The following is a 57,671-nucleotide window of genomic DNA, read 5'->3' on the forward strand; positions in this document are numbered from 1 at the left end:
GTGGTCATAGCGTGAGGGAAACGCCCGGTTACATTCCGAACCCGGAAGCTAAGCCTCACAGCGCCGATGGTACTGCAGGGGGGACCCTGTGGGAGAGTAGGACGCCGCCGAACAATCATTCAAAGGCCGCGGCCCCAGCGATTCGCTGGGGCCGCGGCCTTTTGTGTTTTGCGAACGTGTACAACCCCGACAAATCGGGACTTCCGCCCATGCGCGGGGGGTCTCCGGATGTCGGACAATGGAGTAGGTGCGCGGCCAGGAGGCCGGCATCGAACCGCGCGAGGGCAGTGGTGTCGCCCAGGCCGCGGTGGAGCTGAGCAGCAGAAGGAGTCACCACAATGTCGAACCAGCCCCAGGACCGTCCCGAGCGTCGATCGGACGACGGCCGCGGCTACGAGCCCCGGTCTCGCGGGGGCTGGTCCAACGACCGTGGTCCCCGCCGCGACGACCGTGACGACCGTCCGCGTCGTGACGACCGCCCCTCCGGTGGCGGTTACAACCGTGACCGTGACGACCGCGGTGGTTTCCGTCGCGATGACCGTCCCTCCGGTGGCGGTTTCCGCCGTGACGACCGTCCGTCCGGTGGTGGCTTCAACCGTGACCGTGACGACCGTGGCGGCTTCCGTCGTGACGACCGTCCCTCCGGTGGCGGTTACAACCGTGACCGTGACGACCGCGGTGGTTTCCGTCGCGATGACCGTCCCTCCGGTGGTGGCTTCCGCCGTGACGACCGCCCCTCGGGTGGCGGTTTCAACCGCGACCGTGACGACCGTCCGCGTCGTGACGACCGTCCGTCCGGTGGTGGCTTCCGCCGCGATGACCGCCCCTCGGGTGGTGGCTTCAACCGTGACCGTGACGACCGCGGTGGTTTCCGTCGCGATGACCGTCCGTCCGGTGGTGGCTTCAACCGTGACCGCGATGACCGTCCGCGTCGTGACGACCGCCCCTCCGGCGGTGGCTTCCGCCGCGATGACCGCTCCTCGGGCGGTTTCAACCGCGACCGCGACGACCGCGGTGGCTTCCGTCGTGACGACCGCCCCTCGGGTGGTGGCTTCAACCGTGACCGTGACGACCGTGGCGGTTTCCGTCGTGACGACCGTCCGTCCGGTGGTGGCTTCAACCGCGACCGTGACGACCGCGGTGGCTTCCGTCGCGATGACCGTCCGTCCGGTGGCGGTTTCAACCGTGACCGTGACGACCGTCCGCGTCGTGACGACCGCCCCTCCGGCGGTGGCTTCCGTCGTGACGACCGGCCCAGCGGCTTCAACCGCGACCGTGACGACCGCGGTGGTTTCCGCCGTGACGACCGCCCCTCCGGTGGCGGTTTCCGCCGGGACGACCGTCCGTCCGGTGGCGGCTTCAACCGTGACCGCGACGACCGCGGCGGCCGGGACAGCCGTGGCGGCGGGCGTTTCGAGGGCCGTCGTGACGACCGTGGCGGCTTCCGCCGCGACGACCGTCCGCGCCGTGACGACCGCCCCTCGGGCGGCTACAACCGCGACCGCGACGACCGCGGCGGCCGGGACTACGACGACCGCCGGGGCAACTACGAGCCCGTCAAGCGCCTGCCGATCCCGGAGGACGTCACCGGCTTCGAGCTGGACGCGGACGTCCGCCAGGAGCTCAAGAGCCTGCCCAAGACGCTCGCCGACGATGTCGCCCGCAACCTGGTGATGGTCGCCCGGCTGCTGGACAGCGAGCCGGAGGAGGCCTACCAGTACTCGCGCATCGCGCTGCGGCTGGCCTCCCGTGTGGCCGCCGTCCGCGAGGCGGCCGGCTTCGCGTCGTACATGACGCAGCGCTACTCCGAGGCGCTGACCGAGTTCCGCGCCGCCCGCCGGATGACCGGCCGCGCGGACCTGTGGCCGGTGATGGCCGACTGCGAGCGTGGTCTGGGCCGTCCGGAGCGGGCGCTGGCGATGGCCGGTGAGCCCGAGGTGAAGCAGCTGGACAAGGCCGGCCAGGTCGAGATGCGTCTGGTCGCCGCCGGTGCCCGCACCGACATGGAGCAGTTCGACGCGGCCGTCGTCACCCTGCAGAGCCCGGAGCTGGCCTCCAACTCGGTGCAGCCGTGGACCGCGCGACTGCGCTACGCCTACGCCGAGGCGCTGATCGCGGCCGACCGTGGTGACGAGGCCCGTGAGTGGTTCGCCAAGGCGGCCGAGGCCGACAGCGAGGGTGCGACCAACGCCTCGGAGCGTCTGGCCGAGATCGACGGCCTGGAGTTCGTGGACGCGCTGGACCCGGAGCTGGAGGAGCCGGCCGAGCAGGCCGAGGCCCCGGCGAAGCCGCGTGGTGGCGGCGTGCCGGACGAGCGGGAGATCTTCGAGGACGAGGAAGACGTCGAGGAGTTCTACGACGACGACGACCTGGAGATCGACGAGGAGTTCGACGGCGTCGCGCCGGAGCGCTCCAGCGACGCGAAGGCCTGAGGCCGTCAGGCCCTCGGCCACGAGGCCTGACGTCGAGCAGGACTGAGTGAGGCCCTGCCCCACCCGGGAGATCCCGGGCGGGGCAGGGCCTCACTGCTGTCCGGAGCTTGCCGCAGGGCTCGGTCGGCCCCGGCCGGACCGACCAGCCGGACCGACCGGCCGGGTCGGCCCCAGGCCGGGATCAGCCCAGTTCGAGGCTGCGCAGCACCAGCCCGGTGGCCGGCTTCGGGCCGAAGGAGGTCGACTTGCGGGGCATCGTGACGCCCTGCTCGGCGAGCCGGCGGACCACGCTCTCGCGCACCGGGTGGAGCAGGACCGCGGTGCCCCCGCTCCGGGCGGCCTCGCGCTCCGCGGCCACGGCGGTGTGCAGGTAACCGATGTCGTCCGGGCCGTCGGGGACGCGCCAGGTGTGGTCGAGCAGGGTGGCGTGCAGGACGGTCGCGTCCAGGTGGCGCCACTCCTGCGGCCGGTCCTGCGGCACGGTGGCGTCGAGCAACTCCTCGTCGGGTTCGCCGACCAGCCAGTACACGCCGTCACCGCCGGTCAGCAGGAAGCTGCTGCCGCCGTGCCGCTTCTGCTCGGCGAGGGACTGCAGCGCGGTGTCCAGCGGGCCGGGCACCTCCTTGACCTGCCAGCGGTCGCCCAGCTTCTCCAGCGCCGCGGCGACCGGCAGCCGGTACAGCACCCGGTGGATCGCCCGGACCTTCAGCGGGTAGCGGGCGGTGTCGACCAGCAGTACCAGGCCTCGGTCCCACGGGCTGCGCGGGAGGTGGCGGTGCTCGCGCTGGAGCCGCAGGTACATCTCCCAGCGGTGGTGGCCGTCGGCGATCAGTGCCCGGCAGGTGGCCAGGTCGCGGCTGATCTCGGCGATCTCGGCGGGGTCGGTGACGGCCCAGAGCCGGTGGTGGGTGCCGTCGGTGGTGGTCGTGGTGAGCAGCGGCTCGTCCTGGACGGCGCGTTCGATCACGCCGGCCGCGCCGCCGTTGCCCCGGTAGGTCAGGAGCAGCGGTTCGAGGTTGGCGCGGGTGGTCCGCATCAGACCGACCCGGTCGGCGACCGGCCGGGGCATCACGTCCTCGTGGGGGAGGACGACGCCGGCCTCGCTGCCGCTGACGGCCAGGGCGCCGATCAGTCCGCGCTGGAGCAGCTCCGGGGAGTCGCCGGTGGCGGGCACGCGCTGCTCGTAGACGTACAGCGCCGGCTCGGGGTCGGCGGCCAGGACGCCCTCCCGTTGCCAGTCGCGCAGCAGCCGGGCCGCGTGCCGGTAACGGGTGTCGCGGTCGGGGCGGTCGCCGGTGTCGTCCGGTTCGGGGCGCGGCAGGATCAGCCGGACCACGTTGTGCGGGTCGGCGGTCTCCAGGTCGAGCCGGCGGCCGGGATCGACGACGTCGTACGGCGGCGAGGTGACCGCAGCCAGTGCGCCGACCCGGTCGGGGACGTATCTGAGGCCACGGAACGGGGAGAGGGACAGACCTGCGGTGGCGACGTGACCGGGATCGCCGGGGCCGCCCTGCGGAGACTCCGCTCCGCTTTCTGCACTGGGGGTGCTCATTCTGGGCATCGTAACCGGGTACGCGTTGTTCAGAGATCGGAACACCCGTGCTGGTCGGTGGGACGGGTGTCGTGACCGGAGGGCGAGGTACGGCGTGAGCGAGCGCAGCGGCGGGCAGGAGCGGGTCGACGGCGGTACCGGGGGCCCGGACGGTCCGGACGGATTCGCAGGCGGAGAGGGCCCCGGCGGCGGTCCCGGCGGGGGCGGGATCCCGGCGCAGGGGCGGGCGGGGGAGCCCGTGGGTGACGTGTACGAGTGGTTCCGCCGGGGCGGCAAGCTGCTGGCGCAGGGGCACCCGGCGGCGGCCGAGCAGCTGCTCGCGAGGGCGGCCGCGGCGGAGCCGCACTCGCGCAGCATCCGGGAGACGCTGGCGAGAGCGCAGTTCGACGCGGGTTCGTACGCGGCGGCGCTGGAGAACTTCCGGGCCGTCGCCCTGGCCGATCCGTCGGACGACTACGCTCAGTTCGGGTGGGGCGTCGCGGCGGCGCGGCTGGGCGACTTCGAGACGTCGGCCGAGCACCTGGCACTGGCCGTGGCGATGCGGCCGGAGACCGCCCACTACCGGGCCGCGCTCCGGCAGACCCGGGCCACCCTGGCGGCGCGCGCCGGGGCGTTCGGACCGCTGCTGCCGGGGGCGCCGGGGTACCTGGAGCCTCCGGAGGCCACGCCCGGCACGGGCGGTGCGGACGGCCGGGACGACCGGGACCGCACGGATGACACGGATGACGGGGATCGACGCAGTGAATGAGGTAGAGCAGGCATGACCGAGACGGCCACCACCGCGCGACGGACCGCCCCAGGCGGGAGCGGGCTCCCGCTGACCGAGGCGTACGACACGGCGCTGCTGGACCTCGACGGTGTCGTGTACGCCGGGCCCGACGCGATCGAGCACGCGGTGGACTCGCTGGCGTCCGCCCGGACGACCGGGATGCGGCTGGCGTACGTGACCAACAACGCCTCCCGCCCGCCCCGCGTGGTAGCCGCGCACCTGACCGACCTCGGTGTGCCGGCCGAGCCCGCCGACGTGATCAACTCCGCGCAGGCGGCGGCCCGGGTCGTCTCCGAGAAGGTCCCGGCCGGGGCGAAGGTACTGGTCGTGGGAGGCCTCGGCCTGGAGGAGGCGTTGGCCGAACGCGGTCTGGTGGCCGTCCGCACGCTGGCTGAGGAGCCGCTCGCGGTGGTCCAGGGCTTCGACCCCTCGGTGGGCTGGCAGCAGCTGGCGGAGGCCTCGTTCGCGATCCAGAGCGGACTGCCGTGGGTGGCGTCCAACCTGGACCTGACGGTGCCGCAGGCGCGCGGCATCGCGCCGGGCAACGGCACGCTGGTCGCGGCGGTGCGGGCGGCGACGGGTGTGGAGCCGGAGGTCGCGGGCAAGCCGCTGCCGCCGATGCACCGCGAGACGGTGCTGCGCACGGGTGCGCGGCGGCCGCTGGTGGTCGGGGACCGGCTGGACACCGACATCGAGGGCGCGTTCAACGGCGGGGTGGACAGCCTGCTGGTCTTCACCGGGGTGACGACGGCGGCGCAGCTGCTGGCGGCGCCGGTGGAGCACCGGCCGACGTACGTGTCGGCGGACCTGCGCGGGCTGCTCGTGCCGCATCCGGAGGTAGCCGGACAGCCGGGTGGCGGCTTCGCCTGCGGCGGCTGGCTCGCGGTGGCGCAGGACGGCGAGCTGCGGTTCGAGGCCACCGGTGAGAACCGCTGGGACGGGCTGCGGGCGCTCTGCGCGGCGGCGTGGACGGCACTGGACGCCGACGGTGTGCCGGTGGACGGCCGGAAGGCGCTGGCCGAGCTGGCCTTCTGAGTCCCGGGGAAGTTCCGGTCCCGGGGAGTGCCGGTCCTCGGGGGAGGGCGAGCCGGTCGGACGGGTCCCGGGAATCGGAAGGGGTCCGGCCGGGTGCCGGGTGCCGGGTGCCGGGTCAGAGCAGGGTGCGCAGCCGCAGCAGGTCGCGGAAGCCCGCCTCCAGCCTGACCCGGCCACCGGCCCAGGCGGAGGCGAAGTTGAGCCGGCCGCCGACCATGTCGACCAGGTCGTCGCTGCTCATCGTGAGCCGGATCTCGGCCTTCTGGGCGGGGGCGCCGGGAGCCTGGGTGACGTCCTGGATGCGGCCGTCGCGGAGCCGGCCGGTGAAGGTCACGTCGAGATCGGTGATCCGGCAGGTGAGCGAGCGGTCGAGGGCGGCGGCCTTGCGGACGTTCCCGGTGGAGTTCGCCATGTTCCGGCTGAGCTGCTCCAGTGCCGTGCGGCACTCCTCGGCGTTGGCCATGGCGGTTGGTCCACTCCCTGTGCGGCGGAGACTGTGGTGGTGCGGGGCCACGGTACCGCAGGAGGGTTTTGGCGGTAGCGTCGTCTGTGGGGTGCCCGGAACGGTCCGGGCACCGACGGCGACGGAGCGATGCGCGCAGGCGCTAAGGAGGCACCCGGATGCTGCCGAAGACGGTGCGGGGAGCGGTTGAGGTCGCCGCCGGGCTGGTGGAGGAGGTCGGCAAGCGGGTCGTCGGGACGGCGGCCGGGCTGCTGGAGAAGAGCGGGGTCGACGTCGCGGAGGTGGAGCGCCGGCTGGGTGGGCAGTTCCCGCCGTCCGCCCAGTCGCTGCAGACGCTGGCCGAGGAGGCCGTGACCGCCGGGCGGGCCGGGGTGGACCTCGCCGTCGGGGTGGCGCGCGGCGAGGTCGAGAAGGCCTTCGAGCGGGTCGGCGACCAGGTGACCAAGGTCGGCGTGGTGCTCGCGTACCTGGAGAGCAAGCTGCGCGAGGTCGAGGAGGACGGTGACGGGCCGGCGGCGGGGCCGCAGGCCGGAGCCGGGGAGCCCGGTCCGGCGCCGCGGGCCGACGGGCTGTTCGGGCAGGGCTGGGAGCGCGAGGACGAGCCGGTGGCGTCCGCGCCGGTGGTGGCCGAGCGGGTCGAGGTCGACGCGCCGGTCGAGGTCGATCCGCCGGTGCCGCCGACCCGGGCGGAGCGCGTGCGGGAAGCGGCGGCGGAGGAGCGGCCGCAGAAGGCCCCGGCGAAGGGGACGGCCACCGCCAAGCCCGCGGCCGGGAGGACGACCGGCAAGAAGACCGCCGACGGGAAGTCGGCGTCCGGGACGGCGGCCACCAACGGCGCCGTCACCAAGAAGGCCGTCAGCAAGAAGACGACTGCCAAGAAGGCGGCTACCAAGACGACGACCACCGGGACAGCGACTGCCAAGAAGGCGACCGCCAAGAAGGCGACCGCCGGAAGTACGGCCACCAGGAAGACGAGCACCAGGAAGGCCGCAGCGCCGGAGGCGTCGGCCGGGCGGTCGGCCACGAAGAAGACCACCGCCCGGAAGACCGGCGGTGCGAAGAAGCCGGAACAGCCCGGTGCCTGACCTCGACCCGGCCCCGGGGGCCTACGACCCGGCCCCCGCGGCCCTTGACCCGGCCGACGGCGAACCGCTCCCGCTGGGCGTCGGGCTCGCCCCGACCGGCCACCCCGCCGTCGACGCCGGGCTGGCCCGGCTGGAGGCGTTGGACGGGGTGCCGACCGAGGCGCACGTCGCGGTGTACGAAGATGTTCACCAGCGGCTCACCGACACGCTGGCCGCGCTCGACCGGGAATGACCCGCGGGGAACGCCCCCGCCGGGAAACCACCCGCAGAACCACCTGTAGGAGCTGAACACCAGTGGCAGTGGCACGACGCCGTCTCGACGCGGAGCTGGTCCGCCGCAAGCTGGCCCGGTCGCGGGAGCACGCGTCCGAGCTGATCGCGGCCGGCCGGGTGACCGTCGGCGGCACCACCGCGACCAAGCCGGCCACCCAGGTGGAGACCTCGGCGGCGGTCGTGGTGGCCAAGGACGAGAACGACCCCGACTACGTCTCGCGCGGCGGCCACAAGCTGGCCGGCGCCTTCGCCGCGTTCGTGCCGCAGGGCCTGGTGGTCGAGGGCCGCCGGGCGCTGGACGCGGGCGCGTCCACCGGCGGCTTCACCGACGTGCTGCTGCGCGCCGGGGCGGCCCACGTGCTGGCGGTGGACGTCGGCTACGGCCAGCTGGCCTGGTCGCTGCAGAGCGACGACCGGGTGACCGTGATGGACCGCACCAACGTGCGCGAGCTGACCCTGGACGTGATCGGCGGGACGCCGGTCGACCTGGTGGTCGGCGACCTCTCGTTCATCTCGCTCGGCCTGGTGCTGCCCGCGCTGGCCGGCTGCGCCGCCCAGGACGCGGACCTGGTGCTGATGGTCAAGCCGCAGTTCGAGATCGGCAAGGAGCGGCTCGGCAGCGGCGGCGTGGTGCGGAGCCCGCAGCTGCGCGCGGAGATGGTGCGCCAGGTCGCGGGGCAGGCGTGGGAGCTCGGGCTGGGTGTGCGGGCGGTCACCGCGAGCCCGCTGCCGGGCCCGTCGGGGAACGTCGAGTACTTCCTCTGGCTGCGCAGGGACGCCCCGCAGTTGGACCCGGCGGAGGCGGACCGGGCCGTCGCGGAGGGCCCCCGATAGGGTGCTCTGCGGACGTCCGGTCCATCATGCTGGGTGACGCGGCCGAACCGGGCCGAGGGTGACCCGGCAGGCGTAGGGAGAGGGCAGCGGGCATGAGTGATGAACGTACGGTCTTCCTGATCGCGCACACCGGCCGCGAGGCGGCGCTGCGCAGTGTCGAGGGGCTGGTGCACGGCCTGCTGAAGGCGGGGATCAGAATCCGGCTGCTGGCGGCCGAGGCGGTGGACCTGGATCTGCCGGACGGCGTCGAGCGCGTGGCCGGGGGGCCGGGTGCGGCGGACGGCTGCGAGCTGATCCTCGTCGCGGGCGGGGACGGGACGCTGCTGCGCGGTGCGGAGCTGGCACGCGAGCACGGGCTGCCGATGCTCGGCATCAACCTGGGCCGGGTCGGCTTCCTCGCGGAGGCGGAGCGGGACGATCTCGCGGTGGTGGTCGAGCGGGTGGTCGACGCCGACTACGAGGTCGAGGAGCGGATGACCCTCGACGTGATCGTCCGGACCAACGGCGATGTGGTGCACCACGACTGGGCGTTGAACGAGGCGTCGATCGAGAAGGCGTCCCGGGAGCGGATGTTGGAGGTGGTGACCGAGGTGGACGGCCGCCCGGTCTCCAACTTCGGCTGCGACGGGGTGGTCTGCGCGACGCCGACCGGTTCGACGGCGTACGCGTTCTCCGGTGGCGGGCCGGTGGTCTGGCCGGAGGTGGAGGCGCTGCTGATGGTGCCGATCAGCGCCCATGCGCTGTTCGCCCGGCCGCTGGTGACCTCGCCGGACTCGGTGCTGGCGGTGGAGGTGCAGCCGAAGACCCCGCACGGGGTGCTCTGGTGTGACGGCCGCCGTTCGGTCGAACTTCCCGCCGGGGCGCGGGTGGAGGTCCGCCGGGGACAGACGCCGGTGCGGCTGGCGCGGCTGCACCGGGCGCCGTTCACCGACCGCCTGGTGGCCAAGTTCGCGCTGCCGGTGACAGGTTGGCGCGGGCGGGCGGAGACGCACTGAACTTCGCTCCAGCCGCGGTGAACTGACCGCCAGTCAGACCGCCAGCGGCTGGCTGTCGTCGGCGGCGTCGCTCCACCGGCCGCCGGCGACAGCCCGGGCGGCGAGCTCGGCGAGACGCTCGACGGCGGCGGGAACGGCCGGGACGGGCAGGGTGAGCGGGATCCGGATGTGGTGCTCGAACGCGCCGTCCGACCCGAAGCGGTTGCCGGCCGCGATCCGCACGCCGGCGTGCTCACCGGCCAGGGCCAGCGCCGCGCCGGAGACGTCGCCGGTGGAGACCCAGAGCGCGAGCCCGCCGGGAGGCATGGCGTAGCGCCAGTCCGGCAGGCGGGTGCGCAGCGCGTCGGCGAAGGCGTCGGCGGTGGCCCGCAGCCGGTCCAGCTGGTGGGCGCGGACAGCCGCCAGCGGCTCGCCCAGCAGCTCGGCGGCGATCAGCTGGTCCAGGACCGGGGCGCCGACGTCGCTGTAGACCCGCTCGGAGGCCAGCCGCCGGACCAGGGCGGGTGCGGCCCGGACCCAGCCGATCCGCAGGCCGCCCCAGAGCAGCTTTCCGGCCGAGCCGACCGTGACCACCTGGGCGGAGCGGTCCAGCGCGGCCGTCGGGCGGGGCAGCGGCGCGCCGTCGGGGAGGCCCCAGCCGAGTTCGGCGGTGGTCTCGTCGACCAGGACGACGGTGCCGGCGGCGCGGGCGGCGGCCAGCAGTTCGCGCCGCTGCTCCTCGGTGACCAGGGCGCCGGTCGGGTTGTGGAAGTCCGGGATCACGTAGGCGGCCCTGGGCGCGGCGCCGTGCAGCACGCGGCGCCACTCGGGGAGGTCCCACTCCGGCTGCCGGTCCGGGCCGCCCGGCCGGGCGTACGGGACGGGGACGAGGCGGGCGTCGCCCCGGCGCAGCGCCTGGAGGGTGTGCGCGTAGCTGGGCGCCTCGACGGCGACCCGGTCGCCGCGGCCGATCAGCGCCCGCTGGACGAGGTGCAGGCCGCCCATCGCGCCGATGGTGATCAGGATCTGGTCGGGGGTGGTCGGCAGTCCGCGCTCGGTGTAGCGGCGGGCCACGGCCTCGCGCAGCACCGGGACGCCGGTGGGGAAGTGGCCGTGTCCGGCGGCGTACGCGGGCAGCTGCTCGACGGCCCGGGCGGCGGCCGCGCCGAGGAAGGGCTGCGGGGCGGGCAGGGCGGCGACGCCGAGGTCCAGGGTGCGGCCCTGCTCGTCCGGCGGCACCGGGTGCAGGGCGTCGCCGGGCGGTGGCGCGCCCTCGGGCAGGGCGGTCCAGCTGCCGGAGCCGCGCCGGCTGTGCAGGTAGCCCTCGGTGCGCAGGGCCTCGTACGCGGTGGCCACGGTGGTGCGGCTGAGCCGCAGGGCGAGGGCCAGCTCGCGTTCGGCGGGCAGGCGGGCGCCGACGGGCAGCCGGCCTTCGGAGACGAGCAGCCGGATCCGGCCGGCCAGGGTCCGGTAGGCGGGCCGGCGGGTGCCGGCCGGCTCGGGCAGCCGGGCGGTGGAGAGCAGCCGGGCGAGTGCGGCGGCGGTGACGGTGGTGTGCCAGTCGGCCATGACAGTCAAGTCCACTTGCTTGGAATTGGCCCTGGAGCGGGCTTCATTGGCCTGGCCATCATGACAGGGCGGCCGTCGAGTCCGCCACCACCGGGCGCGGAACCCCGGGGTGCAGCACCACCCGCAGGAGACCCCGATGGCCACCACGACCACGCCGACGCCCCCCACAGCCCCCGCCGCCCCGCAGAGCCCGGCTCCCGCCGCCCCGCAGGGCCCGTCCCTCGTCGCCCGCCTGCTCGGCGACACCCACGCGCTGGGCCGCCGGCTCCCGCAGCTCGCCGTCGGGCTCTGGCTGTACGGGGCGAGCATGGCGCTGATGCTGCGCTCCGGGCTCGGCCTCGACCCGTGGGACGTCTTCCACCAGGGCCTCCAGCGCACCGCGGGCCTCTCGGTGGGTGCCTGGGTCACCATCTGCGGCGCCCTCGTCCTGCTGTTCTGGATCCCGCTGCGCCAGCGCCCCGGCCTCGGCACCGTCGCCAACGTGCTGGTGATCGGCGCGGCGATGGACCTCACCCTGCGGGTGGCCGGCGCGCCCGGCCCGCTGCCGGCCCGGATCGCGCTGATGGCCGGCGCGATCGTGCTGAACGGCCTGGCCACCGGCCTCTACATCGGCGCCCGCTTCGGATCCGGCCCGCGCGACGGCCTGATGACCGGCCTGCACCGGCGCACCGGCCGCTCGCTGCGGCTGATCCGGACCGGTATCGAACTGACCGTCCTGGCCGCCGGACTCCTGCTCGGCGGCACCGCCGGGATCGGGACCGTCGCGTACGCGCTGGCCATCGGCCCGCTGGCGCAGTTCTTCCTGCCGTGGTGCACCGTGCCCACCGCGGCGCAAACCTCCCGGAAGGGATGAACTTGCGGGCGGAGAGTTGTCGCTCGTCGCGCGCCGGGGGTGGAACCTCGTAAGGTCGTCACCGTGTTGGACGAGATGCGGATACGGGATCTTGGGGTCATCGACGACGCGGTGGTCGAACTGGCTCCCGGCTTCACCGCCGTGACCGGTGAGACCGGCGCCGGCAAGACGATGGTGGTGACCAGCCTCGGGCTGCTGCTCGGCGGCCGCGCCGACCCGGGCCTGGTGCGGAACGGGACCGGGCGCGCGGTCGTCGAGGGCCGCCTCGAACTGCCCGCCGGCTCCCCGGTGGCGGCCCGCGCCGTCGAGGCCGGCGCCGAACTGGACGACGGCGCGCTGCTGATCAGCCGGACCGTCTCCGCCGAGGGCCGCTCCCGGGCGTTCGTCGGCGGCCGGGCCGTGCCGGTCGGTCTCCTCGCCGAACTCGGCGAGGACCTGATCGCCGTCCACGGCCAGACCGACCAGCAGCGGCTGCTCCGCCCGGCCCGCCAGCGCGGCGCGCTGGACCGGTACGCGGGCGAGGCGGTGGCCGAGCCGCTGGCCCGGTACCGCGAGGTCTACCGCCGGCTGCGCGACGTCTCCGCCACCCTGGAGGAGCTGACCACCCGGGCCCGCGAGCGCGCCCAGGAGGCCGACCTGCTCCGCTTCGGCCTGGACGAGGTCGCCGCGGCCGAGCCGGTGGCCGGCGAGGACGCCGAGCTGGGCGCCGAGGCCGAGCGGCTCGGTCACGCCGACGCGCTCTCCTCCGCCGCGACCCTCGCCCACGCCGCACTGGCCGGCGACCCGGCCGACCCGGAGGCGCTGGACGCGGGCACCCTGCTCGCGCAGTCCCGCCGCGCCCTGGAGGCCGTCCGCCATCACGACGAGCGGCTCGCCGCCCTCGCCGACCGGCTGAACGAGGTCGGCTACCTGCTGGCCGACGTCGCCGGCGACCTGGCGGGCTACGCCGACGACCTGGACGCCGACCCCGTCCGGCTGGCCGCCGTGGAGGACCGCCGGGCCGTGCTGGCCCAGCTGCTGCGCAAGTACGGCGGCCCGGAGAACTCCCTGGCCGAGGTGCTGGCCTGGGCCGAGGCCGGCTCCGCCCGGCTCGTCGAGCTCGACGGCGACGACGAGCGGATAGACGAGCTGGGCGCCCAGGAGACCGTGCTGCGCGCCGAGTTGGCCGATCTGGCGGCCGAGGTCTCGGCCGCCCGCCAGGCCGCCGCAGGTCGCTTCGCCGAGGCCGTCTCCGCGGAGCTGGCGGAACTCGCCATGCCCCACGCCCGGGTGACCTTCTCGATCAGCCAGGTCGACGACCTGTCCGGGATCGAGGTCGAGGGCCGCACCGTCGCCTACGGCCAGCACGGCGTGGACGAGGTCGAGGTGCTGCTCGCCCCGCACCCCGGCGCCCAGCCCCGCCCGATCGCCAAGGGCGCCTCCGGGGGTGAGCTGTCCCGCGTGATGCTCGCCGTCGAGGTGGTCTTCGCCGGCGCCGACCCCGTCCCCACCTACCTGTTCGACGAGGTGGACGCCGGCGTCGGCGGCAAGGCCGCGGTCGAGATCGGCCGCCGCCTCGCCAAACTGGCCGAGTCGGCCCAGGTCGTGGTGGTCACCCACCTCCCCCAGGTGGCGGCCTTCGCCGACCGGCACCTGGTGGTGGAGAAGACCAACGACGGCACCGTGACCCGCAGCGGCGTCAAGGTGCTGAACGACGAGGAGCGGGTCCGCGAGCTCTCCCGCATGCTGGCGGGCCTGGAGGACTCCGAGCTCGGCCGGGCCCACGCGGAGGAGCTGCTGGCCGCCGCCAGAGCCCCCCGCCACCGGTAGCCGGCCCCGGCGGCCCCCGCGGACCCACGGCGACGCGCCCCGGCGGCGCCGACTGTCCAAGAGGGCCGCCGACCTGGCATGGTGGCGGCTGGACACTGGCTTTCCAGTCCCGAGCGCCGCTGGCGGGAGATCCTCGCACCGCGGCGCGTGAACCTGATCGAGTCGGATGCGAGACGACGTGGACCATTCCGCCGCCCGGGCTGCCGCGGCCGCCCCAGAACCGGGTCAGCTGCACGTGGTGCTCGTCCTGGCCGCCAGTACCGGCGGCATCGGTGCGCACGTGCGCTCCCTGGCCCAGGGCCTGGTCGCGCACGGGGTGACCGTGACGGTCTGCGCGCCCGCCGGTACGGACGCCCTGTTCGGCTTCTCCCGCACCGGCGCCAGATTCCACCTGGTCGACATCACCCCCACCGCGGGCGCCCGCAGCGACGCCGCCGCGATCGGCGAGCTGCGCCGCGCCTTCACCGGCGCCGACGTGGTGCACGCCCACGGCCTGCGCGCCGGGCTCCTCTCCGACCTCGCGCTGCGCACCGCCGGCCGCTTCCCGGGCCTGCGCCCGGAGACCCCGCTCGTGGTCACCTCGCACCACGCGCTGCTGGCCACCGGCATGGAGCGGCGGCTCCAGCGGCTGATGGAGCGCCGGGTGGCGCGCGCCGCCGACCTGGTGCTGGGCGCCTCCTCCGACCTGGTGGCCCGGGCCCGCGAGCTGGGCGCCACCGATGCCCGGCTCGGGCCGGTCGCCGCCCCGCCGATGCCGGAGGGCCGGCTGGAGCGGGCCGAGGCCCGGGCCGCGCTGCTCGGCGACGGCCCGGACCGCCCGCTGGTGCTGGCGGTCGGCCGGCTCGTCCCGCAGAAGGCGTTCGGGCTGCTGCTGGACGCCGCCCGCGAACTGGCCGCCCTGGACCCGGAGCCGCTGCTGCTGCTCGCCGGGGACGGCCCCGAGGCCGCCGGGCTGCGTGAGCGGGTGGCCGCCGAGAAGCTGCCCGTGCGCCTGCTCGGCTACCGCACCGACGTACCGGACCTGCTGGCCGCCGCGGATGTGGTGGTGGTCCCCAGCCGCTGGGAGGCCCGCTCGCTGGTGGTCCAGGAGGCGATGCGGGCGGGCGTGCCGGTGGTCGCCACCGCCGTCGGCGGCGTCCCCGAACTGGTCGGGGACGCCGCCGTGCTGGTGCCGTCCGGCGACGCGGCCGCGATCGGCCGGGCGGTGGGCGGTCTGCTGGCCGACCCGGCCCGCCGCGAACGCCTGGTGGCGGCCGGCCGGCAGCAGGCCGAGACCTGGCCGGACGAGGCCGCCACCGTCGCCCAGGTGCTCAGCACCTACGACGAGCTGGTCCAGCGCGGGTAGCTCAGACCGTGGCCTGCTCGGCCCGGTCGGCGGCCAGGCCGTCCGGCTGGGCCGAGAGGTACGCGCCGCCGCAGGCCGTGAGCCGCAGCGCGGTGTCGATCAGCGGGACGTGGCTGAAGGCCTGCGGGAAGTTGCCGACCTGGCGCTTCTCCCGCGGGTCCCACTCCTCGGCGAGCAGCCCGAGGTCGTTGCGCAGGGCCAGCAGCTTGTCGAAGAGCTCGCGCGCCTCCTGCACCCGGCCGATCATGGCGAGGTCGTCGGCGAGCCAGAACGAGCAGGCCAGGAAGGCGCCCTCGTGGCCGGAGAGGCCGTCGACGTTGTTGCCGCTCTCGTCGTGCGTCGGGTAGCGCAGGACGAAGCCGTCCTCGGTGGAGAGCTCGCGCTGGATCGCCTCGATCGTGCCGATCACCCGCTTGTCGTCCGGCGGGAGGAAGCCCACCTGCGGGATGAGCAGCAGCGAGGCGTCCAGCTCCTTGCCCCCGTAGTACTGGGTGAAGGTGTTGCGCTCCGGGTCGTAGCCCTTCTCGCAGACGTCCCGGTGGATGGTCTCGCGCAGCTCGCGCCAGCGCTCCAGGTGGCCGTCGGAGGGCGCGTCCTCGGGGGTCTGCTCCAGCAGCTTGATGGTGCGGTCGACGGCGACCCAGGCCATCACCTTGGAGTGGACGAAGTGCCGGCGCGGGCCGCGCACCTCCCAGATGCCCTCGTCCGGCTCCTGCCAGTGCTCCTCCAGGTACTCGATCAGGCGCAGCTGGAGGTGGTGGGCGTGGTCGTTGCGGACCAGGCCGGTCATGTGGGCCAGGTGCAGGGCCTCGACTACCTCGCCGTAGACGTCCAGCTGGAGCTGGCCGGCCGCGCCGTTGCCGACCCGGACGGGCTGGGAGCCCTCGTAGCCGGGCAGCCAGTCCAGGGAGGACTCGGTGAGCTCGCGCTCGCCGGCGATGCCGTACATGATCTGCAGGTTCTCCGGGTCGCCGGCGACGGCCCGCAGCAGCCACTCGCGCCAGGCGCGGGCCTCGTCGCGGTAGCCGGTCCGCAGCAGGGAGGAGAGGGTGATCGCGGCGTCGCGCAGCCAGGTGTAGCGGTAGTCCCAGTTCCGCTCCCCGCCGATGTCCTCGGGCAGCGAGGTGGTGGGGGCGGCGACGATGCCGCCGGTGGGGGCGTAGGTGAGGCCCTTGAGGGTGATCAGCGAGCGGATCACCGCCTCCCGGTAGGGGCCCTGGTAGGTGCACTGGCCGGCCCAGTCGTGCCAGAAGCCGGCGGTGGCTTCGAGCATCTCCTCGGCGTCCGGGGCGGTCGGCGGCTCCAGGTGGGAGGCCTGCCAGGTGAGGGCGAAGGTGATCCGCTCACCGGCCGTGACGGTGAAGTCGGCGTAGGTGGTGAGGTTGCGCCCGTACGTCTCGGCCTCGCCGTCCAGCCACACCGAGTCGGGGCCGGCCACGGCGACGGTGCGGTGGCCGCCGTCGGCCTGCTCGACCCGGTGCACCCAGGGGACGATCCGGCCGTAGCTGAAGCGCATCCGCACCGCCGAGCGCATCCGGACGGTTCCGGAGAGGCCCTCGACGATCCGGATCATCTGGGGGACGGCGTCGCGGCCGGCCAGCGGGCGCGGGGGCATGAAGTCGATCACCCGCACCGTGCCGCCCTGGCAGTCCCACTCCTGCTCCAGGATCAGCGAGTCGCCCCGGTAGCGGCGCCGGTCGGCGGGGACGGCCGGCGCGGCCGCGGTGGGCGGCGGGACGCGGAGGTCGCCGGTGTCGCCGAGGCGTGCGCGGGCGGCGGCCGCGGCCGTGACCGGGGCGCCCGCGGGGGCGGGCGGTTCGGTGGGGACCACCTCGGCCGGGCCGATCCGCCAGAAGCCGTGTTCATCGGTGCCGAGCAGGCCGGCGAAGACCGCCGGCGAGTCGAAGCGGGGCAGGCACAGCCAGTCGACCGCCCCGTCCCTGCTGACCAGGGCGGCGGTCTGCATGTCCCCGATGAGTGCGTAGTCCTCGATACGGCCGGCCACGTGGATCTCCAGTTCGCAATGTGGTCACGACGCATCGGCGATCCGGGGAGAGCCAGCGGGTCTGCGGGGCCGGGGAGCCACCCCGGGACGTCCGGCCTGCCGTTGGGTGGTGGCGGGCCTTGCTGGAGTGTCCGCGTGAGGCTCGGTCGAGCCCCTGGTGGGTGGGAGGAGCTGGATTACGGGGAGGTCCGGTCGCGCATCGGGGACCGAGAGGTGTCCTGACCCTCCCACGCCCTCCGCGTGCTCGTGCTGTCGGCGATGCGTCCGTGCAGCTTACGACGGACGAAAGGGGCGAAGCACGCGGGCGCAGCTCTGCGTGGCGCCACAATTCGGCGGAAATGCCGTGCATCGCAGGGGTGACCCGCAGGATGGCCCGGAAGGATCACCCCGGGGTGGCCCGTCAGGATGGCCGGGGATGGCCCGGGCGAGTGCCGCCGGGTGGCCCGCCCGGGCCGGTGGTGAGACCGGTGTGACACGTGCGCCGTACGGTGCGCCTGTTGTGCGCCCAGTGGTGCGCCGGGAGCGTGGTCCGTGCAAGTCGCGAGCGGCCCGGAAAGCGTCCCGGCCGGGTCACTGTTACCCTGGTATCCCGTGGACCGGTGGGACCAAACGCCCCGGACCAGCCGAACCGACGACCCCGCGAGCGACGTGCACCGCACCGCGCTCCCGTCGCATTAGGCGAGCCGCGAGCCTCCCGCCCACGTCACCTTCGACACGCGACCCACGGGAGCCCCCTCTTGGCACAGCCCCATTCCGGCAAGGCATCGAACGGCCGCGCCGTGACGACCAAGCACCTCTTCGTCACCGGGGGTGTCGCCTCTTCGCTCGGCAAGGGCCTCACCGCCTCCAGCCTGGGCGCCCTGCTCAAGGCCCGCGGCCTGCGTGTGACGATGCAGAAGCTCGACCCGTACCTCAACGTGGACCCGGGCACCATGAACCCGTTCCAGCACGGTGAGGTCTTCGTCACCGACGACGGCGCCGAGACCGACCTCGACGTCGGCCACTACGAGCGGTTCCTCGACACCAACCTGCACGGCTCGGCGAACGTCACCACCGGCCAGGTGTACTCGACCGTCATCGCCAAGGAGCGCCGCGGCGAGTACCTGGGCGACACCGTCCAGGTCATCCCGCACATCACCAACGAGATCAAGGCCCGGATCCGCCGGATGGCGACCGAGGACGTCGACGTGGTGATCACCGAGGTCGGCGGCACCGTCGGCGACATCGAGTCGCTGCCCTTCCTCGAGGCCGTCCGCCAGGTCCGCCACGAGGTCGGCCGGGACAACGTCTTCTTCGTGCACGTCTCCCTGCTGCCCTACATCGGCCCCTCGGGCGAGCTGAAGACCAAGCCCACCCAGCACTCGGTGGCCGCGCTGCGCAACATCGGCATCCAGCCGGACGCCATCGTGCTGCGCGCCGACCGCGAGGTCCCGCAGGCCATCAAGCGCAAGATCTCGCTGATGTGCGACGTGGACGAGGAGGCCGTGGTCGCGGCCATCGACGCCAAGTCGATCTACGACATCCCCAAGGTGCTGCACGGCGAGGGCCTGGACGCCTACGTCGTCCGCCGCCTGGACCTGCCGTTCCGCGACGTCGACTGGACCACTTGGGACGACCTGCTGCGCCGCGTCCACGAGCCGCAGCACATCGTCAAGGTCGCTCTGGTCGGCAAGTACATCGACCTGCCCGACGCCTACCTGTCGGTGACCGAGGCGCTGCGCGCCGGCGGCTTCGCCAACAACGCCCGCGTCGAGATCAAGTGGGTCACCTCGGACGACTGCACCACGCCCGAGGGCGCGCAGGAGCAGCTCGGCGACGTGGACGCGATCTGCATCCCCGGTGGCTTCGGCGACCGCGGGGTGGACGGCAAGGTCGCCGCGATCACCTACGCCCGCGAGAACAAGGTCCCGCTGCTCGGCCTCTGCCTGGGCCTGCAGTGCGTGGTCATCGAGGCCGCCCGCAACCTGGCCGGCCTGCCCGAGGCCAACTCGACCGAGTTCGACGCGGCCGCCAAGTACCCGGTCATCTCCACCATGGCCGAGCAGCTGGCCATCGTCGACGGCAAGGGCGACCTGGGCGGCACCATGCGCCTGGGCCTCTACCCGGCCAAGCTCGCCGAGGGCTCGATCGTCCGCGAGGTCTACGGCGGCGAGCAGTACGTCGAGGAGCGCCACCGCCACCGCTACGAGGTCAACAACGCGTACCGCGCCGACCTGGAGAAGACCGGCCTGCAGTTCTCCGGCCTCTCCCCGAAGGGCGACCTGGTCGAGTACGTCGAGTACCCGCGCGAGGTCCACCCCTACCTGGTGGCCACCCAGGCCCACCCGGAGCTGAAGTCCCGCCCGACCCGCCCGCACCCGCTCTTCGCGGGTCTGGTCAAGGCGGCCATCGAGATCAAGACGGCCGACAAGTAGGCAACCCGGTCCGTTCACCCGACGGCGGCCCCGCGATTCCCGCGGGGCCGCCGTTCGGCGTTAGATTGTGTCCCACTGACGAAAAGGGGAGACCGATGGACGACCGAAGCATCTTCGACGTGGCCGAGGCGTGGGAGGTCCGGGGGAGCGGGACGCCCTTCCAGGGCAAGGTCACCGGCGTGCGCAGCGAGGAGGTCCTGATGCCCGACGGCAGCTGGGCCCGCCGCGACTACCAGACCCACCCCGGCTCGGTCTCCGTCCTCGCGCTGGACGACCAGCAGCGGGTGCTCGTCCTGCGCCAGTACCGCCACCCCGTCCGCCAGCGGCTCTGGGAGCTGCCGGCCGGCCTGCTCGACGTGCCCGGCGAGAACCCGCTGCACGCCGCCCAGCGCGAGCTGTACGAGGAGGCGCACTGCAAGGCGGGGACCTGGCGGGTGCTGGTCGACTTCTACACCTCGCCCGGCGGCACCGACGAGGCGCTGCGGCTCTTCCTCGCCACCGACCTCGCCGAGGCCGAGGGGGAGCGCTACGAGGCGCACGGCGAGGAGCTGGAGATCGAGACCGCCCGGGTGCCCGTCGCGGAGCTGGTCCGGCTGATCCACGCCGGGGAACTGCACAACCCCACCCTGATCACCGGGACGCTCGCCCTGTACGCCGCGCTCAACGGCCCCGGCGGGCTGGACGCGCTGCGGCCCGCCGAATCGCCCTGGCCGGCCCGGCCGTTCGAGGCCTGACCTTTCGAGGCCCGGCTGGTTCGAGGCCTCGCCTGTTCGAGGCCTGGCTCGTTCGGACGGGCAGGGGAGGGTGGGGTGGGGGCTGCCCGGGGAGGGGCGTGCGGCCGGCCGGGTGGTGCGGGAGGTTGCCCGGGGAGGTTCGGGGGACCGGTCCGCCGGTTCGGGCTGCTGATCCGCGAGGGTTCGGGTCAGTGGTCCGCGAGGGTTCACGTGACTGATCCGCGAGGGTTCGCGCGATTGATCCGTGGGGGTGATTTACCGGTTCGTAGGACCGGATGGCACCTCGGCTGACCCGGACGGTCGAACTACGCTTCGCAGACAGGGCGCCCGTCCCGGGCCGCCTCCGCTGAGCGCTGGGTGACGTCGGGAGTGGCACGGGTGGCGAGGAAGACGGCGACCATGGAAGCGGGCCCCGGCGCACCCGTCGAGGGCGTTCCCGGGCTGGACCGGCTGCCCGCCGGGCCGGCCCTGCTCGTCGGCCGGCGTGCCGAGCTGGCCGCGCTGCGGGCCGCCGCCGCGCGCCCGGCCGAGGGCCGCAGCCCGGTGCTGGTGCTGGCCGGCCGGCCCGGCTCCGGCCGGACCACGCTGGCGGCCAGGTTCGCCGTCACCGTCGCCCCCGACTTCCCCGACGGCGTGCTCTTCGCCCGCCTCTCCGCCCCCGACGGCGGCCGGGTGCCGCCCGCCCGCACCGCCCGCCGGCTGCTGGAGCAACTCGGGGCGGACGGCGTCGGCGTCCCCCTGCCCGGCGCCGTCGAGGACGGCCGGGACGAGCCCGCCTGTGTCGCGCTGCGCGAGGCGCTGGCCGGGCGGAAGGTCCTGCTGGTGCTGGACGACGTCCGGGACGCCGGGCAGGTCTGGCCCCTGCTCGCGGACGAGCCCGGGTGCCTCGTCCTCGCCACCACCGCCGGCCCGCTCACCGGGATCGAGGACATCGACCCGGTCATCCTCGGCGGGCTCGACCGGCAGGCCTCGGGTGAGCTGCTCGGCGACCTGGTCGGCGGCACCAGGATCAGCTGCGACCCCGTCGGCGGGGCCGACCTCGCGGAGGCCTGCGCCTCCCGGCCGGCCGCACTGCGGCTGATGGCCGGGTGGCTGCGGAGCAACCCGGAGCTGGCCGTCACGGATGCGGCCCGCGAGCTGGCCCGGGCGGTCCGGGAGGCGGACGGGAAGGCCGCAGGGCCAGGAACGGGAACGGGACCGGGGCCGGGGCCGGGAACGGTGGCGGGGGCCGGGACCGGAACGGAACAGGTGGCGGGGCAGGTACCGCGGAAGGGGCCGGCGGCCGGCGTGAAGGACGGGCCGGCCAAGGAGGCCCCGGCCGAGGACGCGCCGGCGGAGGGCAAGGACGGGAGGCGCCCGGCGGACGGGGCGCGGGCCGGGCGGGGGAGGCGCCCGGCCGCCAAGGCCGGGAAACAGACGGCCGACGGGGGCGGGAAGCCCGTGGCTGCCGGCGGCCCGCCGACTGTCGGCACGGCGACCGTCGGCACGCCCGCTGCCGGACCGAAGGCCGGGCCGCCGACCGACCCGGCCGCCTGGGTGAAGCCCGGGCCCGGGCCGGCCGAGCCCGTCCCCGTCCCGGACAACGACCCGCTGATCGGCGCCTTCACCCTCCTCTACGGCACGCTGCCGCCCGCCCAGGCCCGGCTGCTGCGGGCGCTGACCCTCGCGCCCGCCCAGACGGCGGACCTGCGGACCGCCTCCGCCCTGGTCGGCTGCCCGGCGCCGGAGGCCGCCACGATGCTGGCCGCGCTCGCCGAGCGGGAGCTGCTCGGCGAGGAGGCGCCCGCCGCCGACGGCACGCCCCGCTACCGGGTGCCCGGCCGGCTCTACCCCCGGCTGGTCCGGCTGCGCGAGCGCGAGGACCGGCCCGCCGAGATCGAGCTGGCCCGGGCGCGGCTGCTGGAGCGGCTGGTCCGGCTCACCGAGGCGGCCCGCGCCCTGCTCGACCCGGCCGGCGGCGCGGGGCCCGAACCGCTTCCGGGCCCGCTGCGGCTGCGCTCGGCCGACCAGGCCCGGCAGTGGCTGCTCGGGGAGCGCGACGTGCTGCTCGGCGCCGTCGCCGACGCGATCGGCCAGGGCGACCTGGACGGCTCGGCCGGCCGGCTGGTCACCGCCCTGCTGCGGTCGCTGCCGCTGACCGGGGCCGCCGCCCCGGCCGACCTCTACCAGTTGCACGAGCTGGTGCTGACCGTGGCCGAGCGGCACGGCAAACCCCGTCGCGCCGCAGCCGCACTGCTCAACCTGGGGGACCTCCAGGCCGCCGCCGGCAGCTGGGAGCAGGCCGCAGGCCACTACCGGGCCGCCCTGGAGCACGCCCGCTCCGCGGACGACGAGCCGCTCTGTGCCCGAGCCCTGGAGGGTGCGGCCGGCTGTCACCGCGCGCTCGGCGACGCCGTGCGCGCTGCCGACTGGTACGGGCGGGCGCTCGGCCTCCGGCAGTCCATGGGCGACCACGCCGCCGAGGCCCGGCTGCTCGCCCGGGTGGCGGAGGCGCACACCGCCCAGCGCCGTTTCGACGAGGCCGAGCGCGAGTACCGGGCGTCCCTGTCGGTGCTGCGCCGGCTGGGGGACGAGCGGGGGCAGCAGGCCGTCGGCGCCGCCCTCGCGGAGCTGCGGGAACGTCTCGACGCAGGGTGGTAGGTCAGGGTTCGGGAGTATCGTCGGAGATGCCCGGTCGGGACATCATTGGCGGGAAGATCACTGGGGAAGCCTACGAACCTGCCAATGTGTCCGGCAGATTTATTCACTTTGGAAGGCTGACACGCCGCCTGGGCTTCATTACACTCGAACTTAGTCGCGCAGCGATCTGTGCCCCGGTGTCTTCCGGAGGTCTCCCCACGTGCGCGTCGCCCGCCGGTCTTCTCCGGTAGGGACCCCCATGGCAAGAGGACGTGTTTAGCCGTGAAGGTCGGCATCCCCCGCGAGGTCAAGAACCACGAGTACCGCGTGGCCATCACGCCCGCCGGCGTGCATGAGCTGGTCCGCAACGGACACGAGGTCTACATCGAGGACAACGCCGGTGTCGGCTCCTCGATCCCCAACGAGGAGTACGTGGCCGCCGGCGCCACCATCCTCCCCACCGCCGACGAGGTGTGGGCCACCGCCGACCTGCTGCTGAAGGTCAAGGAGCCCATCGCCCAGGAGTACCACCGTCTGCGCAAGGGCCAGACCCTCTTCACGTACCTGCACCTGGCGGCCGACCGCGCCGGTACCGACGCTCTGGTCGCGTCCGGCACCACCGCGATCGCGTACGAGACCGTGCAGCTCGCCAACGGCGCCCTGCCGCTGCTCGCCCCGATGTCCGAGGTCGCGGGCCGGCTGGCCCCGCAGGTCGGCTCGTACCACCTGATGCGCCCGGCCGGCGGCCGCGGCGTGCTGCCCGGCGGCGTGCCCGGCACCCACCCGGCCAAGGCCGTCGTCATCGGCGGCGGCGTCTCCGGCTGGCACGCGGCCACCATCGCCATCGGCATGGGCTACGAGGTGACCCTGCTCGACCGCGACATCAACAAGCTGCGCGAGGCCGACAAGGTCTTCGGCACCAAGATCAAGGCCATCGCCTCCAACGCCTTCGAGCTGGAGAAGGCCGTCCTGGAGGCCGACCTGGTGATCGGCGCCGTGCTGATCCCGGGCGCCAAGGCCCCGAAGCTCGTCACCAACGAGCTGGTCTCCCGCATGAAGCCGGGCTCCGTGCTCGTCGACATCGCCATCGACCAGGGCGGCTGCTTCGAGGACTCGCACCCGACCACGCACGCCGAGCCGACCTTCCAGGTCCACAACTCGGTCTTCTACTGCGTGGCGAACATGCCGGGCGCCGTCCCGAACACCTCCACCTACGCGCTGACCAACGCCACGCTGCCCTACATCGTGGAGCTGGCCAACCGTGGCTGGAAGGACGCGCTGCGCCGCGACCCGGCCCTGGCCAAGGGTCTGAACGTCCACGAGGGCCAGATCACCTTCGGCGCCGTCGCCGAGGCCTTCGGCCTGGAGTCGGTCTCGCTGGAGAGCGTCCTCGCCTGACCTCGTTCCCTCCCGCGTTCCTCCCACGACGGGACGGGTCCGCGCCCCTTGGGCGTAGGCCCGTCCCGACCGTGGCCGCTCCCTCCGGAGCGGTCCGCAGGCCCCCGACCTTCTCTTCTTGCCCGTCAGCGGGCAGGAGGGGCCGATCCTCGGTCGGGGGCTTCGGCATGCCCGTGAACGGGCGGTTGCGCGGGCGGGTCGCTCTGTCGTCAATTTCTGTGGGTCGCGTCACCCGACCGCAGAAACGTTAGGGTCAAGGGCCCCCACATCCCTTGACAGAGGGTTGCCCGATAGTCGACACATCCTGCCCACTACCGTGGATTGTGTTGCTGCGAACGCCTTGAACGGCCTAGAGTCGCAAACCGTCGGCATGCTGCCACGCTGACGAATCGACATAGAGTCCTGGATGCCCAAGGAGGTAAGACGACTTGTGAATGAGTCGACATTTGCTCCCGGGGGTGGTCAGCCAGGACTGGCGGAGCACACCGCCGGCCAGCCGAGTGAGGAGCCCGGGGCCCGGCAGGCCACCGTGGGCTCGGCCGAGGTCGGCTCGGTCGCACTCCGTACCTTCGAAGCACGCCAGAACACAGCACAGGTGACCACGGTGACCGACTACGACGCCGATCTGCCGGCCCACGGCCTGGCCTACGGCGAGTTCGCCTACGGCGCCTACGACGACCCGGACGCCGAGTACGAGCCGGACCCGGAGTACGCCGCCACGCTGGCCCCCGACGCCGCGCGTCAGCGCCGCGAGCGGGTCGGCCCGACCGGCCGTCCGCTGCCGTACTTCCCGATCCCCGCGCCGGTGGCCGAGCACGGCCCCGCGCAGATCATCGCGATGTGCAACCAGAAGGGCGGCGTCGGCAAGACCACGTCGACCATCAACCTGGGTGCGGCGCTGGCCGAGTACGGCCGCCGCGTGCTGCTCGTCGACTTCGACCCGCAGGGCGCGCTCTCCGTGGGCCTCGGGGTCAACCCGATGGAGCTCGACGTCACCGTCTACAACCTGCTCATGGAGCGGGGCCTGACGGCCGATGAGGTGCTGCTGAAGACGGCCGTGCCGGGCATGGACCTGCTGCCGTCCAACATCGACCTCTCCGCCGCCGAGGTGCAGCTGGTCAGCGAGGTGGCCCGGGAGTCCGCGCTGGCGCGCGCCCTGAAGCCGCTGCTGCCCGACTACGACTACGTCATCATCGACTGCCAGCCCTCGCTGGGCCTGCTGACGGTCAATGCCCTGACGGCCGCTCACAGCGTCATCGTCCCGCTGGAGTGCGAGTTCTTCGCCCTGCGCGGTGTCGCGCTGCTCACCGAGACCATCGAGAAGGTCTGCGAGCGGCTCAACCCCGAGCTGCGCCTGGACGGCATCCTGGCCACCATGTACGACTCGCGCACCGTGCACAGCCGTGAGGTGCTGGCCCGCGTCGTCGAGGCGTTCGGCGACCACGTCTTCCACACCGTCATCGGCCGGACCGTGCGCTTCCCGGAGACCACCGTCGCCGGCGAGCCGATCACCACGTACGCGACCAACTCGGTCGGTGCGGCCGCCTACCGTCAGCTCGCCAGGGAGGTGCTCGACCGGTGCCGCCCCGCCGAGTGAGTCTCCCGGGCGCCGACGAGCTGTTCCGGACCACCGGGGGGATGGCGCTGTCGCCGTCCCTCGCGCCGCGTCCGGCCGCCGAGGCGCCCAGACCGGAGACCGCACGGACCGTCAACGGTGCCGGCGGCACCGGCGCGGGCACGGACGGTGCCGAGGACGCCGCCGACGGCGCCGAGGAGCGCAGGCCGTCGTCGGGTAGTGCGTCGGGTGGTGCGCCGGGCACGGTGTCGGGTGGCAGACCGGTCGGCGTGTCGGTCCCCGGTCCGGCGCAGCCGGGCGGTGCACAGGGTGCGGGTGGCCAGGGCGCTGGTGCGCAGGGCGCCGCGCAGGCCGGGAAGACGGTGCAGGGCGGCCGGGCCGCCGCGCCGGGACCGCGTCAGCACGCGGGTGCCGCCGAGGAGCAGGCGGGCGGCGCAGGGCGTCCCCGTCCGCGCGGCCGGGCCCCGCGCCGCCCCAGCGGGCGCGAGCGTCACGACGAGAAGATCACCGTGTACGTGTCGGCCGAGGAGCTGATGGACCTGGAGCACACCCGCCTGGTGCTGCGCGGGGAGCACGGGCTCGCGGTGGACCGCGGCCGGATCGTCCGGGAGGCCATCGCGGTGGTGCTGGCCGACCTGGAGCAGCGCGGCGAGGCGAGCATCCTGGTGCGGCGGCTGCGCGGGCGCTGAGCCGCCTGCGGGGGCCGTGCGCGTGGTGCGGGGACGGGAACGGGAACGGGAACGAAACCGGGAACGGGGTAGTCGATCGTCCTGCGGTCGGGTCGGTTCTGCGGTCGGGTCGGTTCTGAGGTGAACTCGGCGGTCGGTTCCAAGGCCGGGTCGGGGCGGGACGGGGCGGCTGGCCCGGCGCTGCGGCCGGGCGGTGCGGCCAGGCCGGTGCGGCCAGACCGGTGCGCGGCGGTGGTCGCGGCGTGTCGGTGCCCCCCGGGTAGGGCGGGCGGTGCGGCCGGGTGAAGATGGACCGTCATGCCGAGCAGCCCCGAACCCTCCGTCGCCGCCGCCGGGACCGTCGGGACCGCCGATGAGTCGCGGGGCGGTTTCCGGGTGCGGCTGGCGAACTTCGAAGGCCCCTTCGACCTGCTGCTGAGCCTGATCGCCAAGCACCGGATGGACGTCACCGAGGTGGCGCTGGCGACGGTCACCGACGAGTTCATGGCACACATCCGGGCAATGGGCCCGGACTGGGACCTGGACGCCGCGACCGAGTTCCTGGTCGTCGCCGCGACCCTGCTCGACCTCAAGGCCGCGCGGCTGCTGCCCGCCGCCGAGGTCGAGGACGAGGAGGACCTCGCCCTGCTGGAGGCCCGCGACCTACTGTTCGCCCGGCTGCTGCAGTACCGGGCGTACAAGCGGGCGGCCGCCCTGTTCGGCGAGCGCTGGGCCGCCGAGCTGCTCCGGCGGCCGCGTGCCGTCGGGCTGGAACCGGAACACGCGCAACTGCTGCCCGAGGTCGTGATCGGCATCGGCGCGGAGCGGTTCGCGCAGCTGGCGGCCAAGGCGATGGCCCCGAAGCCCGCACCGGTCGTCTACGTCGACCACATCCACACACCGCCGGTCAGCGTGCGGGAGCAGGCCGGGCTGGTGGTCGAGCTGCTCACCGAGCTGGGTGAGGCGTCGTTCCAGGAGCTGGTGGAGGACGCACCGGACACGCTGGTCGTGGTCGCCCGCTTCCTGGCGCTGCTGGAGCTGTACCGGGAGCGGGTGCTCGCCTTCGACCAGCCGGAGGCGCTGGGCGAGCTGCTGGTGCGGTGGGTGGCCGAAGCGGACCGGGGCGCGGTCGAGGTGACGGACGAGTTCGACCGGCCGGCGGGCGAGCGGCTGGTGGATGAGCAATCGGCAAGTGGCCGGCCGGCGGGTGGGCGGCTGGTGGGTGAGCAGTCGGCGGGCGACCGGTCGGCGGGCGACCGGTCGGTGGGCGACCGGTCGGTGGGTGGGCAGTCGGCGGGCATGCAGTCGGACGGGCGGCGGAAGGGGAAGCGATGACGTCTGGGACGAATGCCGGCGGGCGGCCGGTCCGGCGCCCGCTCGGGGTACCGGGGCAGCCGCGGGCCGAGGAGTGGATGGAGCCGGCGGTGGGGGCCGGTGAGATCGAGCCTGGTGGGGTGGAGCCTGCTGGGGTGGTGCTTGGCGGCGTGGGGCTCGGTGGCGTGGGGCCCGGCGAGGTGGGGCTTGGGCCTGGTGCACCGGGGCCCGGTGCCGTCGCGTTCGATGAGGCCGTAGCCGGAGGGGTGGTAGCCGGTGGGGCGGTGTCCGGCGACGTGCTGACCGATCCGGTGGTCGCAGACCGCGTGGTGGCTGCCTGCCCTGTGGTGGCCGACGAGCCGGTGGTGGCCGGAGACCTGCTGACCGACCCTGTGGCGGCCGACGAGCCCGTGGTTGGCGAGCCGGGCCGGGCGGAGGTGCTCGTCGTGCATCAGAAGTCGGCCCCGCCGACTTCTCGTGCGGTCGAGGTGGTGGTGGAGGAGGAGCCGGACGGCGGTCCGGGGCTGAAGGCGGAGCTGGAGGCGATCCTGATGGTCGTCGACGAGCCGGCCGGGGAGGCCCACCTGGCGTCCGTGCTGGAGCGGCCGCGGGCGGAGGTGGCGGCGGCGCTACGTGAACTCTCCGGTGAGTACACCGCCCAGGGCAGGGGATTCGACCTGCGGCTGATCGCCGGCGGGTGGAGGTTCTACAGCCGTGCCGAGTGCGCGCCGGCCGTCGAGCGGTTCGTCCTGGACGGTCAGCAGGCCCGGCTCACCCAGGCCGCGCTGGAGACTCTGGCGGTCGTCGCCTACCGTCAGCCGGTGTCCAGATCGCGGGTCTCGGCCGTCCGTGGTGTGAACTGTGACGGCGTGATGCGTACCCTGGTACAGCGAGGACTGGTGGAAGAGGCCGGATCCGAGCCCGAAACAGGTGCGATCCTGTATCGGACGACGAACTACTTCCTGGAACGGATGGGGCTCCGCGGCCTGGATGAGCTGCCGGAGCTCGCTCCCTTCCTGCCCGAGGTCGACGACGTGGAAGCGGAGTCCCTGGAGGGCACGATGATCGCGGAGGCGGTCGCCGCCGCTGCCGTGCAGGCCGCGGGCGGCAGTGGCGAGGCCGATCGGGCTGCGCCTGATCGGTAGGGGGCGGTGAGGTCGGCCGAAACGACCGCACAGCCCAGACGGAAAACGACGTACGGACACTTTGATGCGTAGCAGTGGCAACGGCAGGAACAGCAGCGGCGGCGGCAGCGGTCGTGGCGGACAGGGCGGGGGCCGGGGCGGCGGCTCCTACGGGGGCGGCAGCGGTTCGGGCCGTGGTGGCTCCGGCTCGTACGGTGGTGGCTCCGGCTCCTCGCGCGGCGGGTCGGGTTCGTACGGCGGCGGTTCGGGCTCCTCGCGGGGCGGCTCCGGTTCGCGCGGTGGCTCCGGCTCGTACGGTGGCGGTTCGGGCTCCTCGCGGGGTGGCTCCGGCTCGTACGGTGGTGGCTCCGGCTCCTCGCGCGGCGGGTCCTACGGCGGCGGGTCGGGTTCGCGCGGCTCCGGCTCGTACGACCGTCGTGACGACCGCCGCGACGACCGTCGTGACGACCGCCGCTACCCGGACCGCCCGCTGCGGCCCGAGGAGCGGCGCTACGACCGCCCCGAGTACGGCGGCGGCCCCAACGCCACCCCCGCCCGCGGCGGCTTCACGGGGCGCCGGCCCGGTCCGGCTCCGCGTCCGCGCCGTGAGGGCCAGGGCGCCCCGGGCGACCCGCGCCGCCAGCCGCAGCGCTCGCGCGAGCTCCAGGCCAAGATCGAGGACGCGGTGCTGGCCCGGCACGACAAGCCGGCCGTGAAGCTGCCCAAGACCTTCGGCGAGCCCGAGGGCGAGCGCCTGCAGAAGGTGCTGGCGCGTGCCGGCATCGGCAGCCGCCGTGCCTGCGAGGAGCTGATCGAGCAGGGCCGGGTCGAGGTCAACGGCAAGCGGGTGACCGAGCAGGGCAAGCGGGTCGACCCGGAGAAGGACGAGATCAAGGTGGACGGCCTGACCGTCGCCACCCAGTCGTTCCTCTTCTTCGCGCTGAACAAGCCGGCCGGCGTGGTCTCCACCATGGAGGACCCGGACGGTCGCCAGTGCCTCGGCGACTACGTGACCAACCGCGAGACCCGGCTGTTCCACGTCGGCCGCCTGGACACCGAGACCGAGGGCATCATCCTGCTCACCAACCACGGTGAGCTGGCCCACCGCCTCACCCACCCGCGGTACGGCGTGACCAAGACCTACCTGGCCGCCATCCAGGGGCCGATCCCGCGCGACCTGGGCAAGAAGCTGGCGCAGGGCATCGAGCTGGAGGACGGCTACGCCCGTGCCGACAGCTTCAAGGTGGTCTCCAACGTCGGCAAGAACTACCTCGTCGAGGTGACCCTGCACGAGGGCCGCAAGCACATCGTCCGCCGGATGCTGGCCGAGGCCGGCTTCCCGGTCGAGAAGCTGGTCCGCACGCACTTCGGTCCGATCGCGCTGGGTGACCAGAAGTCCGGCTGGCTGCGCCGCCTGACCAACCCCGAGGTCGGTCAGCTGATGCGTGAGGTCGGTCTGTAGACCGGTCGGCATATTTCGGTAGACCGGTCTGCAGATTCTGCGGGCCGCCGGCCGGAGTCTGTAGACCGGTCGGTAGAGACCGGCGCGGATCTGTAGACCGGTCGGCATAGATCGGTGTGGATCTGTAGACCGGGGGGTCTAAACCGGAGGAGATCGGCCGGTGCGCCGGTTTGCGAAGGCCGGTGCGGATCTGTAGACCGGTCTGCATATTCGGGTGCCGCGGCCGAGCCGCACATCGCGTTCTGAGGGCCTCCCCACCAACTGGCGGGGAGGCCCTCACGCCGTTCGGCGGGTTCTGCTGTGAGCCGGGACGCATCGCCTGGTCATCGCCTTGTCAGCGTCATGATCCGTGGCCGAAGATTGCCACCTGACAACGACCCGCCGGGTGGCGGGACTGCGCCACTTCGGCGTGGGGGAGAGGCGAGACGGGGAGCGGCGTCGTGTCCGATGCACCACTCAGCGCACTGGGACTGGCCGTGCCGGACGGACAGGTCTACGCGGCGCTGGTGGCCAATCCGCAGTCCACGGCGGAGGACCTCGCGGTCGGCTGCGGACTGACCCTCCAACAGAGCATGCGTGCGCTGGACCGGCTGGCGCAGCAGGGCATGGCGACCCGGGCACCTGTCGACCGGCACCGGTTCCTGCCGGTCGCCCCCGATGTCGCGATAGGCACGCTGATAGGCCACCGGGAGTCCGAACTGCGGCACGCCCGGGCCGAGATGCACCGCCTGATGGACGCCTTCCGGGAGGCCTCGCGCTACACCGACCCGGCGCACTCGGTCGAGGTGCTCACCGGCGGCGAGGCGATCGCCCAGCGGCTGGAGCACATCACCGAGACCAGCCAGTACCAGGTGCGCGGTTTCGACTGCCCCCCGTACATCCAGGACCCGGTGGCGAACATCCCGTTGCAGCGGCAGCGGATGAAGGAGGGGCTGCGCTTCCGGACGATCTACGACCGGGAGGCGGTGGCCTGGCCGGGCCGGTTGGAGAAGAACATCCTGGTCGGTGTCGCGGACGGTGAGGAGGCGCGGGTCCGGCCGGTACTGCCGATGAAGATGATCATGTCGGACGACCGGATGGCGATCATCCCGATCAGCGTCGGTGACAGCGTGCTCGACGCCGCCTACGTGATCCACCCGTCCGCCCTGCTCCAGGCGTTGGACACGCTGTTCGAGGCCGAGTGGGAGCGCGCCGTCCAGCTCCAGGCCGCCATCGGCGCAGCGGAGGGGACGCTGGAGCCGGAGGCCGACCACCGCAAGCTGCTGGGCCTGCTGGCGGCCGGCCTCACCGACGAGTCGATCGCCCGCTCGCTCGGCTGGAGTGCCCGGACCACCCAGCGCCGGCTGCAGAGCCTGATGCGCGAGCTGGGCGCCACCACCCGGTTCCAGGCGGGGATGGCGGCCCGGGAGCGGGGCTGGCTCTGACCGGGGCCGTGACCGGGGCGGGCGTTGCCGGGGCCGGCCGTGACCGGAGTTCGTCGTGCCGGGGCCGGCCGTGACCGGGGCGGGCTCTGACCGGGGCCGGCTGTGACCAGGCGGCGGTCAGCTCCAGGGGGAGAGGCTCGCCCAGCGTCCGTCCGGTCCGCGTTCGACCTTCTCCAGGCCGACCACGGCGGTCCGGTTCAGCCGGCCGTAGATGTGCGGGAACAGCACCCCGGGCGTGGCCCCGGGCGGTGGTGCGCCGTGCGGGGCCTCCCACTTGACCATCGGCTCCACCAGCGACTCCTCGATCAGCAGCACCATCAGCGGCTCGCGGGCGTCGGCGAAGAAGGCGTTGGCCACCGCGAGCGCCGTCTGTTCGTCCGCCGAGCAGTGGATGAACCCGTCGGTGAGCAGTGAGGCGGTGGCGTACGGCCGGCCGGGGTCGGCCAGCCAGTCGTCGAGGGGGGCGAGGTGCAGGATCATGTGGTACTCCGTGGATACCCCCGGCTCGGGCCGGGGCAGGGGTCTGGGCATCCCCTGTACGGGGGAGAACGGGCCGTCGGCGTTGCAGGTCAGGGAACGTTGCAGGTCGGAGAACGTTGCGGCTCGGGGAACGTTGGAGGTCAGGGAGTGTTGCGGGGCGGGGGAATGCCGCCGGGGCGGCGGGCTGTCAGGCGGGATGACAGGTGGGATGTCGGGCGGAGTGTCAGGCGGGATGTCGGGCCCGTGGAGCTGCTTCGGTCCGACGGGTGGCGCACCGTCCCTTCGCTGGTGGTCCCGGGCCTGCGGGCGTCCGTGAGGCGAAGGCCCGGCCCGTGAGGGTTGGAATCCCCGGCACGCGGGCGCAGGGGAGCAGGTCAAGTTCCTGTTCTACCTGAGCCGACGTCACGACGGCGGGTCGCCGGCCGCGCCAGGGGCCGGCCGATGTCGTGGGCCGGCCCCTGGCAGGGCCCGGACGTGGTCACAGGCCGGCCACCTTCGCGGAGGCGGAGACCTCGTACACCAGCGTCACCGTCCGGCGGGCGCCCGGGCCGAGCGGCAGGTTCCAGCGGACGATGCCCTCGGAGTCGAAGGCGTCCGGGGCGGGGGAGCAGTCCTCCTTGCGCAGCCGTACCTCCACCGCCGACACCTCGGAGACCGGAACCCGTTCACGGACCGTGACCAGCTGCTCGTCGTGCTCCTCGGGGCCGGAGAAGCGGGAGAGGTGCAGGCGCACCGTCCGGGTGGTCACCGAGCGCTGGGTGAGGCCGGCGGTGGCCTGGCGCTCCTCGGTCTCGCGCACCACCCGGTACCCGTCCGAGCTGCCGAACGCCAGCTCGGCGTCGGCGCCCGCCGCCGTGAACGGCAGCTCGCCGCGGCCGGTGAAGCCGCTGCCGCGGACCAGCTCGACGGGGCCGGCGAGCAGCGCATGCCCGGCCGCGTTGCGGAACCGGACGACCTGGGTGACCAGCGGGGACAGCTCCGGCGCGCACGCGTACTCGCTGTCGGCCGGGACGGTGAAGGAGCCCAGCGGCACCCGGTGCGCCCGGCCGTCCGAGGGCACGGTCGCCGGGGCGGGGGCGCGCAGCACCCGGACCTCGCCGCCGTCGTCCACCCCCGGCACCGCCTCGGACGGGCCGAGCGTGCTGATCGCCTCCTCGCGCAGCTCGACCTCGACCGTGCGGCGCTCCTCGGCGCTGCGCTCGCGCAGTGTCAGCACGTCCTCGGTGAGCGAGGGCGGGGCGGTGGCCAGCGCGGAGCGGGCGGTCGAGAGGGTGAGCCGGGCGCCCGTCCAGTCCTCGCCGGTGCGTTGCCAGACCACCGCCTCGGACTCCAGGCGCAGCGAGCCGTCGGCCAGGGTCGCCCGGTAGGACGGCCGCCAGACCGCACACGGCACCAGGTGACCGACGGTCAGCACGACCGGTCCGGCGGTGGCCGCCTCGACGGTCAGGTCGAGGTGGGCGACCAGTTCGGCGGGCTCCTCCTCGGCCTGGTCGAGTGCGTTCCTGGCCCGGGAGCGCTGCTCCTCCAGGTCGCGCAGCCGGGAGCGGACGGCCCGCAGCTCCTCGCCGTAGCGCTCGCGTTCGGCGTCCACCCGGTCGAGCTCGCGCGTCCAGCGGGCCCGTTCGACCTCGCCGATGCCGGCGCCCTCGCCGACCTCGCGCAGCAGGTCGGCGGAGAGCTGGGCGAGCAGGGCGAGGCGGGCCTGGAGGCGGTCGTGCAGCTGGTCCTCGCGGCGGGCCCGTTCGTCGAGTTCGTGGACGCGGTGGCGCAGCGCGGAGTCGTCCGGGCCGGGGGCCAGCGGGGCGCGCGGGGTCCAGACGCGCACGATGCGGGCGTCCAGGACGCGGGCGGCGGGATCCCCCGTCTCGGCGCGCAGGGTGCGGTCGACGGCGAGCGCGGTGATCGGGCCGAGCCGCAGGCGCTGGACGCCGGCGGCGAGGTGGACGGTGACGGTGCGCTCGACCTGGCTGCGGTCCTCCAGGCAGGTGACGGCGGTGACCGGGAGGGGGATGGTCTCGCTGCTCATCGTTCAGTTCCTCCGGTTTCCGCCGACGATGGCCTTTCCGGCCGGGATTCTGATCTGGTAGCCGCCGTCGAGTTCGGCCCGGCCGCCCGGTGGCAGGTCGACCCGCCAGAGCCGGGTGCTGGGCGGGCACTCCGGGGACGGGACGGTGGGCGCGTGCCAGGCGGCCCGCTCCTCGATCCGGATGTCGGCCTCCGAGGCGACCGGCACGCGTTCGCGGACCTCCACAGTGGCGGCCCGCCCGAGCCGGTTCACCAGCTCCACGTGCACCCGGTGGTCGAGCACGGTGCTGTTGTTCAGCATGCCCGCCGTGGACTCGTGCAGCTCGGTGCGGCGCGCGACCTCGATGCCCTCGGTGACGCCGGTGCCGAGCCGTTGGGTGCCGCCCGGCGCGAGCGTGGGCAGCGCGGCGGTGAGCAGGAACTCGTCGTCGACGGTGACCTCGACCGGGCCGGCGAGGACGGCCTGCGCCGTCCGGTTGTCGAGCACCAGCGTGCCGTAGACCTTCTCCTCGACGGAGGGGACGGTGACGTACTCGGAGCGGACGGAGAGCGGGATCTCGCCGACCGTGACGGTGTGCCAGGTGCCGTCGGAGGGGATGTCGGCGGGGGCGGCGGCGTCGAAGCGGTGGTTGAAGGAGCCGGCCGAGACGCGCGGCGGCACGGCGTGGCGGGGGAGCGGAAGGGCGATCAGGGCCCGGGCGGCGCTCGCCGCCGGGGACGGGGCTTCACCGGCCCGGCCGGCGGAGGGCGGGCCGAGGGTGCCGCGGCGGGCGGCGGGCGCCTCCGGACCGGCCAGGACGAGCGCGGGGTAGTCGAGGAGCGCGGCGTCGGGGGCCGGGGGAGCGAACGGGCGCTCCCCGCCCGTGTCCGCCGTGAGACCTCCTGCGCCTCCTCCTCCGGCCCGTGCGCCTGTCCCCGCGCCGGCCATGGCCTCGGCGTAGCCGGCCTGGGCGCCCCGGGCGGACGCGGCGGCGGAGCGCGAGGCGCGGGCCCGGCGGGCGGCCGGTGCCGGTGCCGCGGCCGGGGCGGGTGCCGGGGCGCCCGGCGGGGCGGGCATCGGCGGGGCCGGCATCGGGCCACCGGGCTGCGGTGGCGGGGCGCCGTAGCCGAGGAAGTCCGGGGCCTCGTCGGCCGCGCGGGTACCGCCGGCGAGGGGCATCAGGGGTGCGGCGGGGGCGGCGCCGACCGCGACCGGGAGCGGGACCGGCCGGCGCGGCTCCGGGCGGGGACCGGCCGCGTCGTAGCCGGCGAAGAGGTCCGTGAGGCCCGCCGGGGGCTCGCGCCAGCCCGAGGGCGGCGGGGCCGGCTGGCTGCGGCCGATCCTCAGCGAGCGCAGCCGCGGCAGGTCGGTACGCCGGTCCAGGTCGGCGCTGGACAGCGCGAGGCGGACACCGGTCCAGTCCTCGCCGGTCCTCTGGGCGACGGAGGCGCGCAGCACCAGCTGCCCGGTGTCCGAGCCCTGCCGGTACGACAGGCGGTAGGCGGGCACCCAGCGGGCGGCGGGGACACCGTATTCGAGCTCGATGTCGAGCTCGGTGGCGTTGGTGGCGTTGGCGTTGGAGTTGGCGTCGCTGGCGTCAGGGGAGATGGGGGCGTCGGGGTCGGCGCTGGGGCCCGGGCCCGGGCCGGGGTCGGTGGCGAGGTGGGGAGGGGTGAGGGTGAGCAGGACGGTCGCGGAGGTCTCCACGGGGTGGACCGGCCCGGCGGTGGACGAGCGTTCCAGCCGGTCGGTGAGCACCTCGGTCTCGTGCTCGGCGAGTTCGAGCTCCCGGGTCAGCTCCCCGGCCCGCCCGTGGAGCCGCGCGAGCCGCTCGTCCACGAACTCGGCCAGCTCGAGCCAGGCGTCGGCCGGCGTCCGGCGCAGAGGTTCGTCGCGCCGGCGCTGCGGTGGTACGGCGCGCAGCGCCGTGGTCTCGGCGATGGCGGTGAGGACCAGCCGGTGCCGCTCCCGGACGGCACACTCGTGCTCTCTGGCCTCGTCCAACTGCGCTCGCAGCTCGGGTAGTTCGGCGGGGGTGCGGAGTTCGGCGACCGGTTCGAGCCGGGCCTCGGTGACCGCGGTGCCGGGCGGGCCGTCGAGCACCCGGGCCCGCAACGACCTTCCGTCGAGTGCCTGCGGCAGCCCGGTCAGCCGGAGTCGCCCGCCCGGTGGCAGGGCCACCCGGGCCCGGCGGCGGCAGACCGCCCCGGAGGCATAGACCACGACGGAGTCGAGCACCGACGGGTGGGCCGGTACCGCCGGCCCGTCGGAGCGTTCCCTGCCGCCTGCGCTGTGCTGATCGTTCACCCGGCTACCCCTTCGTTCGCGCCGCTCGCGCCGATTCGCGCGCTGCCGCCCCCGCGCGGTCAGTCTGCCTCGCTTCGGCGTGGGCGTCCGTGGATTTCGCCCGTGCGTCCGGGCCCGTGTCTGTGCTGTTCCTGTGACCGCGTCCGGGTCTGTGCCCGGGTCTGTGCCCGGGTCTGTGCCCGGGTTCGTGTCCGTGTCCGTGTGTGTCCGTGTCCGCGTCCGTGGTGTGTGAGAGGGGACGGGCACGGAGGCGGCGCGGTTGCGGTCGGCGGGTGGGAGGTGTCGGCGGTGGCCACGGGGGTGGTGGGGATGCGAGAGGATGGGCGGGCACGTCCAGGCCAGCCCCGTGAGGAGAGCCAACCCGCCATGCGCACTGCCGTCGTCGTCGGTACCGGACTCATCGGCACGTCCGCCGCGCTCGCCCTGACGGGTCGCGGGCTGACCGTCCATCTGGAGGACAGCGACCCGGACGCGGCCCGCACCGCCGCCTCGCTCGGCGCCGGCACCACCGAACCCGCCGACGGACCGGTGGACCTGGCGATCATCGCCGTACCGCCCGCGCTCGTCGGCAAGGTGCTCTCCGACTGCCAGCGGCGCGGCCTGGCCCGCTGGTACACCGACGTCGCCAGCGTGAAGGACGGCCCGCGCGCCGAGGTGGCCGCACTGGGCTGCGACACCGTGCACTACATCGGCAGCCACCCGATGGCCGGGCGCGAGCGTTCGGGCCCGCTGGCCGCCCGTGCGGACCTGTTCGAGGGCCGGCCCTGGGTTCTCACCCCTACCGCCGACACCGACACCGAGACGCTCAACGCCGTTCTGGAGCTCGTCGCCCTCTGCGGTGCGATGCCGATCGTGATGGACGCCGCCGCGCACGACCGCGCCGTCGCGCTGGTCTCGCACGCCCCGCAACTGGTCTCCTCGCTGGTCGCCGCCCGCCTGGAGAACGCCGACGAGACGGCCATAAGGCTCTCCGGCCAGGGTGTCCGGGACGTCACCCGGATCGCGGCCTCCAATCCCGGCATGTGGGTGGACATCCTCTCCGCCAACGCCGGTGCGGTCGCCGACATCCTGGAGGAGGTCGCCGCCGACCTCGGCGACACCGTCACCGCACTGCGCGCGCTCCAGGCCGCCGAGGAGGGCGAACGCCAGGCCGGCGCGGCCGGGATCGAGGCCGTGATGCGCCGCGGCAACACCGGCCAGGCCCGCATCCCCGGCAAGCACGGCGCGCCGCCCACCCGGTACGAGACGGTGGCCGTGGTGCTCGGTGACCAGCCGGGCGAGCTGGGCCGCCTCTTCGGGGAGGTCGGTGCGGCGGGCGTCAACATCGAGGACGTCGACATCGAGCACTCGACCGGCCAGCAGGTCGGCTTCGTCCAGCTGTCGGTCGCCCCGGCGGCGGTGAAGCCGCTGACGGCGGCGCTGCGGGCGAGCGGGTGGAGCGTCCGGGACTGAGCCGGCCGGTACCGGGGAGCGCGGCGGTTCCGGTGGACCTCCTGTTCGACTGAACCCGTCTCGTCTCGGTGGAGGCGGGTCGGGCCGGCGCGGCCGCGGCTGCGGCGGACTGGGCCGAACTGGGCCGGTCCGGTCCGGGCCGGGCCGGGTGACAGACCGGGGAGCGGCATGGGGACGGGCGATGCACTGGTGACGGCGTCGACGCAGGAGGACGCATGGGCGCTGCGGCGTGCGGGGGCCCGGCTCCGCACCGAGCTGAGGGATCCGGCGCGGGGCGGCGCCCTGGTGCCGGAGGCCGTGCCGGTGCTGATCCGGATGCTGCGGGCGCCGAGCGGCCGGTCCCGCCGGGACGCGCTGCGCCTGCTCGCCGAGCTTGCCGGGCGGCCGGCGGCCTACTGGTGGCCGATCTGGGACCGGGGCGGCCGGGCTCTTCTGGCACCGGTGGTGCCCGAGGTCGCCCGACTGGCCGGTGACACGGACCGGAAGGTCCGGGGGCTCGTCCCTTCCGGACGGCCCTCTGCAACGTGGCGCTCGGTCGGCTGCTCGGCACGTACGGGGGCCGAGGCCGCTGCCCTGCTGCCGGTGGTCCGGGCCGCCGCCCTGCAGAACGCCGTTGTGTCGGCGGCCGCCCTGGAGGTGCTGGCCGGCTGGGGGCCCGCTGCGGCCCCGGCCGTACCGGAGCTGACCGGCGCCCTGGACACCGCCGAGGCCAGGCGGGCCGCCGCTGCGCTCGGTGCGGTCGGTCCGGCCGCGGACCGGGCCGCCCCGCGCCTGCGCGAGCTGGCCGAGGGCGTCGGAGTGCCCGCGGTGACCCCCGGCCCCCGCGACCCGCGCGCCCTGCCCTGGCACGGCGCGCAGACCGCCGCGTGGGCGTACTGGCGGATCACCGGGGAGCATCGGCTCGCACTGCGGGTGCTCGGGGAGGCCGTCGCGGCGGGCCCCGGGCGCCCACACCTGCGCTACCTGGCCGACCTCGGCCCGCTGGCGAGCCGGCACGCCGAGGCCGTCCGGGCGCTGCTCGACCACCCCGGGGACTGGACCCGCGTGGAGGCCGCGCACGCGTGGTGGCGGCTGACCGGTGAGCCCGGCCCGGCCGTCGAGGTCCTCGCCGGTGAGCTGGCCTCGGCGCGGCCGACGGACGAGCTGCCGGCCGTACTGAGGTACCTCACCGGGATCGGCGGCCCGGCCGCGGCGGCGGCCCCCGTGCTGGAGGCGTACCTGAGCGGCCACCGGCGGGAGCTGGGCGGGACACCGCTGACCCCGCGGCAGGACGAGCTGCTGACGGCCGCGGCGGCCGGGGCGCTGGCGGCGATCCGCACCGGGTGAGGAAGCGGGCCGGGGCCGTCCTCCGGGGGCTGAGCGGCTCCGGAGGGCGGGCGGGCCGGGGTCGGGGCGGTCCCGGAGGGCGGGCGGGTCGGGGTCTGGCGGCGGTCCATTAACCTTGAGGGAGACATTCCCCGGTTTTCGCGCTGCGCCGATTCACGCCGCGCAGGTGCCGGGCCCAGGATTCAGAGAGAGGTTCGCCCCGTGGACACTGCCGACCGAGCGCACGCCCCGGTCGTCGTCGCCATCGACGGACCCTCCGGCTCCGGCAAGTCGACCGTCTCCCGTGCGGTCGCCGCCCGGCTCGGGCTCAGCTTCCTGGACACCGGTGCGATGTACCGGGCGATGACCTGGTGGATGCTGGCCAACGACGTCGACGTCGACGACCCCGAGGCCGTGGCCGTGGCCTGCGGCAAGCCGGTGATCGTCTCCGGCACCGACGCGGACGGCCCGACCATCACCGTCGACGGACAGGACGTGTCCGGTCCGATCCGTGGTCCCGAGGTGACCGCGCAGGTCAGCGCCGTCTCCGCGGTGCCGGCGGTGCGCTCCCGACTGGTGGAGTTGCAGCGAGGGTGCGCCGAGGTCGCCGAGCGCGGCATCGTCGCCGAGGGCCGGGACATGGGCAGCGTGGTGTTCCCGGACGCCACCGTCAAGATCTTCCTGACCGCCTCCGAAGCGGCCCGCGCCGAGCGCCGGGCGGCCGAGCTGCGCGCCAAGGGGCTCGACGAGGCGACCATCACCGCGATGGCCGCCGACCTGGCCCGCCGGGACGCGGCCGACTCCTCGCGCAAGACCGCCCCGCTCACCCAGGCCGCGGACGCGGTCCTGGTCGACACCAGCGAGCTCACCCTGGAGCAGGTGATCGGCACGATCACCGCGCTGGTGGAGGAGCGGGCGGAGCTCTCGGCGGTCTGACCGGCCGCCGTCGTTGTCCGATCGGGCCCACCCGGCCCGATCGTTGCTTGACCACCGAACGAACCGGGTGCCGTGGCGGCATCCCGGAACCACTCGCGCTGCCCCGGTGGGGCAGGTACGCACGGCGCGCCCCTGGGAAGGGCCGGGCCGGGAAACGGAAAACACGAACATGACCGCAGAGCACTCCGCCGCCGGACACGGTGAGCTGGACGCCTCCGAGTACGCCGAGTTCATGGCGCTCGCCGCCGAGGAGGGGTTCGACCCCGAGGACATCGACGGCCTCGGCGACGGCAGCCACGCGCCGCTGCCGGTGCTGGCCGTCGTCGGCCGCCCGAACGTCGGCAAGTCCACCCTGGTGAACCGCATCATCGGCCGCCGTGAGGCCGTCGTCGAGGACAAGCCGGGCGTCACCCGCGACCGCGTCAGCTACGAGGCCGCCTGGAACGGCCGCCGCTTCAAGGTGGTCGACACCGGCGGCTGGGAGATCGACGTCCTCGGCATCGACGCCATGGTGGCCGCCCAGGCCGAGCTGGGCATCGAGACCGCCGATGCGGTGCTGTTCGTGGTCGACGCCAAGGTGGGCGCCACGGACACCGACGAGGCCCTGATCAAGATCATCCGCCGGGCCGGCAAGCCGACCGTGCTCTGCGCCAACAAGGTCGACGGCCCGTCCACCGAGGCCGAGGCCGCCTACCTCTGGTCCCTCGGTCTCGGCGAGCCGTACCCCGTCTCGGCCCTGCACGGCCGCGGCTCCGGCGACCTGCTCGACGCCGTGATGGCCGCCCTCCCCGAGGCCCCGCCGCAGACCTTCGGCGACGCCGCCCCCGGCGGCCCCCGCCGCGTCGCGCTGATCGGCCGCCCGAACGTCGGCAAGTCCAGCCTGCTCAACAAGGTCGCCGGCGAGGAGCGGGTGGTCGTCAACGAGCTGGCCGGCACCACCCGCGACCCGGTCGACGAGATGATCGAACTCGGCGGCAAGACCTGGAAGTTCGTGGACACCGCCGGTATCCGCCGCCGGGTCCACCTGACCGCCGGCGCCGACTTCTACGCCTCGCTGCGCACCTCCTCCGCGCTGGAGAAGGCCGAGGTCGCGGTCGTCCTGATCGATGCCAGCGAGACCCTGGCCGAGCAGGACACCCGGATCATCTCGATGGCGGTCGAGGCCGGCCGCGCCGTCGTGGTCGCCTACAACAAGTGGGACCAGCTGGACGAGGAGCGCCGCTACTACCTGGAGCGCGAGATCGAGCGCGACCTCGTCCAGGTGCAGTGGGCCCCGCGGGTCAACGTGTCGGCCCTCACCGGCCGGCACATGGAGAAGCTCGTCCCGGCGATCGAGACCGCACTGGCCGGCTGGGAGACCCGCATCCCGACCGCCCGGCTGAACGCCTTCCTCGGCGAGCTCGTCGCCGCCCACCCGCACCCGATCCGGGGCGGCAAGCAGCCGCGCATCCTGTTCGGCACCCAGGCGGGCACCCGGCCGCCGCGTTTCGTGCTGTTCGCCTCGGGCTTCCTGGAGGCCGGCTATCGCCGCTTCGTCGAGCGTCGGCTCCGTGAGGAGTTCGGCTTCGTCGGCACGCCGATCTCGATCTCGGTGCGGGTGCGGGAGAAGCGGAAGAGGAAGTAACGGCAAGCAAGTCGGACGTGCGGGCGCGCACGTGACGCGGAGAGGGCCCTGCCACCACGGCTGGCGGGGCCCTCTCCGCGTGTGCGGGGCTGGCGGGTGGGTGTTGTCGGGCGGGTGTTGTCGGGTGGGGTCCGTGCACGGGGCCGGGCACAGGGCAAGGCCACAGGGCACAGGGCCGGGCAGAGGGTGCCGCGGCTCTGTTGCTCAGTGCTGGTCGCTGCTGCGGCCCGGGGGGAGGGAGAGCAGGTTGCGGTGGCGGCCGCCGGTGGCCGGGCCGGTGCCGGTGCCGGTGCCGGTGCCGGTGCCCGTCACCGGGGCGGGGGCGGGGGCGGTGGCGGGCATCGGGTGCGGGACCGGCCCGAGGTAGCCGGCGGCCACCCAGCCCTGGCCGTTGGTGAACTGGGCGGCGGGCTGGGCCGGTTGGCCCCCCTGGGTGCTTCGGGTGCCCTGGCCGCCCTGGGTGCCGTGGCCGCCCGGGGTTCCGAGGGCGCCGGAGGTTGCGTCGCCTGCCTGGGCGGGGTGGCCGGAGTGGGAGGACGGTCCGGCCAGGTGGCCGTGGCCGGCGCTCTCGCCGACGGAGCCGGAACCGGAGCCGGCGTCGTTGGCGGGCGTGTGCGAGGCGCTGTTGTGGGAGGCGTGGCCGGCGTGGGTGCTCTGGACACCATGGCTGCTGTGGCTGCTGTGGCTGCTGTGGGTGCCCTGGCTGCCATGGGTTCCGTGGCCGGTGTGGCCCGGGCCGGTCTGCTGGTTCGGCATGAACTGGGGGATGCCGAGGGCCTGTCCCGCGTACGTCTGGAACGCCTGGTGCTGCGGCGGGAACGGCCGGGGTTCGCCGAGCGAGGGGTAGCCGTTGTCCCGGACGGCGAAGCCGGTGAACCTCAGGTTCTCCTCGCCGGAGCGGTCGCCCGGCAGCGCCCGGAACAGCCGCCGGTACTCGGAGTACAGCTCGTCGTAGATCGGCGTCGTCGAGTGGGGGTGCTCCGCGTCGTACGACGGGCGCATGCCCGGGATCGCACGGGGGACGGTGGTGGACCGGCGGTGGGAGGCGGAGACGTCGTAGCTGTACACGTAGGGGCCAACGAGTGAACCCGCCGGGGGATGCGGGGTGAGGCGGCCCCGCCGTCGGCCGGTCTCGTCGATCCGGGGCGTGGATCGACGAGACCGGCCGACGCCGAGGCGGTGGGTCGTTGTGGGGGCGGCTCGGGCGGGGCCGGGGTGCGGGCCGGGCCGCGGGTGGTTCGGGTGCGGGTGGTTCGGGTTCGAGTGCGGCTCAGGTGCCCGCGAGCGGGAGGGAGGCGGCGACGACCTGGCCCATGGCGATGGCGCGCTCCAGCGCCTGGCGGAGCAGGTCCTCGCGCGGCTGGCGACCGACCATGCCGGCCGGGACGGCGTACATCGTCACCTCCGCCAGCTGGTTCGCGGCGGACCGCCAGGCGTCGGTGACCTGGAGCGGCTGGTGCGCCTGCCACCAGCCCGTGCTGCCACCGGCGGCCGCCGGCTGGAGGATCGCGTGCAACTTGCCCATGGCGACCAGGACCGACCAGCCGGCCAGCTGCTCCGGCGTCCTGTCGATGTCGGTGACGGGCTGGAAGCCGGCGTCCTGGAGGAGGTCGAGGAACTCGTCGGTGCCGGAGGTGTTGCCCGGCCGGCCGACCGGTCCGGTGGGCTCGACCACGAGTGCGGCGTGGCCGGTGTCCCCGTGCAGCACCAGCCCGCAGGTGATGCCCAGGATGGCGGCCTGACCCGGCGCGGTGGGCCGCTCGGGGGCGGGCTGCCCGACGGCCGCGGTCGCGGGGGCCGGCACGGCGGCCGTCGGCGGGACGGTCGGTGGGACGGTGGCCATGGGCGTGTCGGTCTGGGCCTGGCTGATGCTGCGCACCGCGCCTACCAGCTGCTCCTCGGCGACCGGCACCACCTGGGAGGGGATGCAGCGGGCGTGTGCGAAGGCGAGCACCGCGGTCTCCTCGCCGACGAACAGCACGGTGCTGGTGGGCTCCTGGAGGGAGTCGCCCGGGGTGCGGCAGGAGGTGCACTCGTAGCTGTCGGGTGCGTGGGCGCCGCCGAGCAGGCGGTCGGCCTCGTCGTCGCCGATCTCGGATCGGACCTCGTCGCTGACGTCGAGCATGCGCGGCACTGGGACTCCTCGGGTGTCGGGTTTGTTGCGGGCTGGGGGCGGGTTCAGGCGGGTTCGGGCGGGTTTCAGGCGGGCGGTGGGTCGTGCGCTGGGGGCGGGCTCGGGCTGGTGTGAGGCTCGGGCTCGGATGGGGCGTGGGTCGGTGGCCGGACTCTGGGCGCTCCTCGGGTGGCCCTCGGGTGCTCCAAGGGGTCCAAACGGTCGATTCCGGCCGCCTTTACCAACGGACCCCTGTGGCAGGGGTCACGGGTGGGCGCCGCGGCTGACGGGAATTGCCCCTGAATCGATCGCAGTGCGTGTTCCGATGGCTGCAATCTGTCGATGTCGATGACGAGGCTGCCGGAATGAAACCGTGAGGTGGGTCACGGCTCGCAGATGTTTGATCTAGGAAATGACGGTTAAATCGGACATTTGGGGCATGATTACAAGGTCGTTACCGCGGGTAACGCCTGGCTGAGCTGGGCAGACCGTCGATTGTTTGGATCCCCGGCCGCCGACTCGTAGCTTCATTGGCGGTGCAACGAGCACCACCCGGGTTCACCCCCGACGCACAGCCCGCCGGTTCACCCCGGCGCCGGCAGTGCCCGCCGATGCGACCGCTCGAACAGGTCCCCGGTGCGTGGTGGGTGGCCGGGGCGGCGCGGCACGTCCGACACGTGCCCGGCCGCCCGACGGACGCGGCGAGCGAAATCGACCCCCCTTCGAGGGCTTGGTTCCGCATGCCCGCCCGGGGCTGTCGAGAGGAACCCCATGACCTTCCGTAACGAGTCCGCCGCTGCCACCACCTCCACCGTCACCAAGCGCAACCGCGTTCGGATGGCGGTCGTGGCGGGCGCCGCTGTCGCGGCCCTGCCGGTGGCCGGCCTCGTCACGGCCACCTCGGCCTCCGCCGCCTCCGTCTCCACCTGGGACGCCGTCGCCCAGTGCGAGAGCGGCGGCAACTGGGCCATCAACACCGGCAACGGTTTCTACGGCGGTCTGCAGTTCACCTCCAGCACCTGGGCCGCCTTCGGTGGCACCGCCTTCGCCCCGCAGGCCAACCTGGCCACCAAGGCGCAGCAGATCTCCATCGCCGAGAAGGTCCTCGCCTCGCAGGGCCCGGGCGCCTGGCCCGTCTGCTCCGTCAAGGCCGGTCTGACCAAGGGCGGCGCCCCGGCCGCGGTCGACACCTCCGCCGGCTCGGCCACCGCCGCGAAGCCGGCCGCCCCGGCCGCCACCGCCGCGCCGAAGGCCGCCCCGGCCCCCAAGGCCGCCGAGGCCCCGAAGGCCGCCGCGCCGAAGGCTGCCGAGGCCCCCAAGGCCGCCGTCGCCGCGCCGAAGTCCTCCGACTCCGCGAAGTCGTGGAAGTCCGACAACGCCGCGAAGTCCGGCAAGGCCGCGACCTCGAACGACGCCCAGCCGGCCAACGGTGGCAACTACACCGTCAAGTCCGGTGACACCCTGAGCACCATCGCGGCCGCCAAGGGCATCGACTGGCACGCCCTGTACAACAACAACGCCAAGGTCATCGGCGGCAACCCCGACCTGATCTTCCCGGGCCAGACCCTCACCGTCTGATCCCCGGCACCGTCTGACCCCCGGCACCGTCCGATCCCCGGTCCGGCCGACCTCTGGTCAGGCTGGACCCCCGGACGTGTCGTCCGGCCGGCCGCTTCTCCGCTGTGCGGGGGAGCGGTCGTCGGCGTGTCCGGCGTGTCGGGGCCTGCCGGGGAGGGGCACGCCTAGGGTCGGCTGCTGTGCCTTCTCAGCTTTCATAGGATCAGCCGTGAATCCTTCGTGCCGATTGGCAGTCCGGCGCGGGTCCTCGTTGCCCTCGCCGCCGCACTGTTACTGACCGCCGGACCGCTGCCCGGCCGGCAGGCCCGGGCCGCCCCGGCCGTCGCGGACACGGTCTGGGACGACCTCGCCGAGTGCGAGAGCGGCGGCGACTGGCGGGCCAACACCGGGAACGGCTACTTCGGCGGGCTGCAGATCTGGCCGCCGACCTGGGAGGAGGCCGGCGGCCTGCGGTACGCCCGCCGGCCCGACCTGGCGAGCCGGCGCCAGCAGACCGCCGTCGCCGAGGAGATCCTCCGGATGCAGGGGTGGGAGGCCTGGCCGGTCTGCGCGCGAGAGATCGGGATGATCGGTGGCGAGCTGGATGAACCGGACCAGCCGGATGGGCCGGACCAGCCGGACGAACCGGATGAGCCGGCCCGGCCGGATGTGCCGGATGTGCCGGACGGACCGGACGGGCCGGGCGTGCGGTGAGCGGGTGGGGCGCCACGCCGTTCGGGTGCCGCTTGTCGGAGGGGTGCGCGACGATGGTGGGGTGATCCAGGGCGAGCTGTTCGGCGCGGGCGGAGGCGTTGGCGCGGGTGCGTCGCGTGAGCGCTCCGAGCCCGCGCCCGGCGTGGTGCTCGTCCCCGGCTGGCTCGACGCCGCAGCCCAGTCGCACCTGGTCGCCGCCTGCCGGGAGTGGGCCCGACCGCCCGCCGGGATGCACACCGTCCGGATGCCGACCGGCGGTCTGATGTCCGTGCAGATGGTCAGCCTCGGGTGGCACTGGTACCCGTACGGCTACCGCCGGACCGCCGCCGACGGCACACCCGTCAAGGCGTTCCCCCCGGAGCTCGGCCGGCTGGCCCGCCGGGCCGTCGCCGAGGCTTACGGCGAGGCGGTCGGCGACATCGCGGGCGCGACCGGGTACGAGCCGGACGTCGCGATCGTCAACCACTACCCGCACGGCGCGAAGATGGGCCTGCACCAGGACCGCGACGAGCGGACCGACGCGCCGGTGGTCTCGCTGTCGCTCGGCGACACCTGCGTCTTCCGGCTCGGGAACACCGAGACCCGGACCCGCCCGTGGACCGACCTGGAACTGCACAGCGGTGACCTGCTGGTCTTCGGAGGCCCGTCCAGGTTCGCGTACCACGGCGTGGTGCGCACGTTGCCCGGCACGGCGGATCCGGCGCTCGGGCTGACCGGGCGGCTCAACATCACCGTCCGCCGGTCGGGCCTGCGGTCCGCTGTGGGTGGAGCCGGTTAGGGGCCCGGGCCGGTGAGCGCCGCGCCGGGGGTCGAGGGCCGGGGGTCGAGGGCCAAGGGCCGGAGTTGCGGGCCTGGGGTCGAGGGCCGGAGTTGCGGGGCGCGGGAGGGTCGGGGGCTGTGGCGCCAGGGTTGTGGTGCGGGGGCGGTGCTGCGAGGGCTGTGGTGAGGGTCGGTGTTCGGTCGTGTGGAATCTCGTTCGAGTGAATCGGCAGCGGCCGCCCCGGGTGCGGGGAATGTCCGGGCTCGATGGAGAATTCGACAGGGCGGGGAAATTCGAGAACACGGGCGTCGGCGGCCAGGCGGAAGACCTCCGTCCGGGCCGGCTGCCTGGAGAGGAAGTGCACGCATGGGTACCCCCGTCGACGAACTCGTCGCACTGCTGGACCTTGAGCAGATCGAACTGAACATCTTCCGCGGGCGCAGCCCCGAGGAGGCGCTCCAGCGGACCTTCGGCGGCCAGGTCGCCGGACAGGCCCTGGTGGCGGCAGGGCGCACGGTGGACGGTGAGCGCCCGGTGCACTCGCTGCACGCCTACTTCCTGCGCCCCGGGGTGCCCGGCGTGCCGATCGTCTACCAGGTGGACCGGATCCGGGACGGCCGCTCGTTCACCACCCGCCGGGTGCTGGCCATCCAGGGCGGCCGGTCGATCTTCGCCCTCACCGCGGACTTCCACCTCCCGGAGGAGGGCGGCATCGAGCACCAGTACCCGATGCCCGAGGTCGCCGCCCCCGAGGACCTGCCCAGCGCGCTGGAGGAGGTCGGCTCCCGCCTCGGCGAGCTGCCCCCGTTCATCAGCCGCCGGCAGCCGTTCGACATCCGGTACGTCGACCGGCTGAAGTGGAACAAGGAGGAGTTGGCCGGCGTCGAGGCCCGCAGCGGCGTCTGGCTGCGCACCAACGGCGCCCTGCCCGACGACCCGCTGATCCACGTCTGCGCCCTCACCTACGCGAGCGACATGACGCTGCTGGACGCCGTCCGCGCCCCCGTCGAGCCGCTCTGGGGCACCCGCCACTTCGACATGGCCTCGCTCGACCACGCGATGTGGTTCCACCAGCCGTTCCGGGCCGACGACTGGCTGCTCTACCAGCAGGAATCCCCGATCGCACACGGTGCCCGGGGCCTGGCGCGCGGGCAGATCTACGACCGTAGCGGGCAGCTGGTGGTCTCGGTGGTGCAGGAGGGGCTGTTCCGGCCGCTCAAGGGTTGATCCGGCCCCGGGAATGATCCACCCCGGTGGTCGGCGTTGAGGAGTTGACGGACTAGGGACGGCCTGCGGGCCGTGGACCGGAGTGGGAGGGTACGCCGATGACGGCGACAGCCGCGGAGGAATGGAAGCACTGGAGCGACAACCGGGCGGCGGCGGTGGGCACCGCGCACGGCCAGCTGGCGCTCACCGGTACGCACTGGCTGGAGCCCGAGCCCGCCGAGGTCCCCGGCCTGCCCGGTCTCTGGTGGGCCGACGCGGAGGGCGTCCGGGTCCGGGCGGCGGCCGTCGACGGGATCACGGTCACCGGCGCGGAGGCCCCCGTCGACGGTGAGGTGCTGCTCCGCCCGGACAGCGACCCGGCCGCCGACACCGCGGTGCTGGGCGAACTGCGCCTCGTCCCGATCGAGCGCGAGGGAGAGCTGGCCCTGCGGGTCTTCGACCCGGCCGCGCCGCGCCGGGCCTCCTTCGCCGGCATCTCCGCGTACGCCTACTCGCCGGAGTGGGCCGTCCCGGCGGTCTTCACCCCGTTCGAGGACGGCGGCGACCAGGCCGTCGTCGTCCCCAACGCGGACGGAAAGGAGCGCCCGCTGGCCGTCACCGGCCGGATCGCCTTCACTGTCGCGGGCGAGCACCGCACCCTGACCGTCAGCCGCGCGGGCAACAGCCTCTCCGGCGTCATCGCCGACGCGACCAGTGGAACGGACACCTACCGCTTCCGTTTCATCAACCTGCCCGCCCCGGACGAGGACGGTCACACCGTGCTCGACCTCAACCGCGCCTACCTGCCGCCGTGCGCCTTCTCGGACCACTTCATCTGCCCCTTCCCGCCGCCGGGCAACCGGCTGGACTTCGCGGTCGAGGCGGGGGAGAAGCAGGTGCTGACCCGGTAGCGGTTCCGGGGTGGGGCTTTCAGTGGTCTGTAGCTCGGGGTGGTTTGTAGGGGCACCCCCGTGGCTTGTAGGGGTCGCCCCGGTCGTGGGCGGGCCGGCGGGCGGGGCGAGGATGGGGGCTGTGTCGACCAATCATCCTGCCAATTCGGCGACCGGGCCCGCCTCAGCGGGTTCGGAGCCTGTCCTGCCCGACGCCGGCCCCGCCCCAGCCGACGCCGGGCCTGTCGCTGCCGGTGCCGGCCCCGCGCCAGCCGGTACCCAGCCTGTCTCGTCCCGGCCTCCTGTGACCGACGCCGGGCCCGACACCCCCGTACCGCCGTGGTACCGCCGCGCCGCTCGCGGGGCGTTCGCCGACCTCAGCCCGCTGCGCGACAACGCCGACTACCGGCGCGTCTGGTTCGGCCAGGCCGTCTCGTCGGTCGGCCAGCAGATGACGGCCGTCGCCGTCTCCGTCCAGGTCTACGACCTGACCGGCTCCACCTTCGCCACCGGCCTGGTCGGGCTGTTCTCCCTCTTCCCGCTGATCGCCTTCGGTCTCTACGGCGGCGCCATCGCCGACACCGTGGACCGCCGACGGCTCGGACTGATCGGCTCCGCCGGCCTCGCCGCCGTCTCCGCGGTCCTGGCCGCCCAGGCGCTCGCCGGGCTCGGCCTCGTCGCCGTCCTCTACGCCGCCGTCGCGGTCCAGGCCGGCTTCTTCGCGCTCAGCTCGCCCGCCCGCTCGGCGATGATCCCGCGCCTCGTCCCGAGCCACCAGCTCCCCGCCGCCAACGCCCTGAACACCGTCAGCATGAACCTCGGCCTCACCGTCGGCCCCATGCTCGGCGGCGTCCTCATCGGCGCCTACGGTGCCCAGGCCGCGTACCTGGTCGACACCGTCGCCTTCACCGCCACCCTCTACGCGATGTGGCGCCTGCCCGCCATGCGCCCGCTCGGCGAACGCAAGGGCCGCGCCTCCGTCCTCGACGGCCTGCGCTTCCTGCGCGAGCAGCCCAACCTGCGCACCAGCTTCCTCGCCGACCTGGCCGCCATGATCTTCGGCATGCCGCGCGCCCTCTTCCCCGCCATCGCGGTCACCTTCTACGGCGGCGACGCCCGTACCGTCGGCCTCCTGGTCTCCGCCCCCGCCGTCGGCGCCCTGGTCGGCGCCCTCTTCTCCGGCTGGGTCGGCCGCGTCAACCGCCAGGGCGTCGCCGTCCTCGCCTCCGTCGCGGCCTGGGGCCTCGCCATCGCCGCTTTCGGCCTCGCCCGCAACCTCTGGCTCGGCCTCCTGTTCCTCGCCGTCGCCGGCTGCGCCGACACCGTCAGCATGATCTTCCGCAACACGATGATGCAGGTCGCCGCCCCCGACGAGATGCGCGGCCGTCTCCAGGGCATCTTCATCGTGGTCGTCGCCGGCGGCCCCCGCCTCGGCGACTTCGAGTCCGGCGCCGTCGCCTCCCTCACCAGCCCCGCCGTCTCCGTCGTCAGCGGCGGCCTCGCCTGCCTCGCCGCCATCCTCCTCCTCGCCGCCCGCCGACCGGCCTTCCTCCGCTACGACGCACGCCACCCCACACCCTGACCTCGCGCCCGAACCAAACCTGGCAGCGAGCACCCCCCGACGTGCTGTATTGTTTTCCACGTCGCCGGGACACCGGGGACAAGGTCGAGAAGCCCACAGCAGAGCCCCCCAGGCTCCGCCGGGGCGCCGAGACCACGGGACGTGGCGCAGCTTGGTAGCGCACTTGACTGGGGGTCAAGGGGTCGCAGGTTCAAATCCTGTCGTCCCGACAGTGGTCAGAGGGCCGGAGACATTAGTCTCCGGCCCTTTCGACATCTACGGGTGACATCAACCCGCTCTCTCAGCGCCTCACGACGCCCCGCCGGCGGCGGGTTCTCCGCCTTCCTCCTGACTATCCGACGCGGTGGCGATGCCGAGCGCGTCGTCCATACGGTCGGCAGCCTCCCGGAGCGTCGTCTCCATGATGTGCGCGTAGGTGTCGAGGGTCATGCTGATCGTGCTGTGCCCGAGCGTCTCCATGATGGTGCGGACGGCCACCCCGGAGGCGAGCATCATCGAGGCGCACGTGTGCCGGAGGTCGTGCACCCGGATCCGTCGCAGCTTCGCCTTCGTGCAGAGCGTGGCGAGGCTGCGGTTCAGATTCCGCGGGTCGAGCGCGGTGCCGGTCAGCGTGGTGAAGACGAGCCCGTCCGGCTGGATGTCGAGCGGCTGCCAGTCCATCCCGGCCTCCGCCCGTTCCTGAATCTGTTGCTCCCTGCGCTCCCGGAGTCGGGCGACGCAGGACGCCGGCAGCGCGATCGTCCGCCGCGAGCGCGCGGTCTTCGGAGTGCCGAACACCAGGTGCCCCTTGACCCGTTGGAGGTTGCGGCGCACGCGGAGCTGGCGGGCCTCCAGGTCGATGTCAGTCCAAGTGAGCGCCAGCACCTCACCGCGGCGCAGGCCGGTCGACACCAGCAGCAGCCACAGCGGGTAGAGCCGGTGGTCCCGTGCGGCCCGCAGCAGAGCCCGCACCTCCTCGGGAGTAAGCGGCTGCACCTCCTTGTGCGGCACGGTCGGCCGCTCGACGAGCCGGGCCACGTTGCGGGCCAACAGCTCCTCGCGCACCGCGCTCTGGAGCGAGGACCGGAGAACGGCGTGCGCGTACTGCACGGTCCGCGCGGAGGGCCGCCGCTGGCAGCACTTCCGGACCGCGCAGCACACCTGCTTCTCCAACGGGCGGCTGTGGTCGACCCGCCGGAGGCAGCACAGGCAGCCCGTGCGGAAACTGGCGAGGAATCGGCGGATGTCCGCCGGCGTCAGCCGGTTCAGCGGCTTCCGTCCGAGCACCGGGGCGATGTACACGCGGGAGATCGGCTCGTAGCTCGACATGGTCGAGGGCTTGTAGCGCTCGCTCGCCACGGCCGTGAGCCAGTAGTCCAGGTAGTCGGCCAGGGGCATGTTGGAGGTGACCGCGGGGATGCCCTGCCGGGTCTTCTCCTGCATCTCGGTCAGCTTGTTGGCGACTTCGGTCCGAGTCTTGCCGTAGACCCACTTGCGGGTGCGGGTGCCGTCGGGCTTGTAGACGTACGCCGCAGCCGCGTAACGCCCGTCCTTGCGAAGGATGATGGTGCCTTCGCCGTTGGCGCGCCTGGCCATCAGTAGTTCTCCTCGATTCGCTTGCGCATGTAGGCCGCCACGTCGGCGGCATCGAACCGCCGGCGGGTGCCGACGGTGAAACTGGGGATCTCCCGGGAACGGATGAGGTCGTAGACCTTGCTCCGGCTGATCCGGAGTGCGGCCATGACCTCGGGGACCGTCATAGCGATGGGCACGGCGGTACTCATGGCACTCCTTCGGCGCCGCCTGGGGCGGATGAGGTGGTCACGAAGAGTTGCGACCCCCGCGTGCGGACGGGGGTGGAAGCTGAAAAGTGTCAGGGATGTCAGGGAAAATCGCTGACCTGGGGTTTTGGCTCCTGGCGGGGCGTCAGGGATTGTCAGGGATGTCAGGGAAAATCGGCTTTTCCCTGACATCCCTGACGTTCCCTGACAGGCGGTCAGGGGTCGTTTTGGCTGGTCAGGGATTTTCCCTGACATCCCTGACGGTTACGGGGCTTCGGCCCCGTCCGCGGGGGTGCCCACCGCCGGGTGAACACGGTACGTAGCGGCCGGTTGGCGGCCGCGCTGGCTGCTGGCGGGGGGCTGGTCGGTGCGGAGCCAGCCGTGCTGTTCGAGGAGGTTCAGGGCGGGTTCGACGTCGGCGACCTTCTTGAACCGGCGGGACGACGCGACGGCGTCGTGGGCCTTGATGTGGGTGCGGTGGGTGCCGTCCTTCCGGGGGCGTTGGAGCCACTGGAGGAGGGCGTGGGCGTCGTCGGTGGCGGGGTCGGCGGCGATGAGGTCGAAGACGGCGAGGGTGTGGGCGGTGTAGTACTCGGCGATCTCGGCGGCGCGGTCGACGGTGGCCGCCTCGACGGGCACGCGCCAGTCGCCGGCGACGTGGTCGGCGAGGTGGAGCAGAACGGCGATGCGGGCGATGTGGCCGACGAGCTTGCCGGCCCAGTCCTTGATGTGGGCGAGCGGCTCGTCCGGGCGGAGCTGGACCTCGAACTTCTCCTGGAGCTTCTCGACGGCGAGGTCGGCTGCCTCGGTCATCGTCACGGTGACGGGCTCGTCCAGGGCGGTCAGGGTGTGCAGCAGCGCGGTGAGGCGGACGTCGTAGGTGGTTGCGACCGGATCGGGGACGGGGGTGGTGCGGATCTTGCGATAGCCGAGGTTGGATGCCGGCAGGGAGTAGAGGAAGCGGGCGAGCAGGCCGCGGTCGCGGGCGCCGGGGGCGGCGCCGAGTTCCTGGAGGACGGCGGGCTGGGGGGTGACGCCGATGGTGAGGGCGGGCTTGTCGACGGTGGGCTGCTCGCGGGTGATGCGGTCGGTCTGAAGCCGTTCGCCCTTGTGGGCCTGGAGGAAGACGCCGAGGTTGGGCTTGCTGCTGTAGCGGCCGGCGATGCTGTCGAACAGGTCACCTTCCGGGCTCAGCGCGGCGAGGCAGCGGTGGACGCCGAGGTGGTGGGTCACGGTCTCGGGGGTGAGGTCCCCGGACATCGTCAGGCGGGGGGTGGGCGGGACTGTGATGTCGTCGGCGACCATCCGCGCGGCGGAGATCTCGGCGACCAGGTGCGCGCGGTCGAGGTCGGGGTTTTTGCGGGCCTTGGCCATGAGCGCCTCGACCTCGGCCAGGGCGGTCTCCTTGGCGGTCTCGGCCTCGATGATCCGGGCTTTGGCCCCCTCGCGGAGCTCGTCCTCGACCCGGTAGACGGGGCCGGTCATGAATGCGAACACGTCGGACTTGCGGCTGGCCGGGGGCATCGCGCAGACCAGGTAGAGGTTGGACTGCTCGCGCCAGCCGGGCCGGATCTCCACGTTCACCCGGCCGCCGGCGGCGGTCGAGAGGGCGGCCAGGGCCATGGTGGCGGCCAGGTCGGGCGGGGTCTGGGTGAACTCGGCGACCGCCTCCACGTAGGCACCGACCCATTTCGGGAGGGCGTGGACGGGGAAGGTGGGAAGGGCGCCGTGCGAACCGAGCGGGACGGGGTCGAGCCAGGTCTCCCCGGAGGCGAGGTCCGCGAGCGCGGCCAGCGCCGCGGTGCGCACATCGTTCAGATTGGCCTGGTCATCGCTGGCCATGTGGGCGAGGCGGCTGGTGGTGGCGTTGATGCGGCGGCGCTCGGCGCCGGCCCGGACGAGGTCGGCGTAGTAGTCGCCGTTCGCCGCGGTCGGGGTCGCTTCGAGGCAGGTGTAGAGGTAGCCGGGCCCGCCGACCTTGTTCAGGTCGCCCTGGGCGCGCAGGACATCGGTCAGCAGCAGCGGATCGACGGGGCGCCCGGCGGCGGCCATGCGGGTGATGGTGCGCCAGATCGTCTCGTGGGCGGGGCGGTAGAACACGCCGGGGTCGCCGAGGACCTCGGCGAGGGCGGGGATGCGGGTGGGGTCGAGCAGGGCGGCGCCGATGACGGCCTGCTCGGCGGTGAGGACCTCGGCGGGCTCGGGGCTGAACGGGATCACGTTCGACGTCGGCCGGTCGTACTGGGCGGTCACGGGGCTCCAATCGGTCGGAGCAGGGGCGGCCCGCACCCCGTGCAGGGTGCGGGCCGCCGGGGCGGAGTGGTCAGAGGTCGATCGGGAGCGTGATCTGGTCGTCGCAGATGGCCGGGGGCGGGGGCGGCAACATCTCCTCCAGCGCGCTCTGGTGGGCCGGGTCGTCAATGTCGAGGCAGATCACCCGCCCGTCGGGGGTGACCAGCCAGTCGGGGTCCGCGTAGACCACCGCGACGGCGGCCTCACGGGTGGTGGAGTGGACGACGCACTCGTCATCGGTGGCGGAGCCGTATTCGGTGCCGCAGACGTCGCAGACGGCGACGTGGCAGGTGACGGCCTTGATGGGCACGGGTACCTCCAGGATCAGAACAGGGCGTCCGGCTCGTCGGCGGCGACGGTGGTCTGGTGCTTCTTGCGGGTGGCGTCGTGGCAGCGCTCGCACCAGGCGGCCAGGGCCTGCTTGGGCAGGGCGGCGATGCGGTGCGGGGGCAGCAGCAGGCCGGCCGGGTCGGCGGGGGCGGCGAGCAGGTGGACGCGGCCGCCGCCGTGGTGCTGCTTGTGGCCGTCGTGGACGCGGTCGCACCGGCCGCCGTTCTTGGCGTGGGACTTGCCGCAGGTGCCGCGGCACTGGCAGCGGCCGGCGGCGGCGGCCATGACGGCCTGCCACAGGCCTTCGGTGTCGCCGAGCGGCGGGACCCGGCTCACGCGGCCACCTCCCCGGCAGCGGGCGCGGTGGCGCGCTCCAGGAGGAGCCGGAGTGCGGCGGCGGCCTGGTCGGGAAGGACACCGTTGCCGAGCGCCTTGAGCTGGGCGGTGCGGGACAGGTCGGGGACGTCGGTGACGTGCCCGGGCGGCAGGCCCATCATCCACTCGACGAAGACGGGGTTCAGACGCCCGGCAGCGTCGGTTGGTCCGGGGGCGGGGCGGCCGAGGACCGCCGACCAGCGGCGGACGGCAGGGGCGTAGGGGCCCCAGTCCGTGCCGCCGCCGGGGGAGGCGGCAGGGCCCCGGCCAGGGTCGGGTTGCCCCGGGCGTAGGAGGGGCTGGTGCGTCCGCCGTCCGCCCGGGTCGGGGTCGGCAGCAGGTGTTCCACCTCGTCCGCGAGCGTCGGCCCGTGCCCGCCCGCCTTCCGCTTGTCCGGGTGCTGGCTGCCGCCGTTCACGGCGAGCTGCGCGGTCGGGGTCTTCAGCAGCAGCACCGTGCCGGGCAGGCCGTCCGGGAAGCCCCGGCCACGCGAGTCGCGGGCCCTCGGGGTGGGCAGGCCAGGCGAGGACGAAGACGCGGGTGCGCTGGTGGGCGGCGCCGACGTCGGACGCGCGCATGCTCGTCCATTCCGCATCGAACCCGAGGCCGGCCAGGTCTCCCAGAACGGCGCCGAGAGCGCGAAGAGCGAGGGGCCGTCCGGTCGCCTCGTCCAGATCCTGCGCTCCGGGTCCCACTCCAACGTCTCCGCGGTCGGCCTTCGCCGAGAGGAGCCCTTGGACATTCTCGATCACCACCAGGGAGGGACGCAGTTCACGGACGGCGCGGGCGACTTCGGCCCACAGGCCGGAGGCGGCGCCGGGGACGAGACCGGCGCGGGTGCCGGCCAGGCTGACGGTCTGGCAGGGGAATCCGGCGGTCAGCATGTCCACCGGCTCGGCCTCGTACCAGTCCGCGGTGGTGATGTCGCCGTGGTTCGGCACCGTCGGGTGGTGGTAGGCCAGGATTGCGGCGGCGCCCGGGTCGGGGTCGGCCACCCACGCCAACTCACCGCCCAGCACCGACAGCGCGGCCATGTCGAGGCCGCCGTAGCCGGTGCACAGCGACCCGATCACGGGGCCGCTCACCGCCCGGCCCCGGTCAGCTCGTTGACGGCGTAGGCCATGGTGTTGATGTGGGCGGCCACGGCGGCGACGTTGTCGCGGGCCTGGCCGATCATGGTGCGGTCGGGCTTGATGCCGGTGGGCGCGATGAGGTTGCCGGTGTGGACGGGCAGCAGCAGGGTGGCCGTGGTCAGCAGCGCGGCCCGCTCGGGCTGGTACGGCGTGTCCAGCCGCGGCCATGCCTGGTCGGCGCCGAGGTTGCGGTCCTGCTCCCAGTCGCCGAGGTAGCAGGGCCGGTCGGCGAGGGCCCGGTGCCTCAGGCGGATCTCGACGCGAAGCAGCAGGCCACCGTCGTCGTCCACGTGGGCGGTGATGTCGTGGACGTCGGGGCGCACGCGTACGTAGCCGGGGGACATCACGGGGGCGCCGGCGATGCCCCAGGCGACGACGGCGAACTGCGGGGCGGTGTAGGGCGGCTCGCCGTCGAGCGGCAGGCCCGCGCGCCGCTGGAAGTAGGCGCCGTAGCGGGAGTGGCCGTCGCTGGCGTGGCGCTGGTCGTAGTCGTCGTCGACGATGACGAGCGTGTGCGGGTCGAACTGGGGCATGCTGGTTCCCATCTCTGTGAAGGGGATGCACAGCCCCGCAGCAACCGGCTCTCGGCCAAGAAACGACGGTTGCTGTGGGGCTTCGTGCTGCGTCGGCGGGAGCGGGGTCTGCCTGGTCCCCCGCACCACCCGGGCTCCGCCGCCGGCTGCGGCGTGGTCCGGGCGGAACGGCCGGTCGGGCAGGCCGGTCAGCGGTTGCGGTTGGTGACGTTGACGCGCACGTTCACGGCGCCCTGCCCGCCGCGGCCGCCGCCCCCGCTGGTGGTCTTCAGGAGCCAGACCACGGCCAGGCCCGCGGTGACGAAGCCGAGCGCGGTGGTCGCGGCGGCGAGGGCCTGGGCGAGGAAGCCGATCCCGATTCCGGCGCCTCCGATGCCGACCCCGCCGGCCACCAGGCGGGCGGGCCACGGGTCCCGGACCGGCACGGCGGGAGCCTGCGCCAGCGGAGCCGGGAGCTGCAGAACCGGGGCGGCGTACTGGGCGGGCAGCGGAAGAGCCGCGGCGGGGTGGTAGAGCGCGGGCGGGGCGGTGAGCGGGGCGGGGTGGGCGTAGTAGGGGGTGCCGTCCGGGGTGTAGAGCACCGGGG

The 57,671-nt window shown here is 74.1% G+C and carries 47 protein-coding genes, 1 tRNA gene, 1 rRNA gene and 1 pseudogene (1 of these 50 running past the window's edge); 33 read left to right on the top strand and 17 right to left on the bottom strand.

Features of this window, described 5'->3' with window-relative positions:
- From rrf to J5Y04_RS43660, 3 genes and pseudogenes are all read left to right on the top strand, one after another.
- A 5S ribosomal RNA gene (rrf, locus tag J5Y04_RS28295) occupies window positions 1-113 on the top strand; the annotation flags it as partial.
- 225 nt (window positions 114-338) lie between these two features.
- Window positions 339-1,466: pseudogene (locus tag J5Y04_RS43655) on the top strand (hypothetical protein); the annotation flags it as partial.
- Window positions 1,467-1,565: 99 nt separating this feature from the next.
- Window positions 1,566-2,432 carry a hypothetical protein gene (locus J5Y04_RS43660; protein WP_209415351.1) on the top strand — a complete coding sequence of 289 codons (867 nt, stop codon included), beginning with the start codon at window positions 1,566-1,568 and terminating at the stop codon, window positions 2,430-2,432.
- A 181-nt stretch (window positions 2,433-2,613) separates the two neighbouring features.
- Here J5Y04_RS43660 and J5Y04_RS28310 read toward each other — a convergent pair whose 3' ends face one another.
- On the bottom strand, window positions 2,614-3,984 hold the full coding sequence (locus J5Y04_RS28310; RefSeq protein ID WP_209415250.1) for a DUF1015 family protein: 1,371 nt from the start codon (window positions 3,982-3,984) through the stop codon (window positions 2,614-2,616).
- A gap of 238 nt (window positions 3,985-4,222) precedes the next feature.
- Here J5Y04_RS28310 and J5Y04_RS28315 point away from each other — a divergent pair, with 238 nt between their 5' ends.
- Window positions 4,223-4,732 (top strand): tetratricopeptide repeat protein, encoded by a 510-nt coding sequence (locus tag J5Y04_RS28315; RefSeq protein ID WP_307853336.1) that lies wholly within the window; start codon window positions 4,223-4,225, stop codon window positions 4,730-4,732.
- Between the two features lie 12 nt (window positions 4,733-4,744).
- Window positions 4,745-5,788: an HAD-IIA family hydrolase gene (locus J5Y04_RS28320; RefSeq protein WP_209415252.1), complete on the top strand. Its 1,044-nt coding sequence runs from the start codon at window positions 4,745-4,747 to the stop codon at window positions 5,786-5,788.
- Between the two features lie 115 nt (window positions 5,789-5,903).
- Here J5Y04_RS28320 and J5Y04_RS28325 read toward each other — a convergent pair whose 3' ends face one another.
- Complete coding sequence (locus J5Y04_RS28325) at window positions 5,904-6,251, bottom strand: SCP2 sterol-binding domain-containing protein (protein ID WP_209415253.1); 348 nt, start codon at window positions 6,249-6,251, stop codon at window positions 5,904-5,906.
- Between the two features lie 158 nt (window positions 6,252-6,409).
- On the opposite strand from J5Y04_RS28325, the gene J5Y04_RS28330 reads away from it, so the two are divergent.
- The 4 genes from J5Y04_RS28330 to J5Y04_RS28345 all read left to right on the top strand — a co-directional run bounded on the left by J5Y04_RS28330 (window position 6,410) and on the right by J5Y04_RS28345 (window position 9,438).
- Complete coding sequence (locus tag J5Y04_RS28330) at window positions 6,410-7,336, top strand: hypothetical protein (protein WP_209415254.1); 927 nt, start codon at window positions 6,410-6,412, stop codon at window positions 7,334-7,336.
- Complete coding sequence (locus J5Y04_RS28335) at window positions 7,329-7,568, top strand: hypothetical protein (protein ID WP_209415255.1); 240 nt, start codon at window positions 7,329-7,331, stop codon at window positions 7,566-7,568. The genes J5Y04_RS28330 and J5Y04_RS28335 overlap by 8 nt, the downstream gene beginning before the upstream one ends.
- 68 nt (window positions 7,569-7,636) lie before the next feature.
- Window positions 7,637-8,443, top strand: a complete 807-nt coding sequence (locus J5Y04_RS28340) for a TlyA family RNA methyltransferase (protein WP_209415352.1) — start codon at window positions 7,637-7,639, stop codon at window positions 8,441-8,443.
- Window positions 8,444-8,535: 92 nt separating this feature from the next.
- On the top strand, window positions 8,536-9,438 hold the full coding sequence (locus J5Y04_RS28345; protein ID WP_148642369.1) for an NAD kinase: 903 nt from the start codon (window positions 8,536-8,538) through the stop codon (window positions 9,436-9,438).
- Window positions 9,439-9,471: 33 nt separating this feature from the next.
- Here the strand turns inward: J5Y04_RS28345 and J5Y04_RS28350 are convergent, their stop codons facing one another.
- On the bottom strand, window positions 9,472-10,986 hold the full coding sequence (locus tag J5Y04_RS28350; protein WP_209415256.1) for a PLP-dependent aminotransferase family protein: 1,515 nt from the start codon (window positions 10,984-10,986) through the stop codon (window positions 9,472-9,474).
- Between the two features lie 136 nt (window positions 10,987-11,122).
- On the opposite strand from J5Y04_RS28350, the gene J5Y04_RS28355 reads away from it, so the two are divergent.
- The 3 genes from J5Y04_RS28355 (at window position 11,123) to J5Y04_RS28365 (ending at window position 14,993) form a co-directional block, all read left to right on the top strand.
- Complete coding sequence (locus J5Y04_RS28355; RefSeq protein ID WP_245205596.1) at window positions 11,123-11,839, top strand: YitT family protein; 717 nt, start codon at window positions 11,123-11,125, stop codon at window positions 11,837-11,839.
- 75 nt (window positions 11,840-11,914) lie between these two features.
- Window positions 11,915-13,648 (top strand): DNA repair protein RecN, encoded by a 1,734-nt coding sequence (gene recN / locus J5Y04_RS28360; RefSeq protein WP_209415354.1) that lies wholly within the window; start codon window positions 11,915-11,917, stop codon window positions 13,646-13,648.
- Between the two features lie 166 nt (window positions 13,649-13,814).
- Window positions 13,815-14,993: a glycosyltransferase family 4 protein gene (locus tag J5Y04_RS28365; RefSeq protein ID WP_209415257.1), complete on the top strand. Its 1,179-nt coding sequence runs from the start codon at window positions 13,815-13,817 to the stop codon at window positions 14,991-14,993.
- A 1-nt stretch (window position 14,994) separates the two neighbouring features.
- Here J5Y04_RS28365 and J5Y04_RS28370 read toward each other — a convergent pair whose 3' ends face one another.
- Window positions 14,995-16,998, bottom strand: a complete 2,004-nt coding sequence (locus J5Y04_RS28370; protein WP_307853337.1) for a glycoside hydrolase family 15 protein — start codon at window positions 16,996-16,998, stop codon at window positions 14,995-14,997.
- 779 nt (window positions 16,999-17,777) lie between these two features.
- On the opposite strand from J5Y04_RS28370, the gene J5Y04_RS28375 reads away from it, so the two are divergent.
- From J5Y04_RS28375 to J5Y04_RS28420, 10 genes are all read left to right on the top strand, one after another.
- On the top strand, window positions 17,778-19,412 hold the full coding sequence (locus J5Y04_RS28375; RefSeq protein ID WP_209415258.1) for a CTP synthase: 1,635 nt from the start codon (window positions 17,778-17,780) through the stop codon (window positions 19,410-19,412).
- Window positions 19,413-19,507: 95 nt separating this feature from the next.
- The gene (locus tag J5Y04_RS28380; RefSeq protein ID WP_209415259.1) at window positions 19,508-20,146 is read left to right on the top strand and encodes an NUDIX hydrolase; all 639 of its coding nucleotides are present in this window, start codon (window positions 19,508-19,510) and stop codon (window positions 20,144-20,146) included.
- Window positions 20,147-20,545: 399 nt separating this feature from the next.
- A complete protein-coding gene (locus J5Y04_RS28385) occupies window positions 20,546-22,786 on the top strand; it encodes a tetratricopeptide repeat protein (RefSeq protein ID WP_209415260.1) in 2,241 nt (746 codons plus the stop codon).
- A gap of 261 nt (window positions 22,787-23,047) precedes the next feature.
- Complete coding sequence (ald, locus tag J5Y04_RS28390) at window positions 23,048-24,163, top strand: alanine dehydrogenase (RefSeq protein ID WP_148642364.1); 1,116 nt, start codon at window positions 23,048-23,050, stop codon at window positions 24,161-24,163.
- Window positions 24,164-24,692: 529 nt separating this feature from the next.
- Window positions 24,693-25,760: a ParA family protein gene (locus J5Y04_RS28395; protein WP_374106126.1), complete on the top strand. Its 1,068-nt coding sequence runs from the start codon at window positions 24,693-24,695 to the stop codon at window positions 25,758-25,760.
- Complete coding sequence (locus J5Y04_RS28400) at window positions 25,757-26,428, top strand: hypothetical protein (RefSeq protein ID WP_209415261.1); 672 nt, start codon at window positions 25,757-25,759, stop codon at window positions 26,426-26,428. The genes J5Y04_RS28395 and J5Y04_RS28400 overlap by 4 nt, the downstream gene beginning before the upstream one ends.
- A 297-nt stretch (window positions 26,429-26,725) precedes the next feature.
- The gene (locus J5Y04_RS28405) at window positions 26,726-27,742 is read left to right on the top strand and encodes a ScpA family protein (RefSeq protein WP_209415262.1); all 1,017 of its coding nucleotides are present in this window, start codon (window positions 26,726-26,728) and stop codon (window positions 27,740-27,742) included.
- 530 nt (window positions 27,743-28,272) lie between these two features.
- The gene (locus J5Y04_RS28410; protein WP_209415356.1) at window positions 28,273-28,866 is read left to right on the top strand and encodes an SMC-Scp complex subunit ScpB; all 594 of its coding nucleotides are present in this window, start codon (window positions 28,273-28,275) and stop codon (window positions 28,864-28,866) included.
- Between the two features lie 64 nt (window positions 28,867-28,930).
- Window positions 28,931-30,307, top strand: coding sequence for a pseudouridine synthase (locus J5Y04_RS28415; protein WP_209415263.1), 1,377 nt, complete (start codon window positions 28,931-28,933; stop codon window positions 30,305-30,307).
- A 440-nt stretch (window positions 30,308-30,747) separates the two neighbouring features.
- Window positions 30,748-31,731: a helix-turn-helix domain-containing protein gene (locus J5Y04_RS28420; RefSeq protein WP_148642359.1), complete on the top strand. Its 984-nt coding sequence runs from the start codon at window positions 30,748-30,750 to the stop codon at window positions 31,729-31,731.
- A 117-nt stretch (window positions 31,732-31,848) separates the two neighbouring features.
- Here the strand turns inward: J5Y04_RS28420 and J5Y04_RS28425 are convergent, their stop codons facing one another.
- From J5Y04_RS28425 to J5Y04_RS28435, 3 genes are all read right to left on the bottom strand, one after another.
- On the bottom strand, window positions 31,849-32,211 hold the full coding sequence (locus J5Y04_RS28425; protein WP_209415264.1) for a DUF952 domain-containing protein: 363 nt from the start codon (window positions 32,209-32,211) through the stop codon (window positions 31,849-31,851).
- 478 nt (window positions 32,212-32,689) lie between these two features.
- On the bottom strand, window positions 32,690-34,237 hold the full coding sequence (locus J5Y04_RS28430) for a mucoidy inhibitor MuiA family protein (protein ID WP_209415265.1): 1,548 nt from the start codon (window positions 34,235-34,237) through the stop codon (window positions 32,690-32,692).
- 3 nt (window positions 34,238-34,240) lie between these two features.
- Window positions 34,241-36,523 carry a DUF4139 domain-containing protein gene (locus tag J5Y04_RS28435; protein ID WP_307853338.1) on the bottom strand — a complete coding sequence of 761 codons (2,283 nt, stop codon included), beginning with the start codon at window positions 36,521-36,523 and terminating at the stop codon, window positions 34,241-34,243.
- A 366-nt stretch (window positions 36,524-36,889) separates the two neighbouring features.
- On the opposite strand from J5Y04_RS28435, the gene J5Y04_RS28440 reads away from it, so the two are divergent.
- The 4 genes from J5Y04_RS28440 to der all read left to right on the top strand — a co-directional run bounded on the left by J5Y04_RS28440 (window position 36,890) and on the right by der (window position 41,840).
- On the top strand, window positions 36,890-37,975 hold the full coding sequence (locus J5Y04_RS28440) for a prephenate dehydrogenase (RefSeq protein WP_148642356.1): 1,086 nt from the start codon (window positions 36,890-36,892) through the stop codon (window positions 37,973-37,975).
- Window positions 37,976-38,143: 168 nt separating this feature from the next.
- Window positions 38,144-39,301 (top strand): hypothetical protein, encoded by a 1,158-nt coding sequence (locus J5Y04_RS28445; protein ID WP_209415266.1) that lies wholly within the window; start codon window positions 38,144-38,146, stop codon window positions 39,299-39,301.
- A 201-nt stretch (window positions 39,302-39,502) separates the two neighbouring features.
- Window positions 39,503-40,216, top strand: coding sequence for a (d)CMP kinase (cmk, locus tag J5Y04_RS28450; RefSeq protein WP_209415267.1), 714 nt, complete (start codon window positions 39,503-39,505; stop codon window positions 40,214-40,216).
- 169 nt (window positions 40,217-40,385) lie between these two features.
- Entirely contained in the window at window positions 40,386-41,840 is a 1,455-nt protein-coding gene (der, locus tag J5Y04_RS28455; RefSeq protein WP_209415268.1) for a ribosome biogenesis GTPase Der, read from the top strand.
- Window positions 41,841-42,044: 204 nt separating this feature from the next.
- Here the strand turns inward: der and J5Y04_RS28460 are convergent, their stop codons facing one another.
- Window positions 42,045-42,908: a hypothetical protein gene (locus tag J5Y04_RS28460; RefSeq protein ID WP_209415372.1), complete on the bottom strand. Its 864-nt coding sequence runs from the start codon at window positions 42,906-42,908 to the stop codon at window positions 42,045-42,047.
- Between the two features lie 202 nt (window positions 42,909-43,110).
- Window positions 43,111-43,974 carry a hypothetical protein gene (locus J5Y04_RS28465; protein ID WP_209415269.1) on the bottom strand — a complete coding sequence of 288 codons (864 nt, stop codon included), beginning with the start codon at window positions 43,972-43,974 and terminating at the stop codon, window positions 43,111-43,113.
- A 750-nt stretch (window positions 43,975-44,724) separates the two neighbouring features.
- On the opposite strand from J5Y04_RS28465, the gene J5Y04_RS28470 reads away from it, so the two are divergent.
- From J5Y04_RS28470 to J5Y04_RS28500, 7 genes are all read left to right on the top strand, one after another.
- A complete protein-coding gene (locus J5Y04_RS28470; RefSeq protein WP_209415270.1) occupies window positions 44,725-45,531 on the top strand; it encodes a transglycosylase family protein in 807 nt (268 codons plus the stop codon).
- Window positions 45,532-45,750: 219 nt separating this feature from the next.
- Window positions 45,751-46,224: a transglycosylase family protein gene (locus J5Y04_RS43665; protein ID WP_307853339.1), complete on the top strand. Its 474-nt coding sequence runs from the start codon at window positions 45,751-45,753 to the stop codon at window positions 46,222-46,224.
- Between the two features lie 64 nt (window positions 46,225-46,288).
- Entirely contained in the window at window positions 46,289-47,002 is a 714-nt protein-coding gene (locus tag J5Y04_RS28480; protein ID WP_374106127.1) for an alpha-ketoglutarate-dependent dioxygenase AlkB, read from the top strand.
- A gap of 348 nt (window positions 47,003-47,350) precedes the next feature.
- Entirely contained in the window at window positions 47,351-48,211 is an 861-nt protein-coding gene (locus J5Y04_RS28485; protein ID WP_209415271.1) for an acyl-CoA thioesterase II, read from the top strand.
- Window positions 48,212-48,309: 98 nt separating this feature from the next.
- Entirely contained in the window at window positions 48,310-49,101 is a 792-nt protein-coding gene (locus tag J5Y04_RS28490) for a DUF1684 domain-containing protein (protein ID WP_209415272.1), read from the top strand.
- Window positions 49,102-49,384: 283 nt separating this feature from the next.
- Window positions 49,385-50,662 (top strand): MFS transporter, encoded by a 1,278-nt coding sequence (locus tag J5Y04_RS28495; protein WP_374106121.1) that lies wholly within the window; start codon window positions 49,385-49,387, stop codon window positions 50,660-50,662.
- A 135-nt stretch (window positions 50,663-50,797) separates the two neighbouring features.
- Window positions 50,798-50,871: transfer RNA gene (locus tag J5Y04_RS28500), tRNA-Pro, on the top strand.
- 79 nt (window positions 50,872-50,950) lie between these two features.
- Here J5Y04_RS28500 and J5Y04_RS28505 read toward each other — a convergent pair.
- The 8 genes from J5Y04_RS28505 to J5Y04_RS28540 form a co-directional block, all read right to left on the bottom strand.
- Window positions 50,951-52,237 carry a tyrosine-type recombinase/integrase gene (locus tag J5Y04_RS28505; protein WP_245205605.1) on the bottom strand — a complete coding sequence of 429 codons (1,287 nt, stop codon included), beginning with the start codon at window positions 52,235-52,237 and terminating at the stop codon, window positions 50,951-50,953.
- Window positions 52,237-52,425 (bottom strand): helix-turn-helix domain-containing protein, encoded by a 189-nt coding sequence (locus tag J5Y04_RS28510; protein ID WP_209415274.1) that lies wholly within the window; start codon window positions 52,423-52,425, stop codon window positions 52,237-52,239. The genes J5Y04_RS28505 and J5Y04_RS28510 overlap by 1 nt, the downstream gene beginning before the upstream one ends.
- A gap of 261 nt (window positions 52,426-52,686) precedes the next feature.
- Entirely contained in the window at window positions 52,687-54,675 is a 1,989-nt protein-coding gene (locus J5Y04_RS28515; RefSeq protein ID WP_209415275.1) for a YfjI family protein, read from the bottom strand.
- Window positions 54,676-54,745: 70 nt separating this feature from the next.
- Complete coding sequence (locus J5Y04_RS28520; protein WP_209415276.1) at window positions 54,746-55,024, bottom strand: hypothetical protein; 279 nt, start codon at window positions 55,022-55,024, stop codon at window positions 54,746-54,748.
- Between the two features lie 14 nt (window positions 55,025-55,038).
- A complete protein-coding gene (locus J5Y04_RS28525; protein ID WP_307853341.1) occupies window positions 55,039-55,380 on the bottom strand; it encodes a hypothetical protein in 342 nt (113 codons plus the stop codon).
- A complete protein-coding gene (locus J5Y04_RS28530; protein WP_307853342.1) occupies window positions 55,377-56,492 on the bottom strand; it encodes a DNA cytosine methyltransferase in 1,116 nt (371 codons plus the stop codon). The genes J5Y04_RS28525 and J5Y04_RS28530 overlap by 4 nt, the downstream gene beginning before the upstream one ends.
- A gap of 8 nt (window positions 56,493-56,500) precedes the next feature.
- Complete coding sequence (locus tag J5Y04_RS28535; protein ID WP_209415278.1) at window positions 56,501-57,097, bottom strand: hypothetical protein; 597 nt, start codon at window positions 57,095-57,097, stop codon at window positions 56,501-56,503.
- Window positions 57,098-57,273: 176 nt separating this feature from the next.
- Window positions 57,274-57,671: the 3' portion of a hypothetical protein gene (locus J5Y04_RS28540; protein WP_209415279.1), read on the bottom strand. It continues 34 nt past the right edge of the window; 398 of the gene's 432 nt are visible here — the last part of the coding sequence; its start codon lies beyond the right edge, outside the window; the stop codon is at window positions 57,274-57,276.

The organism is Kitasatospora sp. RG8 (assembly GCF_017813315.1).
Lineage (GTDB): Bacteria > Actinomycetota > Actinomycetes > Streptomycetales > Streptomycetaceae > Kitasatospora.

Bases quoted from the DNA above. Each gene is read 5' to 3' on its own strand.
- J5Y04_RS28310 (WP_209415250.1), bottom strand. From the start codon at position 3,984: ATGAGCACCCCCAGTGCAGAAAGCGGAGCGGAGTCTCCGCAGGGCGGC.
- J5Y04_RS28320 (WP_209415252.1), top strand. From the start codon at position 4,745: ATGACCGAGACGGCCACCACCGCGCGACGGACCGCCCCAGGCGGGAGC.
- J5Y04_RS28325 (WP_209415253.1), bottom strand. From the start codon at position 6,251: ATGGCCAACGCCGAGGAGTGCCGCACGGCACTGGAGCAGCTCAGCCGG.
- J5Y04_RS28330 (WP_209415254.1), top strand. From the start codon at position 6,410: ATGCTGCCGAAGACGGTGCGGGGAGCGGTTGAGGTCGCCGCCGGGCTG.
- J5Y04_RS28345 (WP_148642369.1), top strand. From the start codon at position 8,536: ATGAGTGATGAACGTACGGTCTTCCTGATCGCGCACACCGGCCGCGAG.
- J5Y04_RS28350 (WP_209415256.1), bottom strand. From the start codon at position 10,986: ATGGCCGACTGGCACACCACCGTCACCGCCGCCGCACTCGCCCGGCTG.
- J5Y04_RS28355 (WP_245205596.1), top strand. From the start codon at position 11,123: ATGGCCACCACGACCACGCCGACGCCCCCCACAGCCCCCGCCGCCCCG.
- recN (WP_209415354.1), top strand. From the start codon at position 11,915: ATGCGGATACGGGATCTTGGGGTCATCGACGACGCGGTGGTCGAACTG.
- J5Y04_RS28365 (WP_209415257.1), top strand. From the start codon at position 13,815: ATGCGAGACGACGTGGACCATTCCGCCGCCCGGGCTGCCGCGGCCGCC.
- J5Y04_RS28380 (WP_209415259.1), top strand. From the start codon at position 19,508: ATGGACGACCGAAGCATCTTCGACGTGGCCGAGGCGTGGGAGGTCCGG.
- J5Y04_RS28385 (WP_209415260.1), top strand. From the start codon at position 20,546: ATGGAAGCGGGCCCCGGCGCACCCGTCGAGGGCGTTCCCGGGCTGGAC.
- J5Y04_RS28405 (WP_209415262.1), top strand. From the start codon at position 26,726: ATGCCGAGCAGCCCCGAACCCTCCGTCGCCGCCGCCGGGACCGTCGGG.
- J5Y04_RS28410 (WP_209415356.1), top strand. From the start codon at position 28,273: ATGGTCGTCGACGAGCCGGCCGGGGAGGCCCACCTGGCGTCCGTGCTG.
- J5Y04_RS28415 (WP_209415263.1), top strand. From the start codon at position 28,931: ATGCGTAGCAGTGGCAACGGCAGGAACAGCAGCGGCGGCGGCAGCGGT.
- J5Y04_RS28425 (WP_209415264.1), bottom strand. From the start codon at position 32,211: ATGATCCTGCACCTCGCCCCCCTCGACGACTGGCTGGCCGACCCCGGC.
- J5Y04_RS28430 (WP_209415265.1), bottom strand. From the start codon at position 34,237: ATGAGCAGCGAGACCATCCCCCTCCCGGTCACCGCCGTCACCTGCCTG.
- J5Y04_RS28440 (WP_148642356.1), top strand. From the start codon at position 36,890: ATGCGCACTGCCGTCGTCGTCGGTACCGGACTCATCGGCACGTCCGCC.
- J5Y04_RS28445 (WP_209415266.1), top strand. From the start codon at position 38,144: ATGGGGACGGGCGATGCACTGGTGACGGCGTCGACGCAGGAGGACGCA.
- der (WP_209415268.1), top strand. From the start codon at position 40,386: ATGACCGCAGAGCACTCCGCCGCCGGACACGGTGAGCTGGACGCCTCC.
- J5Y04_RS28470 (WP_209415270.1), top strand. From the start codon at position 44,725: ATGACCTTCCGTAACGAGTCCGCCGCTGCCACCACCTCCACCGTCACC.
- J5Y04_RS28485 (WP_209415271.1), top strand. From the start codon at position 47,351: ATGGGTACCCCCGTCGACGAACTCGTCGCACTGCTGGACCTTGAGCAG.
- J5Y04_RS28490 (WP_209415272.1), top strand. From the start codon at position 48,310: ATGACGGCGACAGCCGCGGAGGAATGGAAGCACTGGAGCGACAACCGG.
- J5Y04_RS28505 (WP_245205605.1), bottom strand. From the start codon at position 52,237: ATGGCCAGGCGCGCCAACGGCGAAGGCACCATCATCCTTCGCAAGGAC.
- J5Y04_RS28510 (WP_209415274.1), bottom strand. From the start codon at position 52,425: ATGAGTACCGCCGTGCCCATCGCTATGACGGTCCCCGAGGTCATGGCC.
- J5Y04_RS28535 (WP_209415278.1), bottom strand. From the start codon at position 57,097: ATGGGAACCAGCATGCCCCAGTTCGACCCGCACACGCTCGTCATCGTC.